Origin of the sequence: Anaerotruncus sp. AF02-27 (assembly GCF_003465835.1) — a bacterium.
In the GTDB taxonomy this organism is placed as follows: Bacteria; Bacillota; Clostridia; order Oscillospirales; family Ruminococcaceae; genus Anaerotruncus; species Anaerotruncus rubiinfantis.
In genome coordinates this window covers 10,339-53,942 of the sequence record NZ_QSBX01000001.1, presented here as the reverse complement: position 1 = coordinate 53,942, position 43,604 = coordinate 10,339, and the positions used below count along the sequence as shown (strand labels likewise).

Genomic DNA, 43,604 nt, shown 5'->3' with positions numbered 1-43,604 from the left:
GTGGCCCCCAGGGGCGTCCCCGCCGATGAATTGCAGGAGACTCTCGCAGGAGTGATTGAAAATGAGGCACATCCCCCATCCATTCGGGAGTTGAACTGCCTGGGGAAATTGATCCAGCAGATGACGGAGGAGCAGAGGAAGCTCTTGGCAGAAGAGATCCAAACAGTTGAGCTTCCCACAGTCTCTGACGCATACGATGCCGTCCAACGCATTCGCCCAGGCGAAGTGAAATTTGAGAGGGAAGAATTGTCGGAACGCTCGATCCGGCTGGGCGAACAGGACCCCTATATTCGCATCCAACTCCTTCACGACTGGGAGAACCCTGGGGATACTACAGCAGGGATCTGGGTAAACTGCCCTGCCAGCGAGTCGCAGATGGAAAAACTGGCACAGACGGCGGGAGTGGATTCGCTGGATGAGCTGCAGCTCAACATGATGGATGGCCTCTTGGCAACCAGCGACATTCCATTGATTGAGCCGGGCAGCCATTTCCAGTCGTTCAGCGCAGTCAACAATCTGGCTATCGCAATGAAGGAGAAGCAATTACTCCCCGAAATGGGTAAATTCAAGGCGATCCTGTATTTTGAAAGCTGTATGGACTTCAACGAAGCCGCTGAATTGGCCGGTAAAATGGATATGTATGAGTTTTACCGTCAGCCGGAGTTGGAGTGTGAATTCCGTGCGGCTGGTTTTTCCTCCATTGATAGTGATGCATTGGAGGAATTGGAGATCGAGGAAACGCCCTATGGTTTCATCCGAAACCAGCATGACTTGTGTATTGCGGATGAACTGTCAGACAGGCTGTCCTACGGCGGATTGGAGATATAGAACTATTCTCCAGATAGAAAGAGATGATACAGATGAAAACAACCTTTGAAAAGGAGCTGCGCAAGCTCTTTGACCATGACGCGCTGTTCGATGACGCAAGGTTTGTTGGCCGCAGCTGCTACGGCAGGCTGGACGGAGATCTGCGCGTTCAGGCGCAGTTTATCTCACTTAGCATCCAGAGCCAGTTTGACGCTCTGAAAATCTCCCTACTCAACCGCAAGGAGGGTGTTGTAGATACCGCCGTCCTGCGGTTTGACGAGGTGTGGGGGATCAAAAAGACCGCCAACCCCAACTTTCGGGAGGGTGTCCATCCCCATCTCTGGCAGGATGGGAACGAGCTTTGCTGGTATGTTTACCAGCCCACCCCTGCCGATTTTGAAACGCTGTCGGGTCAGGTGGATGGGTATTTAGCAGTGTTCCGGGATCAGGAATTGAGTAGCGGACTCCGGCAAAGCCTTTGAACAGAAGAAAAAAATAAAGGGGGTGATAACCCATCTTCATTTGGGATTTTGTAGCTGACCTGGTGCTGGGGCAGATCTTCGACTGGATCTATGCCAAGATCGTGGAGTTCCTCGGGGAGTTCTTCACCATGATGAACGGCATGGGCACCGAACTGTTCGAGTTCGTTTGGGTGCGGGCGGTGGTGGAGTTCTTCTCCCACTTTGCCTGGGCGCTGTATCTGGTGGGATTGGTGGTGGCGGTGTTTGAGGCTGCTGTGGAATATCAGTCCGGCAGGGCGGGCGGCGTCCGGGAGCTGGCGATGAACGCCATCCGGGGCTTCTTCGCGGTGAGCCTGTTCTCAACCGTCCCAGTGGAGCTGTACAAGCTCTGCATCACCCTGCAGGGCAGCCTATCCACCGAGATCACCGGCGTTTCCCATGTGGATGGGATCAGCAGTATGGCGCGGGCCTCTATGGGTGCGCTCAACGGGTATGGGGCCTTTATCGCCATCTTCCTGCTGATCCTCATGGGCTACTCGGTCATCAAGGTATTTTTTGCAAACCTGAAACGGGGCGGCATCCTGCTCATCCAGATCGCGGTGGGCAGCCTGTACCTGTTCAGCGTCCCGCGGGGATACATGGATGGCTTTTACAGCTGGTGCAAGCAGGTGGCGGGGCTCTGCCTCACCGCCTTTTTACAGTCCACCATCCTGATTGCCGGACTGATGGTGTGGAATGACAATATGCTGCTGGGCTGCGGGCTCATGCTCTGTTCCAGCGAAATTCCACGGATTGCGCAGCAATTCGGGCTGGATACGACAACGAGAGCAAACATCATGTCGGCGGTCTACGCCACCCAGACGGTGGTCAACCTCACCCGTAATCTGGTGACAGCCGCCGCAAAATAGTAAAAAGGAGGCGATCATTTGAAATTAGTGTATATTGCATCCCCCTTTGCGGGGGATGTGGAGCAGAATATTGAAAATGCCAGGGGCTGCTGCCTGGAGGCGATGGGACAGGGGGTCACGCCAGTGGCCCCCCCATCTCATTTACCCACAGTTTTTAGATGACGGCGATCCCGCCCAGCGGAATATGGGGATACAGGCAGGGCTGGAGCTGCTCTCCCGCTGCGATGAGCTGTGGGTGTGCGGGCCGGAGATCTCAGCCGGGATGCAGCGGGAAATCCAGTTCGCAAAAGGGCTGGGAATCCCCATCCGGCAGATGGCGCCGGTCCAGCAGGCGGGACCGGCCCTGTCGCTGTGACACTGGGCAGCCTCTTTGACGGGATTGGGGGATTTCCGCTGGCAGCGGTCCGCAGCGCGTCCGACTCCGCCCGCGTTGGGAAACTCGGCAGCCGTTCCCTGTATGGGGTACATCATGCAGGGCATAGAATTAGCGCTGCGGACAGCCGGATAAAACTTTGTTGGTTGTGCGCTGTTTCCACTCCATATCTTCGTTGGCTTTCGTGAATAGCTTTGCCAGTCCCTTTGGGGTATACTTTCGTTACGATCAAGCGGAGAAAGGAGGAAATCAAATGGAAAACCGCCGCAATCTATGCGCGCAAATCCCCATACCGCTGCACGAAATGGTGCGAAAGGAACAGGAGGCCCTGAACCTGACTCTCAGTCAATATGTAGAACGGGTTCTGACCGAATACTATGAACAGAAAGAAGGAAAGAGCAGCATGAACAACAACACCAGAACCCTTGCATTCCAGATCCCGGAGGAACTTTTTAACCGAATCCAGAGCTATCTGGACGCCCAGCGGCAGCAGACCGGCCAAAAGATCACTCTGAAGTCCTTCGCCATCGGTCTCATTGAGCAGGTGGTAGAGGAATGGGAGGCGAAAAGCAGTTCCCCGGTCGGTGGCGAAAAATGGGAAGAAAATAGCAGATCCCCGGTCGGTGGTGAGGAATGGGAAGAAAACAGCAGCTCCCCAGTTGGCGGCGAGGATGTCGAATAAGGAGGGCCTCCCTATGGATTACTGTAAAGAATTGCAGGATAAACTGGAGGAAAGTTATCACCAGCTGATACAGCGGTGGATGGCGTCTACATCGGAACAATTGATCGAGGCGGCGGAAGAAATATCCGCCGCCCAGTTTATCTATCACAACCTGGCCGACAGCATCCATGAGGAGGACGCCGCATTCCTGTTCCATCTGGATGACCCCCTGGAAACCATGACCAACAAATGGATCGAAGAAAACGGCTGGGGTATAGTGCATGACGAGGAGATCCGGCACTGTATTTACTCTCTGCGGGAGGAGACGGAGGAATTCTGTATGGAACCGCAGCTATGACGGATCTGACCAAAGAATCTATGCAGGGTTTGGAGGTGACAAACTATCTATATCTATCCAGACAACCTGAAAGCCGCCCCGACCCTGGGGCTGTGGCGGCTGCGGGATCTGGCGATGGGCGGGCTGCTGGGGGTGCTGGGCGTGGTACTGTTCGTCTACGCCGGCTCCTTCCTCTTTGCCGCCGTCGCCGCCCTGTATCTCTTTTTAACTATCCGCTTTGACGACGCCTGCATCCTGGATTTTCTCCGCAGGGCTGCCGTCTATTTCATCCTGTGGCCCCAGTCCTACCGCTGGGGCCGGAATACCTTGGAGGTGACGCACCATCAAAAGAAACGGCCTGTTCAGAAAAGGGAAAAGCAAGCGAAGGGATAAGACCACCCGCAAGCTCATGAACATCCAAAAGATCACCGGACACAGCCTCGTCACCCTGCATGGGGACGAGGTTGTTCTCTTTCTCATCCAGCCCACCAATGTTTCGGTGCTGTCCAGGGAGAGCTTGCAAGCGCGGGTCAACGCCCTGATGCATGTCCTCAAGGGGTTCGCGGAGGTGGAGCTGCTCTGCCTCGGCTCCCGCGAGAGCTTTGAACACAACAAGCGGTATCTGACCGGGCGGATCGAGCAGGAGGAGTCCCCCGCCATCCGCCAGCTGCTGGAGCAGGACATGCGCCATCTGGACGAGATCCAGAGCCGCGCCGCCACCGCGAGGGAGTTTGTCCTGCTTGTCCGCCCCCGCAACATCGGGGAACGGGAGATCTACCCCTATCTGGGGCGGCTGGAGCGGCTCATCCGGGAGCAGCGGTTTTCAGTGCAGCGGGCGGGATATGACGACCTCAAGCGCATCCTGGCGATCTACTTTGCCCAGGACGTCATCAGCGAGGGGTATGACGATTTTGACGGTCAGCGTTGGCTCTTAAAAAATGGTCAGAGCGACTACAAGGCCGCCAGCGTCATGGACGACGAGCAGGTTCTCCAGACCTTCCTTGATCTCATTGCCCCCTCCGCCGTCAAGTTCGAGGTGGACCGGTATCTGGTGGGCGGGAGCTGGCGGTGCGTCTGGGCTGTGCGGGGGTACCCCGCCTCCACCGAAGAACAGGCCATCCTCCAGCGGCTGGGGGAGCGGGCGGGCGTCACCCTGCGGATCTACACACGGCTGGTCACCCCCGGCGAGGAACGCAAGATCCTGCAGGCGGCGGACAAGGCCAACCGATACAAGAGCGGCAGCACCGACATCAGGCAGGTGGTGGAGGCCCAGAGCAATCTGGAGGACGTCTCCTCCATGATCCGCGCAGCCCAGCGCAACCGGGAGCCGTTCTTCCACACCGCTGTTTACATCGAACTCATCGCCCGCACCGAGCAGGATTTCGTGGAGCTGCGGGACAGTGTGGAGACTGAGCTGGGCCGGGCGAAGATCAGTGTGGATAGGCTGTTCCTCTGCCAGCAGGAGGGGTTCCTCTCGGTGATGCCCTCCGGCTGGAATGTGTTCGGGGAGCAGTTCGAGCGGATGCTCCCCGCCTCCAGCGTGGCCAATCTGTTCCCCTTTTCCTACACCGGGAAAACCGACCACGGTGGGTTCTATATCGGTTACGACAAATACGGCAGTTCCATCATCACCGATCTGGACCGCCGCGCCCAGGACAAGAGCAACGCCAATTTTCTCATCCTTGGCAATTCCGGCCAGGGCAAAAGCCATCTGCTCAAGCTGCTGCTCATCAATATCCTCGAAAGCGGCAAGCGGGTATTGTGCCTTGATCCCGAGGGGGAGTACCGGGAGATCACGGAGGCGCTGGGCGGCAGCTACCTCGACTTGACCGACGGCAGAAACCGCATCAATGTGCTGGAGCCGCGTATGTGGTCGGCAGAGGAAAAGGAACCCGACCCGGAAGCCCCCGCCGCCTTTCAAAGCGGCTCTGTGCTTTCCCAGCACATCGCGTTTCTGCGGGACTTCTTCCGCAGCTACAAACCCTTCACCGAGGCGGAGATCGATACCATCGAGATCATGCTGGGGCGGCTCTATGACAAATGCGGGCTGCGGGACGACACCGATTATTCCAAACTTTCATCACAGGACTACCCCATCCTCTCCGACCTCTATGACCAGATGGACGCGGAATACCAGCGCGTCCGTACCGGCAGCGGCGGGGAGCTGTACACCCCGGAGCTGCTGCGCTCCGCCTGTTTGGGGCTGCATTCCATGTGTAAAGGGGCGGATTCCAAATTCTTCAATGGCCACACCAACATCCGGGACACCCGTTTCATCACCTTTGGGGTCAAGGATCTGATGGAGGGCGGCAAAAACATCAAGGACGCCATGTTCTTTAACATCCTGTCCTATATCAACCACGCCCTCATCGCAGGTGGCAATACGGCGGGTATCTTTGAGGAGCTGCATGTGTTCCTCTCAAACCCTGTGGCTGTGTCTTACATCCGAAGCGCCGAAAAGCGTGTGCGGAAACGCGACAGCCTGATCGGGTTAGCCAGTCAGAACATCGAGGATTTTCTGCTCCCCGGTGTGGCCGAGATGACCAAACCGCTGTTCTCCATCCCCGCCCACCATTTTTTGTTCCACCCCGGAACCATCGACAAGCGGGGGTACATGGAAGCTTTGCAGTTAGAGGAAACCGAACACCAGCTCATCCTCGCCTGTCAGACCGGCTCCTGCCTCTACCGCTGCGGCGCCGAGCGGTACAACCTGGTGGTCAAGACGCCGGAACACAAGCTGGCGCTCTATGGCAAGGGAGGAGGGAGATAATGAACATTGTAGGATACGGCGGCGGGACTAATTCCACCGCCATGATCATTGGGCTGTATCAGCGGGGCGTCCCCATCGACCTGATCCTGTTTTCAGACACCGGTGGGGAGCAGCCCCACACCTATGAGTACCTGCCCGTTATGAACCGGTGGCTCCGGAAGCATGGCCTGCCGTCCATTACCATACTAAAATATACCGACCGCAACGGCGAGCGGCTCACCTTGGAGCAGGAATGTCTGCGCTCCGGGACGCTGCCCGCCATCGCCTACGGCAACAAATCCTGTTCCCTCAAGCACAAGGTGTCGACCCAGGAGAAGTTCTGCAACAACCACCCGGAATGCCGCAAGGTGTGGGAGAGCGGAAAACGCATTGTTAAATTTATCGGGTATGACGCCGGGGAGGAGCGCCGCCGCACCCATGCTATTGTCTATGACATCCAGGATAAAAAATACCAAAACGAATATCCCCTCATCGAGTGGGGCTGGTTCCGGGAGGACTGCGTCCAGGCGATCCAGCAGGAGGGCCTGCCCCTGCCGGGCAAGTCCTCCTGTTTCTTTTGTCCATCGATGAAGCGCAGCGAGATCCGCACCCTCTACCACAACCACCGAGATCTGTATGAACGGGCTGTCGCCATCGAGCAAAACGCAAAACCAAACCTCGTCTCGGTCAAGGGCTTGGGGCGCGGTTGGTCTTGGGAGGATTTTGTACAGGCGGATAAAAACCAGACAGCCCTGTGCGCGCTGTTCCCGGAGAACGACATGCCCTGCGGCTGTTATGACGGGGAATGACGGAGGTGACACAGCTTGGCAAACCCCGCGCTCATCAAGGCCGCCGTCATGCTGGCGACCGACAAGCGGACCTGGAAAGTAGTCGCTGTCCTTTTGGCGGCGATCCTCACCCCCTTCATCCTGATTGTGGTCTTTATCTGTTCCCTGCTCAGTGGGACGGCGCATCACAACAACGCGGCGGTGGAGCTGACCTTTTACGGCGGCAATCTTCCCATCACCATGCCCGGCGATTACCGGGACTACATCACCGAAATGCGCGCCTGCTTTTCCTCTCTGGACAGCGCCATTACGGACGTCGAATCAGAGATGGAGGATGGTGACAGCCTTGACTCTAACCGGGTCAAGGCTGTTTTCTATGCCCTCTATTTTGGTTCCGATCACCTGCGGCTGCGTTCTGCCGCCGCTAGAGAGTTTGTGGACTGCTTTGTCTATTATGAGGAATGCGTCCATCCAGCAGAGAAGGAAGATGAGGAGGACTACGTCCATCTGCGGGCCTATCCCATCAATGAGCTGCCCACCATCTACCAGAATGCGGGCGGCTACGCGGGCTGGGCGGTCACCCCGGACGATATGGCGAATATCACCGAGATCTACCTGCGGGTGGTCTACCGGAACTTCGACGTGGGCGCGGACATGGCGCTGGAGGGCGGCAACGGTACCCATGACCTGATCGCTGAGATGATAAAGGGTTCCGATGTGCAGCCTTCCGCTGAAGGGTTTGTCAGCCCATTGGAGAATGGCTGGCGGGACAAGGTAACCTCGGAATTCGGGTACCGGGAAAACCCCACCGGCGCCGGCAGCGAAGGGCACACTGGGCTGGACATGGGGGTTCCCCTTGGTACGCCTGTGCGGGCGGTGAAGGATGGCCGGGTGCTGTTCGTCCGCTATAAGCAGACTGGGTATGGGTACCATCTGGCCATCGACCACGGCGGCGGGCTGGTCACCCTCTATGCCCACTGTTCTGAAATTCTGGTAACAGAGGGGCAGGAGGTGAAAGCCGGCGACGTGATCGCCAAGAGCGGCAGCACCGGCAGAAGCACCGGTCCCCATCTGCATCTGGAGGTGATCCGGGACGGTGTGCCGCAGAACCCGAGAAATTATCTATAGAAAGATAGGTGATAAAGTACGAGTCGGAAATTCGATAGAGGCACAGTCTTTGAAGGACTCGCCGCTTACGCCATAGAGCGTCAGAATGGTATGGAACGCCACCAGCCTCCGGATACGCCCTCGTGGTCAGCGATGCGCCGGGAATGGATCAGCGGTATTCTCAGAGGGATGGCGGAACTGAACGGCGAAAACACGGATACGGATTATTTGGAGCGGCTTGACCAGCAGTTGGAGCAGGCCAAAGAATACTCTGCCGTGGACCCGGCCCCCTTCAAACTGCAGAAGTACATCATCCAAAGCCTGGGTGAATATGTCAAAACGTTGGAATTGAGGGGCGGCGATCCCAGACCGCAGTTGATGCAGGTCTATGACCTGTTGGAAGATATGATTTCCCATCTGCAGTGGGATAACCGGTTGAACGGCCTGTATCCTCTCATGGATCATCTGGAATCCTCGCTCCCCCGTTTGACAGCATTGCAGCCGATTCGTTTTACCCATCTGCTCATGGGCGGCGACAGGGAGCCGAACGGCAGCGCCTTCGTTTTCGGGTCGCTTACCACCGTGGAACAAGTCATGAATACGGAACTGTTTGCGGAACTGTCCAGGCAGAATCCACAGAAAAGCAAGTGGGCCACCATCTGTGTGACCTACTGCTGCGGCAGATCCGATATTCCTCTCGGCGTGAGAGATGCTGATGAATTCGACCTGAAGATCATGCGCATGGCGGGAGACCGATTCCTGGATTTGAAAGGAATCCACTGGACCGGAACCAGCGAGCTATGCTGCATGTCTAATCCCGAAGCAGCAATGAAAGGAGTACCAACATTGCGAATTTTAAAAGTGGAACCGGGTGAAGAGCCCTATGAAAAAGAAATCTCAAATGACCTTGCTTCCATTCAAGCGGAGGTCGGCGGGGGTCTGTTCCAGCCGGTATATATCGGAGGCAATGTCATCCTCTGTTGCAACAAAGAAGGCAAACTCAACGGCATGGAACCCAACCGATGGCTCGGAGATGAGGAAATCATCCGCGGGCCGTTTTTTCTTGTGGGGGCTGACGACGACGGAGGATTTGTTTCCCTGACTGACAAACAGATCGCCGCCTGTATGGATGTCTTTGGTGAGCCGCAGCAGTTCACCGGAGAGGAGCCGGAGCTGGAACCGCGTATGGAGTTTTACACGATGTGAGGAAGGATAACCGGTTGTATATGTCAAACTAAAAGTAAAGCATTGGGCCTCTTCTCTTTCGCATTCGGGCTGGGTCCTCCGCGTAACTTTTTGGGGCCCATTTTCTTAGCTTTTTTTCACACAAACACACAGAGAGATAAGAAAAACAGATTGGGAGCGTATGACAATGAAGAAAATTGATATTATGGTTACCTTTGAGGATGAAAAGCTGGATGCACTGGAATATGTCCTCAAAAAAGAAAATACCACTGTCAAGAAAAAGTTGGATGAGGCCCTCCGGCAGCTGTATGAGCAAGCTGTGCCGGAGGCGGTGCGGGAGTATCTGGATCACAAAGCGATTCCTGTCAGAGACCGCTCCAGACGGCCTGCAAAAACACCAACGCCGCCTCTGCCGGCAGGACGGAAGGAGGAATCTCAACATGAATCATAGAGAGATCCCAACCGGGATTGATGAGACGGGCTGCCAGACCCTGCCGGAATCACAGACGTCATATCTGATCGGCAGCCGCAGGCTTTGTGCGGAGGACGTCTCATTCTCAGAGGATGTGATTCAAAACGGCAGTCTGCTGAATTTTTATATGAATGTGGTCTTCGACCCGGACAAGATGTTCGGGACCCATGTCTGCACCGATGAGAACGACGACTACCTCAACCTCTACGCCAACTACGATATGGAGTCGCAGACGGTCTGCAATGAATTGGAGATGGTGTTGGCGGGCAGCGATCATGATACTGAATACCGATACCGTCTCTCGGACGCGGAAAAAGCGCTGCTGCTCCCCAGGATGGACGCCTACTGTCAGCGCATGATGGGAAGCAGCTTGGAGGAGTGCTGCAGAGCGTACAGAAAAGAACAGGCAGAGCAGCTTGTGCAGGGAACGCCGATGATGTAAGGCGTCCAAGGGCAGAAAAAATACAGCCGTAATCCTGGCTGTCAGAAATGAGGTGATCACTGCTGAGAACCCAACGATTTGGAATCGAAAGACCGGCATCACAAGGGCGGCCGCCGCCCGGGTGATCGCCGGTTATTTTCATACCACGGCGTCTCATGTAGGCGGGACCTACGATAGCTACACGGTGAGGGATGAGCAGAACCGGCAGTGGAAGCTGGTCCGCGACGCATCCATCCACTGTGAAAATCGCAGTGGTGGACCGGCCGGCAGTACCTATTCAGTAGAAATGGTATCGCCCATCTGTGTCTATGAGGACATCGGTACCGTTCAGGGGCTGATCCGCAAGCTGCGGGAGGCGGGCGCAAGGGTCAACGACTCCTGCGGCATCCATGTTCATGTGGACGCCTCCGTACACACTGCGGCAACCCTGCGCAACATCGTCAACATTATGGCGGCCAAGGAGGACCTGCTCTACAAGGCGCTGCAGGTGAACGTATCCCGAGAGAGCTACTGCCAAAAAGCGGATACCCGGTTTCTCGACGATGTGAACCAGCAGCGCCCCCGCTCCATACAGGAGCTGGAACGGCTCTGGTATAACGGACCAAGCGGGCGAAGGAATCATTACGACTACACCAGATACCACGCCCTCAACCTGCACAGTGTGTTCTCTAAGGGCACTATTGAATTCCGGCTGTTCAACTCCACCCTCCACGCGGGGAAGATCAAGGCTTATATCCAGCTCTGCCTCGCCATCAGCCACCAGGCATTGGAGCAGAAACGCGCACAGCCGGCCCGGACCCATAGCAGCAATGAGAAGTATACCTTCCGCACCTGGCTGCTCCGGCTGGGGATGATCGGTGACGAATTCAAAACCGCCCGGCAGCACCTGCTGAACCATCTGGAGGGGAATATCGCCTGGCGGGATCCGGCGCAGGCCGAGGCGCAAAAAGAACGGCTGGCGGCGCAGCGGGCTGCAGAACCTGAGCCTGCGGAAGAATACGAGCCGGAGGAAGCGCCGGTAATGACCATGACCATGTGAAAGGATTGATTAAAATGGAAAAACGGCTCTACATCGCATACGGTAGTAATCTGAATGTGCTGCAGATGAAGCACCGCTGTCCCACCGCAAAGTTGTGCGGTACCGGGATCGTGGAGGGTTATGAGCTGCAGTTCAAAGGCCGCCCGCAAAGCGCCTTCGCCACCATCGCCCCCAAGGAAGGGGCCTCTGTCCCGGTGGCGGTTTGGGAGCTGCGGCCCTGGGACGAGCGGTCACTGGATGTGTATGAGGGGTTCCCGAATCACTACTTCAAGCAGGATATCCCTGTGCGGATGGATGGCAAAGAGGTTGTCGGGATGGCCTACATCATGAATCTGCAAATGGGCTATGGACTTCCCTCCCGCTCCTATTACCAGACTGTGCTGGATGGGTATGAGGACTGCGGGCTGGACGCCTCTGTCCTGGAACAGGCGGTGGTGGAAAGTACAAAGCAGTATTTTGTCGAAGGCATCCGCCAGAGCTATCAGCAGAGCCTGTTCAGCGAGGGGGACAGCGGCGAAGAATTTGAGGGTGAGGAAGAAGATATAGATGAGCCGGATCTATCCGGCCCATTCAGTTTTTCTGATGGGATGCATCTGTGAGAAAGGCGGTGTGGAATATGCAGTGGATGGAACGAAAACAGCTGTTGGGCAGTGGGTATCATCATGACAAGTGGATGAGCGAGGGTGAAGTGGAGCGGCTGAAAAGGGAGGCGCCCGCGGATTTTTCCGACCGCACCGCCGCGTCGCTGACAGCCGGGTGCGTCAGGATCGACACAGTGCTGTTTCAAGCTGGCGGACAACTGCGGCTGGGCTACGATGTGTTTGTCAAGGACGATCCCGGATCGTCTGAATGGATCTGCTACGACAACCCGGAGGAGGACGCCAGCCTCGATGAGAAGCAGATGTTCTCCGCCCTCGACCGGGTGATACAGGAAAACGGCCTCTCCTACACCGAATGCTGCTTTGAGCGGATCGATGGAAAGACGGTGAAAAAGGAACAGGCCCTACAGTTCTGAACGGACAGCCACCCGCTGTACCGCCTGTGACGCTGCAGGGCAGCAGACGGCGCCTGATTGACTTTCTATCGGGATACCGATATAATGGAACTGGTGATGACTATGACGATACAGGAAGCGATGAAAAATAAAGGGATAACCCGTTACCAGCTTTCCAAAACCGGCGGTATCCCCTGGGCGACCCTGGCGGACATTTACTCCGGCAGGACAAAACTGTCCCGGTGCAGCGGCAGTACGCTGATGAAGCTCTCCAAGGCCCTGGATCTTTCTATGGAACAGCTGTTGGCGCTGGAGGTTGAAAGAAAGCGTCCTCCAGAGGGAGTGGAGTGCCAAGAGTCCGGTCTGCCTGCCGATCTGCAGAAAGCTATCTGGGAGTATCTGGAGGGGGGACGTACCAAATCCAAGCATCTGGACTGCCTGTGGGATGAGCTGTACGGCTCCATCAACGCAAACCAGTGGGGCGGAGAAATCAGCCCCGCCCAGGCGGACAGCCTTCGACACAAATATCTATTCTCTGACGAGGAGGAATGACCATTGATCGATTTTACCAAGTGCGAAGTCAACCGCTTCCGGGCCTATGGCGGCGCCAACGGGAATAAAATCAACGTCCTCTATCAAGGTAGAAGCTACATGCTCAAATTTCCACCCAAACCAAAGCGGGGCGGCGGGATGGGGTACAGCAACAGCTGTATCAGCGAGTACCTTGGCTGCCACATCTTCGCGGCCCTGGGATTCAACGTGCAGGATACCCTGTTGGGAACCTACACCGACAGCAAGGGCAAAGAGAAGCTGGTAGTGGCCTGCGCTGATTTTACCGAAGGCGGAAAGCAGCTCATCGAGTTTGCGAAGCTGAAGAACACCTGCATCGACAGTGAACAGAATGGTTATGGGACAGAGCTCCCTACCATACTGGAAGCGATAGAGGAACAAGCCCTGTTCCCATCTCAGGCTCTGCGGGAATTTTTCTGGGATCAGTTTGTTGCCGACGCGTTCCTGGGGAACTTTGACCGACACAATGGAAACTGGGGCTTGCTGGCGGATGAAAAGCGAGGCGCTGTGGAACTGGCGCCGGTCTATGACTGCGGCTCCTGCCTGTACCCACAGTTGAGTGAAGAAGGGATGCGGGATGTCCTGAACGACCCGGATGAAATCAGCCGGCGCGTCTTTACTTTCCCCAATTCCGCACTAAAGGAAAACGGTGTGAAAATCCCCTACGCGGCATACATCTCCTCACTGAAGAACCCAGAGTGCAACGCCGCACTCTGCCGCATCGTACCGCGGATTGATATGGACCAGATCCAGCGGATCATCGAGGAGACCCCTTCTCTCAGCGATCTGCAGCGGGAGTTCTACCTGACGATCCTTCAGGAACGCAAGGAGCAGATCCTCGACAGCAGCCTGGAAAGGCTGATGGCGATAGAGCAGGCGGAAGACCAGGCGATTTCCCAGCAGCAATTCTAAAACGAAATACCACCTCACAGCAGAGGCCGCGCCGTTCATCGGCGCGGCCTTTTCCCATGCATGGCGGTGTGCGCCCCGCTGTCCCGCCTATGCCGCCCCGTGTGCCGCAGTCGGGCAGCGGGTGAAGTCCCTGTCCCACCCAGCCGCAGGAACGCCCTGCCGGGGCTTTGTGCCCGCGGTTTTGGAAACGAAGATGGGACGGGGTTTCCCGCCCAAACACAATGATGGGGTCCCCGCAAAGTCGCCAGACTTTGTGGGGAGGAACAGCGGAATGTGTGAGCCCTGCCGCTTGCGGCGGGGCGAAGAATATGGAGCTTGTGACGACGAGAACCCAGGGGTCGAAAATGAAGCAGGATAAAGCGCGGGGGTCAAGCCCCTGCTCCCGCGCCTCACACACCGCCCCGCAACGCGGGTCGGGGAACGTTTTTCGCGGGGGTCTGATTTTGGCCCCGGGGGTCAGGTGGGGGGTATGCCCCGCTGCCTTTCCCCGGTTTATCCCCGCTTTTCGGGGGTTCGCGCGGGGATATGGGGCAATTTTGAAAGAAAGGAAGGGTTTCCAAATGCCGAGAGAAAAAATCAAGTTCGCGCTGCGGATCTCTCCGGAGGTGCAGCAACTGGTCAAGGATATGTGCCCAAGGGACAACTGCCAGACCCAGAATGAGTTCATCGAGCGGGCGATCCGGTTCTACGCCGGATACGTCTCCGGGCAGGACGCCTGCGACTTTTTGCCCAAGGCGTTGGTCGCAGCCCTCGGTTCAACGGTGCGAAACAGCGAGACACACATCTGCCGCCTACTTTTCAAACTGGCGGTGGAGGCGGACATTCTGATGCATGTGCTGGCGTCGGGGATGGAGATCGACCCTGCGGTACTGGATAAGCTGCGCGGCAGGTGCGTCCAGGAGGTGAAGTCCACCAACGGCGGTATCTCTTTCAAGGACGCGGTCAACTACCAGAACGGCCTGTAACAGATGCCCCGCCTCATTTTCAAGTGCCCATACATCAAGGGCGGCGAACAAAACGCGGCGCGGCGGGAGAATTACGTCCGGTACATCTCCACCAGGGAGGGCGTTGAGCTGATCCACCCGGAGAACGCGGACAGCCCCGCAACATCAAAACAGGAGGAACTGCTCTCAAACCTGCTGCGGGATTTCCCGGACAGCAGGAAGCTGTTCGAGTATGAGGACTACCGCGAGGCGCCCACCAGGGCCAACACATCCGAACTCATCACCCGCATCATCGAGGATCATGTCCACCGGCTCACCGGCGCCAAAGAGAAGTATCTCGAGTACATCGCCACCCGTCCCCGCGCCGAGAAGCTGGAATCGCACGGCCTGTTCACTGCCGGGACAAATCCATTGGCACTGTCGCAGGTGGCCGAAGAAATCTCAAACCACACCGGGAATGTATGGCTGCCCATCTTTTCCCTGCGGCGGGAGGACGCCGCCCGATTGGGTTACGACAACGCTGAACGTTGGAGGGAGCTGCTCTCAGCCTTTGCGCCAAGGCTGGCCGATGCGATGAAGATCCCGTTTTCCAGTTTCCACTGGTATGCGGCCTTTCATAATGAGGGTCATCATCCCCATGTGCATATGGTCTGCTGCAGCGCAAAACCATCAGAAGGGTTCCTCACCAAAGAGGGTATCGCGCGGATCCGTTCCCAGCTGGCCGGTGAGATCTTCCGGCAGGAGCTGACCGCCGTCTATCGGGAACAGACCCATCGTAGAGACGAGCTGGGAACGGCTGCAAGGGACGTGCTGGAGGAACTCATTGAACAACTGCAAACCGGCGCGGGGGAAGATGGGCGGCTTGGACCGATGATGGAGCAGCTCTCGGAAAAGCTCTCCCACACCACCGGCAAGAAGCAGTATGGCTATCTCAAGGCCCCGCTGAAAAAGCTGGTGGATGAGATTGTGGACGAGCTGGCAAAAGAGCCGCAGGTGGAAAAAGCCTGTGGCCTGTGGTATGAGCTGCGGGAGGAGGTGCTGCGCACCCACCGGGACAACTTGCCGGAGAGAATACCGCTGTCGCAACAAAAAGAGTTCAAGCAGATCAAGAATATGGTCATCCGGGAGGCAGTGAGACTGGGGGAATTGTCCTCCCTATTCTGTGACAAGGATGAAGAAAAGGAGGAGCAAGACAGCCCTCCAGACCTGGAACCGCAGCAGGATGCCCCGCCCGATGTGTCAGGACCGCGTATGGAATGGAGTGCCAAATACCGTCGGGCCCGACGCTGTCTGTTTGGCGGCGATGGGCAGCCCCTGGATTTTGAGCAGGCGTTCTGGCTGCTTCAGGCCGAGGCGGAGAAAGGCAATGCACTGGCCATGTGTGATTTGGGACGGATGCTCACAGATGGGCTTGGCCGGGAACACGACGCACAGGCGGCAAACGAATGGTATACCAGGGCGCTGGCGTCTTTTCACGCGGTGGAAAGAGAGAAGCCAAGCCGCTATACTGAGTACCGCATCGGAAAGCTGTACGCCGCGGGGCTGGGATGTGAACAGGACTACAACGAAGCGGTTAAATGGTTTACAGTTTCAGCAAACGGTGGATATAAATACGCGCAATACTCCCTCGCGGGTCTCTTTTACCGGGGCCAGGGGGTGGAACAAAACTTCCAACGGGCGCTGGAACTGTATACCGTATCTGCGGAACAGGATTTCCCCTATGCGGCCTATGAGCTGGCAAAGATGTACCGGGACGGCGTTGGATGCCTCCGGGATGAAGCACGATCCGACCGATGGTTCCACTGCGCCTTTCAGGGCTTTTGTGGTTTGGAGAAACAGAGTCACGATGACAGGCTGCAGTACCGCATTGGCTGGATGCTGCTGCATGGCGTGGGTACGGAGCAGGATGGAGCGGCAGCGAAAGCGTGGTTTGAGAAAGCATCCCACCTTGGCAATCCCCATGCGCAGTACCAGCTAACCCGGATTGCTTTCAGCGACCCTGCATCTTCAGAGGAACAGATCCAGCGGGCGCTGGGGTGGCTGACCAAATCAGCGGAGGGTGGAAACGTCTATGCCCAGTACGATTTAGGAAAACTGCTGCTGGAGGGTGAGCGTATCCCCAAGGATATGCAGATGGCTGTCCAGTGGTTCTCCGCCGCTGCCGAGCAGAATAATCAATTCGCACAGTACCGCCTCGCCAAGCTGCTGCTGGATGGTGAAGAAGTTCCAAAGGATACCGAGAAAGCCATCCGGCTGCTCACCGCTGCCGCCGAACAGAACAACCAATTCGCACAGTACACGCTGGGCAAGCTGTATCTTCTTGGAAAAGAGGTGGAGAGGGATCGGGAGGCGGCGGTTTATTGGCTCACCCAATCTGCGGAGCAGGGCAACGAGTACGCCAAATATTTTTTGGAGCATCTGGACGACTGGCGCAAGACGGCTATTTCCCAAGGGGTGGGGCGGCTGCTGCACCAGTTGGGGAATCTGTTCCGGGCGTCATCATCACCCGGTCCTGCCAATACCCTGCGGATTACTGACCGCAAACTGCTGCGAAAGCTCAGAGAAAAGAAACAGGCGATGGGATTGAAGTCGGGCAGTCATGGAAACAGCGATATCCGGATGGAATCCCCATGACAACAACTCCCCTTTATTTTTGGATATGGGTGTGGTAAACTATAGACAGAATACGAGGTGACAAACCATGACTGCAAAACAATTGAGCCGCCGGATCGCGGCGGTCAAAACCGCAGACGCCATCAATGCCATCGAGGGCGCGCCGGTATCCGATTATGCCCGCAAGCTCTCCTGCCTTTGGGCGCAGGGCAAGCTGACCGACGCGCAGATGAAAGACGCTCTGCTGGCGTCCCACCGAAAGATGGCCGCGCAGGTGCAGCGCCATGTCTGACCTGTATCTTTATGACGGTGTTCCGGTTCTCCGCAACAAGCTGGGGATCAAAGATGAAAAGACGCTGGATCTGGTTGAGGCGGAGCAGTCCCGCGCCAATATGATGATCCTCTATCGGCGCGGATTCGATGATTTCTCCCCTGCCGGCCTCTGTGCGATCCATGCGTTTCTTTTTGGTGATCTCTACGAATGGGCGGGCAAGTACCGGCTCATCAATATTGAGAAGCGGGAAAAGCTACTGGCAGGCCGAAGTGTCTGGTACAGCAGCGATGAGGATATCCCTCGTGATCTAGAGGCGGCATTCAAAAAACTCCATACACAGGACTGGACACGTTTCTCCCGCGAAAAGTTTGTGTCGGCCCTATCACGATGCTTTCCGCAAATCTGGCAGGTCCATCCGTTCCGCGAGGGCAACACCAGGACAGTAGTCATGATGCTGACCTTTTTTGTGGAGCATCATGGATATTACATGGATCAGGAACTGTTGGCAGCCTGCGCTGGGTACGTGCGGGATTCTTTTGTGATGGCGTCCCTGGATCAGTTCTCGGAATTCGAACATCTGGAAAAGATTTTGATGGATGCGGTTTGTGAGGAACCGGTCCTCTATGACGAGGCGTCTCTGTCGGGCCTCGATGGCGCGGATAACAAACGGGAACAATACAAGAAATACCAGACTGAAAAATATATACCGGAACCCCACTACAAACGGGAAAACTAAATCAACCAAACCTTGCTGGAAGCTGTAAAACGGCTTCCAGCTTTTTTTGTTGGGAGGGAGCATCATGGGCGGGATCATCTACTACGGAAAATACACCAAGGACCAGGTGGAGCGGGCCAACCAGATCGATCTGGAGGAGCTGCTCCGCCGAAACGGAGAGAAGCTTCTCCCATCCGGCAGGGAGAAGCGGTTGGAGAACGACCACAGTGTCACCATCCGCGGGAACCAGTGGTTCGACCACGCCGCCGAACAGGGCGGATACTCGCTCAGTTTTGTGCGGCAGCACTATGGCTTAAGTTTCTCAGAAGGGATGAAACTGCTGCTGGGCGAGGATGGGCAGCGCCCCCTGCCCATCGCGGAATCCAAACCGAAATCAGAGCCGAAGCCCTTTGCACTGCCAAAGTCGGCGGGGACGATGCGGCGGGTGTATGGGTATCTGCAGGGGCATCGGAAAATCGACCGGGAACTCCTCACCGCATTCGCCAGAGCCAAGCTCATCTATGAGGATACGCCCTACCATAACGCTGTGTTTGTCGGGTGCGATGAACGCGGCGTCCCCCGCCATGCCCACAAGCGCAGCACCAACAGCGAGGGGAAAGCGTTCCGGATCAATGTGGAGGGCTCTGACCCGGCCTGCAGCTTTCACTGGAGCGGCAGGAGCGACAAGCTCTTTGTCTTTGAAGCGCCGATAGACCTGCTTTCCTACATCTCCCTGTACCCGGAGGGCTGGCAGCAGCACAGTTATGTATCCCTCTGTGGGGTGGCGGAACACGCAATGGTCAGGCAACTGAACCTGCACCCACAGACCCGCGAGGTGTACCTCTGCCTGGACAACGACAAAGCAGGCCACAGCGCCGCAGAACGATTGACCGCCCGGCTCGGTGAGCTGGGCGGTTATTCTGTTCACCGGCTGTGTCCGCAGCTGAAGGATTGGAATGATGACCTGAAAGAAGAAACAGAACAGCAGGAAACTTTTGAACAAGAAGAGAAAGGGGGTATGAACCTTGCCCTTTGATTTTTCCCAGCTGGCCCCCCTGCTCTGGACAGTGGGCGGCATGGCGGCGGTGTTCGCCTTCATCGCAGTATTTTCCGACAACGCAAACCTCAATGGGATCAAGTCCCGGCAGGTGGGCGACGGCCAGCACGGTACGGCGCGGTGGGCGACCAAGAAGGAGATGGAGAACGCCTATCTCCATCTGCCATTCTTACCTGAACAGTGGCGCAAAGGGGTGAAGCGGCCCCAGGAGCAGGGCTTGGTGGTTGGCTCGGTAGTGGGAGGCCCGCCCTGGAAGAAAAGGACCACCGCCCTCATCGATACCGGCGACGTCCACTGCCTCATGATCGGCGCCTCCGGGGTAGGAAAAACAGCCCACTACCTCTACCCAAACCTGGAATACGCCTGCGCGTCCGGGGTCAGCTGGCTTGCCAGCGACACCAAAGGCGACGTCTACCGCAACTACGGCGCTGTCGCCCGAGATCACTACGGCTACCAGGTGGCGGTGATCGACCTGCGCAACCCCACCAGAAGCGATGGGGCCAACATGCTTCACCTCATTTCCAAATACGCGGACCAATACCATGCGAATCCCAAAGACCTGCACGCCCGCGCCAAGATGGAGAAGTACGCCAAGATCTGCGCCAAGACCATCATCCAGGCGGGCGGTGAATCAAACTACGGCCAGAACGCCTATTTCTATGACGCAGCGGAGGGCCTGCTGGCGTCGGTCATGATGCTGATCGCGGAGTTTTGCCCGCCCCAGGAGCGGCACATTGTGTCGGTGTTCAAGCTCTTGCAGGATCTGTTGGCCCCCAGCAAGGTGAAAGGCAAAAACCACTTCCAACTGCTCATGGAGCAGCTGCCCCCGGAACACAAGGCCCGCTGGATGGCAGGGGCGGCGCTCCACACCGGGGAGCAGGCGATGCTCTCCGTCCTCTCCACCGCCATGAGCCGCCTCAACGCCTTCCTTGACACCGAGCTGGAACAGCGTGCGACACGTTCCTAACTGAAAAGGTTAGGCACAAGGTCAAATATATGGGGAATCGAAAGGAGTCCCGAACGGGTCTTGGAGAACGGATAATCCGATAAGTGGAATGAAGGGGTAACGCCCGGAAACGCTTCCCTAATACTCCGATATGCGTAGATAATTGCAATCACATTTACGTGTAAAGCTCGGTGAAGTCGGCAGAGAGCGACCCAAACAGAGAAACAATTATGTTTCGGATGTGGAAATCCGTCCAGCGGTGGATGGTGTCGCCTATATGCCGGGGGTCTATAAAATACCTATGGTGAGAATGACCGGAGGGTCTGACGAACTTGCGAATGAACGGGTCTAAACCAGTAGTGTGCAGAAATGCACATGCTTCATTTGAAGGCACATGTGGGAGAGTAAGATGTTGTTTATGAAATTCCATACGGAGTTACAGGCTCCGTCCAGTGTGCAGGCCCAAAGCAAGCACCTAAGGGTATATGTTAAAGATAGGATTATCGGAACGTGGAAAGCCGCAAACACAGAGGTAATTGCATACCGGTGAAGTGGTGGAAACGAAATCATAAGTTTCCTTTATTGCGGTGAGAGTAGTGGCACGAGCGTTGAAGCCTCTGTAATGGAGGTGGAGCGACAGCCACAAGTCATTTTAAGATAAACAGGTAAAAGGTACAATCTTCATAGCTTCGAGTATGACTACGGCGATTCCGCCGGAGAAAATCATGCTCCGAAAGGAGGATGGTGCCTATGACAAAACAAAAGAAACTAAGAAATTTGGAGTATTACGACCTGCAAGGCGTGTTCGACGGTCTTTATGAACGGAGCAAAAACGGCGCTGTTTTTAACAAGCTGATGGAAATCATCCGGTCAGAGGAGAACATCAAACTCGCCTATCGCAATATTAAACGGAATGGCGGCAGTAATACGCCGGGTACGGACAAGCGGAACATTTCAGATATTGAAAAACTTCCGGCAGACCAATATGTTCAGCTTGTCCAGAGTAAATTAGCATGGTACAAGCCAAAACCTGTAAAGCGGGTCGAAATTCCGAAACCGGGCGGCAGGCTTAGGCCGCTCGGCATTCCCACCATTACCGACAGATTGGTACAGCAATGCATCTTGCAGGTGTTGGAACCAATTTGTGAAGCAAAATTCCATGAGAGAAGCAATGGGTTCAGACCTAACCGTTCAGCGGAAAACGCTCTGGCTCAATGCTATCGTATGATTCAGCGTCAACATCTGCACTTTGTTGTGGACATTGACATCAAGGGCTTTTTCGACAACGTGAATCATGCGAAGCTCATGAGGCAAATATGGGCAATGGGAATCCGGGATAAAACCCTGTTGTGTATCATCAAAGAAATGCTTAAGGCACCGATTGTTATGCCAAACGGTGAAACAGTATATCCCCAAAAGGGAACGCCGCAGGGCGGAATATTATCTCCGCTTTTATCAAATATTGTTCTAAATGAACTGGACTGGTGGGTATCCTCACAGTGGGAAACATTCCAGACGCATACAGAATATGAAGTTTACTGTGGTGAAAAACTGAACCGCGGCAATGTTTATCGGGTTATTAAAAACAGCGGCTTAAAAGAAATGTTTATCGTCCGATATGCGGATGATTTCAAGATTTTCTGTCGTAAGAAAAGTGATGCCGATAAAGTGTTTCTAGCTGTGAAACTTTGGTTGAAAGACCGCTTGAAGCTGGAAATCAGCGAAGAAAAATCCAAAGTGGTCAATCTGAAGAAGCAATACTCAGAGTTTCTCGGTTTTAAGCTGAAAGCTGTGAGAAAGGGCGATAAATACGTGGTGAAATCCCACATGAGCGATAAAGCGATTCGGAATGAAACACAGAAGCTCAGAGGGTTGGTAAGGGATTTGCAGCGGCCTAAGAGTTTACTGGATGAAAAGCGTATGCTCAATCTGTATAACTCAACGGTCTGGGGAATTCATAATTATTACCGATTTGCCACGCACGTAGCCTACGATTGCGGTGTTAAGATACACAATACCATCCGCATTGTCGCGAGAAACAGGTTAGGCAAAAGATTGAAAAAGCAAGGGAGTACCAATAATCGTTATATTCTGGAGCATTACGGAGGCAGCAAGGGGTTGCGATACCTCAACAAGTTTCCGATGTGCCCTATCAGCTATGTCCAGACAAAAGCCCCCTTGTACAAAAAGAAAGAGATATGCAAATATACCGAGGCCGGTAGAGCAAAAATCCATGAAACCCTTAAATTTGATATTACCGTGCTCTTATTGCTTATGCGAGAAAAACACACCAACAGAAGTATTGAATTTATGGACAACCGGCTCTCACTTTGGGCGGCGCAATATGGCAAATGCGCGGTTACAGGAAAGGTGCTATGGATTGAGGAAATCCATTGCCACCACAAAATCCCCTTAGAAAATGGCGGTACTGACAGATACCAAAACCTTGTAATCGTTCATAGGGATGTTCACGCGCTTATCCATGCCACCCTCCCGGCGACAATCCAGTCATATCTCAATCTGATTAACCCTACCCAAACCATGCTGAAAAAGATTAACAAGCTAAGATTAAAGGCTGGTAATACGGCCATATGATTAAAGTTTCTAAGTTTTGAAAGTGTACCTAATACCAAAAATTCTTAAAATGATGGAACGCCGTGTGCGGGGAAACTCGCATGCACGGTGTGGAACGGGGGAAAATCCGGCGATTACGTCAAAGGATTACCTATCGTTATTGCTCTGTTTTGACAGCGCCATCGACGCGGAACAGTTTTGCAAGGAGAAAACCGCCCTGTTCATCGTCATGCCGGAGGAGGATCCCACCGCCTATTTTTTGGTGAGCCTCATCATCCAGCAGCTCTACCGGGAGCTGATGACGGTGGCGGATGAAAACGGCGGCAAGCTGCCCCGGCGCTGTATTTTCTACGCCGATGAGTTCGGGACCCTGCCAAAACTGGAGGGCGCGGAGATGCTCTTCTCCGCGGCCAGATCCCGCGGGCTGAGTATTGTCGCCATTGTGCAGGGCCTCATCCAGCTGGACAAGAACTATGGCAGGGAGGGCGCGCAGGTGATCCGGGACAACTGCCAGCTGACCATCTTCGGCGGCTTCGCCCCCGGCAGCGAGACGGCGGAAACCCTCTCCAAAGACCTTGGGGAACAGACCGTCCTATCCGGCTCGGTGAGCAAGGGCAATGGCTCGGGTTCCCGCAGCCTGCAGATGATGGGGCGGCGGCTGATGACCCCGGACGAGCTGAAAAGCATGCCCAGGGGCCAGTTTATCACCATGAAAACCGGGATGCACCCGATGAAAACACGGTTTGAGCTGTTCCTGAACTGGGGCATCCGCTTTGGGGCGCGGTATGAGCTGCCGGAGCATTCCGCCCGCGAGGTGCGGTATGCCGGGCGGGAAAAGCTGGCGGCGGCCATCGCCCATCGATACTCGCAGGCAAATCCCAAACAGGAAATTGCGCCGGTTGTGGAATTGGCCGGGAAACCGGTCCAAGAATCCTCAGAGAAGCTCGCCCACAGGCGTCCGCCCCGCACCGACTGAATAAAAAGGAGGGGTTCATTGCGCAAGCTGGAACAAATCTATGAGGATAAGAATTTATCTCACCGGGCCAAGACCGTCTACATCTACCTGCGCGACCGGGCGGATCGGGAGGGCAAAAGCTGGCCCGCCCTGCAGACCATCGCCAAGGATCTGGCGCTCTCCAAGTCCACCGTCAAGCGGGCGATCTCCGACCTCAAGGCGGCGGGCTATCTGGAGACAGAGCAGCGGTGGCGGCGAAACGGCGGCAAGAGCAGCTTGCTTTTCAAGCTGTTGAAATAATGGAGGGCGGCAAAAACCACAGTCCACACCAAGGGGGAACTGCGCCCTTGGGTGGCCTGTGGTACGGTTCATAGTGGCCCCAGAAGGGGAACCTCCCAGTGGAAGGAGAACGATGGACAGAGAGAAGTCAACAGCTTGATGATACCTTGAGCATATTGTTCTTAATTTGCTTAAACTCGTGGGAATGTCAGAATTACACCGTGTAGGTTCCTGCCTCTTTCACGGTTTCATATTTACGTCCAAATATAGAAGGAAACGGCTTTTAATCGCGGTCTTGGCCGGATGCCGTCAGACGGCGTTACGCCCGGTCCAAGGTCAAGGTAAAGACGGCGCCGTTGGCCGGGAGGTTGGCCGCGCATAGCTCCCCGCCCATATGTTGCGCGGCGGAACGCGCGATGGCCAGACCTATGCCGAAGTCCCCGTTCTTTCCCTTGTAACAACGGTCGAAGATCCGCGACAGATCGCTTTTGGCAATCCCCTCTCCATCATCCGATACCGCAACCGTGATCCGCCCCTCTCCGGCCGATACCGAAACGGTGACGGTCCTTTTTGCATACCGGATGGCGTTGGTCAGCAGATTTTCCAGCACCTTGCAGATGAGCTCGTATTCGCCGATGACATAGAGGTTGTGATCAAATGGCTGCAGCGCAAATTCGACCTGCTTTTCAAGCGCCAGGCCGTTTACCCGGTCGAGGCAGTCCTCCAGTGGGCTCGCAAGCCGCACCGGGCCGAGAGTGGGGGCGTTCTGCCCGCTTTCCAGCTTGGAGAGGCTTAAAAGGCTGTTGACCAATTCGGTCAGCCTCTCGCTTTCCTCCAGAATGGTGTGGGCGGCTTCACTGGAATTTCGGAAAAGCCCGCGCTCAATCCCTTGGGCATAGCCGCCAATAGACATCAGCGGCGTGCGCAGGTCGTGGGAGACATTCTGAAAAAAGTCGCGCTGGATCTCCTCCGAACGCCGCAGCTTTCCCGCTATCCGGTTCATCGCAAGCCGAAGCTCCTCCAGTTCCTGCAAGGAAAACGAGGGCGTAATTTCGTCAAAGCCGCCGTCCCCAATCCGCTCGGACTCCCGACAGAGCCGGCGCAGCGGCCGCGTGATGCTGCTGGCGGTCAGCCAGAGCGCAGCGAGGGCCAGCAGCGCAAAAAAAGACGAGATCAAAAGGACCAGGATTGCCGCGTCCCGCACCCAGACGCCGATTTCTGAAATAGGGCTATAGGTAATCAGATACTTGACTCGCATAGATTTGCCCGGCATTTCATAGAAGTCGATGAGCCAGGCGTTCCCATCCGCGGTTTCTACTTGAACCGCATCGCCGTCCAGGTCCGAGCCGGCAGAGAGGATATACTGTGTGCAGGCTTCCGAAAGGGGCAGGAGCGCTTCGCGTTCCTGTTCATCGCGGGGATAGACCAACCGCATCCGGGATTCAAAGATCAAAATGTTGGCGCTGCCGCATATCTTCTTGACCAGCGGGCTGACGCTTCGCAAAAAAGCGGACGCCTGATCCTGGGCGTTACGATTCGGCCCCCTTTCAAAGCTGGCCTCCATCAGAGGCAGGACCTTCTGTTGCAGTGCTTTAAGGTCCCTGGCGGCTTCGGCGTAGGCGTACCGCTGGGCGGCGTGCTGGAAGATCAGGCAGGAGAGCGGCGGGAGCAGCAGCAACAGGATTACTGTGGGCAGCAGCATACGGCTGATGATTGCATTATGATATACGAATGGCAAGCCCTCAAATTGAGGGTCGCTTTATAATTTTATAAGCAGCTGCAATTTTGTTGACGAAAGGCGGCATGGGCGGATTAGCCGAAAACAGCGAGCCCCGCTCCTCCAAAAAGGAACGGATCTCGCCGTTTATTTTCGTTTGAATGCTGCTGTCAGGCGCGTTATACTTGTTCGGAGTCAGGATGAATACGCCTTTCTAAGCCATATATTGTTCGACGGGATGCGCGATGGACAGGTCTATGCCGAAGTTCTCGATTTTTTCCTTGCAACAATAGCTGAAAATTCGTAGCGGGCCACTTTCAGCCGGGATGATGAGATAATCCTCGGATGTAACAATTTGACGCATATATAAAATATTCCCCCGAAAAATCCGGGGGAATATTTTTATCGAAAAAACTCCGTTTACTCCTATGATCCGTTCTCAGAACCAATGCCTTTGTTTATACGTCTATGCTCCCGTATTTCCTCATAAATCTCTGAAATGGGCAGATCCTGAAGCTCTTCTGCGTTTTGCTCCGGACTGCCGCCAAAATAATCGGTATACGCCTGTAGCGCATTTTGCCGCCTTTCGGATAGGCGCGACGTTCGATGAGATTCGTCTTCGTCATGACTCTGCTGCGGGGACTCTTTCTCACGCACTTCGCTTTGAAATGATGTCTCCTCAGCGGTCATATGGCTACCGGTTTATCTAGCTCTTTGGACAGGTTTCAGGCGCGGAGAGGTGTGCGGATTACAGTGGGATGACATAGATATGGAGAGAGGTTTTCTGATGGTTCGTCGTTCCGTTGTTGCGATATCTCCACATGAAATTTTTGTTCATCCGCCCAAAACAAAAAAATCGGCTCGCAGAGTTGACCTTGATGCAGGAACTATCAATATTTTACGGAAGCATCGGCAAGAGGCTAAGACAAAGTGGGTTTGTGAAGACCCAAAGCGACCAGGTGGAATGCCAAATCCGTGGAATATTACAACGACGCTGCATAATTCCTGTATAAATGCAGGAATCCCGTGCCACACGTTTCACTCGTTGCGTCATACGCACGCAACCCTCCTCTTATCAGAAGGAGTACATCCTAAAATTGTATCTGAGCGGTTGGGACACTCCAAAATATCAATTACACTTGATACATATAGCCATGTGATTCCAACGATGCAACAAGCAGCAATAGATGCTATTACTCATTTGCACACTTAGAGAACATGCCGCATATTCGAGAAGGGAAGGTTCATTATGAGCAAGTACGGATATACCCGTGTTTCCACGCGGGATCAGCACTGCGAACGCCAATTGGAAGCAATCAAAGCATACTGCCCGGAGCTTACAGACGAATGTATTTTCAAGGATAATGCAAGTGGAAAAAACTTTGAACGGCCGGCGTACAATCAGCTTAAGAAGGTTCTGCATCCGGGAGATGAACTCATCATAAAGGAACTGGACAGACTCGGCCGCAATAAAGAAGGCATTAAGCGGGAACTGCAATGGTTCAAAGAAAACCATATCATCGTGCGGATTCTGAATATCCCGACAACGCTCATCAAATTTGAGCCGGGTCAGGAATGGCTCATGGATATGGTCAACAATATCCTAATTGAAGTATGGGGGAGCGTGGCCGAACAGGAGCGCAGAACCACCATGCAGCGGCAGGCGGAAGGAATTGCAGTTGCAAAAGCGGAGGGACGATATACAGGCGAAAACCATAAGGGCAGGGCTCGCAACCAATATAACAAGGATAGGTTTGATTTGTTGTGCAGAAATCTGATCTGCGGGAAAGTGACGCAGAGAAAAGCGGCCGCAGAGATTGGACTTTCTCCGGCGACCTTCTCGCGGCGCTTTAACGAGTGGAAAAAGGAAAACAAAGAAATGTAATAAGACAAATTACAAAACAAAGCTGGAATTCTTTCTGAAAATTTTTCGCACAAAACATATTGACAATAAAGCGGTTAATATATATACTATAAATAGAAACCGGTTCCATAAATCCCGACAAAAGAGGTTCACATGAATAATCTTACCACCATAGCTGATATCGCAAAAATGGCAGGAGTAGGGAAGGCGACAGTCTCCAGAGTTATTAATAATAGCGGTTATGTAAAAGAAGAGACCCGTGAAAAGATCCTGAAAATTATGCAGGGAGTATCTTATCGTCCGTCGTCTGTCGCAAGAAATCTCTCGAAAAATCAAAGTGATTTGATTGCGCTGATCGTTCCCCAGATTGAGAATCCGTTTTATGCCGAGGTGATTAAAGGAATCAGTTCTATACTGGATGAAAATGGGTTCACATTGTTGATCTGCAATACAGATAACAATGCACCGAAGGATCTGAAAGCCCTTGAAACTGTCAGTAAACAGCGAGTTGCTGGGTTTATCTATACGCCGACCATGGAGTATACCGAAGGTAAAGTCAGTGAATATTTTTGGGATTTTTTCGCGAGTATCAACATCCCTTGCGTTCTGTTGGACCGTCTCCTCATAAAAGAAGGGTTTAAAGTTGATGCCGTATTAAGCGATAACTTTGTAGCTTCTTATTTGGCAACAAGCGCATTGATTAAAGCAGGGCATACAATTATTGGGGCGATGATTCCGGATCAAAGTCATTATCATTATATTGCCCGCGAACGCTACAATGGATTTCAGAAGGCGGTGAAAGACTACGGATTAAAACGATATGACAGGTTTATCCTTTCCTGCAATGAAGCCACGGTTAAGCAGGCCTATCTTCAGGCAAAGGCCTTACTATCCTCTGGAGATTATCCAACAGCGATGTTTTGTGGAAACAACGTTTGTAGCAACGGCTTTTTCAAGGCTATATTCGAGTTAGGCTTTCGTGTCCCGGAAGACATCGCTTATATAGGGTACGACGAATTGCCGTCTCTTGAATTGCTGGGGGATCGTTTTTCTTGTCTCGACCGTGATCTTGTAGGTATGGGGCGGGAAGTGGCCAGCCTTCTCATTAGAAAAATCGAAAATCCCCAAAAAAGTGCAGAAACAATTTTTATACCATCGCTGCTTCGGTTAAAAGGTTCTGAAAGGTTGTGCGAAGGAAAGGAGTGAGGATCTTTTTGACAAAAGTGGAACCGGTTCCATAAAATAGAAAGGAGGATTTGCAAAACGCGATTTAAGTTTGCAAAGGATTGTGATTTGTGATTAAGAGGAGGACTGAAATTAATGATGAAACGTACAGAAAAGCGTTTGACAAAAGGAACGATCTTTGGATATGGGCTGGCCGGGATCGGTAACAATGTGGCGGCTTCCCTATTTTATGTGTATTTCATTTTTTTCCTGACCACGGTGGCGGGCGTAAGCCCTTCAGTTGCGGGGGCTATTTCTCTGATTGCGGTTCTGTGGGATGGAATCAACGATCCGATGATCGGTTACTGGTCTGACAACTGCAAATCAAAGTTTGGCCGACGCCGGCCGTTCCAGATCAGCGGTTTGGTCCCAATGTGTATTGTCATCACCCTGATGTTTACCAATGTCCCCTTCTCATCGGCTGGAAAGAGCGCGTTTTATATCATCATTAATATTCTTTTCTGGTTCCTGTTCACTTGGGTGGATGTCCCAACGATTGCGCTGGGGGATTCGCTGGAGGGGAGCTATGACGAGAAAACAAAGGCCAGGACAGCCTGGACGGTATGCGTCATGATCGGCGGCCTTTTAGCAACCGACCTGCCGCCTGTGATGGTGGACTTTTTCGAAGCGCAGGGCACATCGGTCGATCGGGCTTGGCTTTACATCGGCCTAATTGGCGCGGTAATCACCTTTGCGGCATATTTTATTAGTTGGAACGCGACGCGCGGAAAGGAGATCATCCCCAAACAGGTGGAAGCTGGTGAAAGCTCTGGCCGGAAACCCGGATTTTTGCAGCAATATGCCGCTGCATTCAGGAACCGCCCGATGCGCTACGCAATGTTTGGTATTTTGTTTATCTATCTGGGATTCAACGGTGCGGCTCTCCCGACCATGAACTACATTCTAGCTTTCAATCTACAATTGGATGGTGCAACCTCTACCATTTATCTGCTGGTGTATTCGCTCGCCTCGATTGCCGGCTCCTATATTCTGGGCGCCATTTCCAGCAGGGGCGGCGAAAAACTTGGCGGAAAAGCCAAAGAGTGCGGCATGCCGTTTTTGGTTTATGGCGTCCTTTCCATCCTGGGAATCGTTGCGGGCTCGAACAAGGTCGTCGTCCTGCTCCTGTTCTTCACACTGGGATTCTGCTCCTCTGCATTCTTCCTGCATGGATGGAACCTTGCAATCGACGCGGCCAAAATTGAACAGTATAAAACCGGTGAAGATCACAGCTGTGAATACACCGCTTTTATCGGATTTGCGTTTAAAATCGGCGGTGCCATCGGCATGTATCTGGTTGGAATGCTGCTGGGGCTCTTCGGCTTCAACGGAGAACTGGCAACCCAGAGCGCGTCCGCGCTTCTGGGCATTGAGATAACCTTCTACGTCGTGTCCGGCGTTTTTGTGGTGATCGGCGCGCTGATCCTTTTCAAAAGCCCGCTGACAAGAAGAAAGCTGAATGCCATTCTGGATGCGATTCAGAAAAAAGAACAGGGAGAACCTGTTTCGGAGGAGGCCTTTGCGGATCTGCTGTGAGGATAACTTGACAAATCCGCCGGCGCGGGTGATATCATCAGGCCGGCGCCGGCGGAATGAAAAGGAGAAGGAAAAATGCTTGACCTGTTGATTATCCATGGATACGTGATTACCATGGAAGGCCCCGGCGTTGGGATGCTGGAAGACGGGGCAATCGGGATCCGAGGGAATCTGATTGAAGCGGTAGGCCCCACAGAAGAGTTGCTGCGAAAATATCGGGCGCAGAGGGTTCTTGACGCGCATAATATGGCGGTCATGCCCGGTTTAATCGACGCCCACATTCACACAAGCATCTCGTTGCTCCGGGGGATTTCCCAGGACATAGACAATTGGATGGTGGACGGCTTGTGGCCGTTCGAGACGAAATTACGGATGGATCCCGCGTCATCCATGAAAGGCACGCGCCTCAACATTGTAGAATCGGTAAAAGCTGGAACCACGACCTTCTGTGATTTTGATTCCCCGATGGACCGGCTGGTGGAAAACCATGCAAAGCTTGGGACACGCGCAAGGGTGGCCGAACTTATCAGCGGCCTGCCCGAAAATAATGCCGGTGTACGGGCGGATGAACCGTTTCCCCTGAACCTTGAAACCGAAAAAATAAAGCTCAAACGGAATCTGCGTTTGATCTCCAATTGGAACGGAGCTGAAAACGGCAGGATCACCTGCATGCTCGGCCCGCAGGCGGCGGATATGGTGACGCTGGATTCGCTCAGGGAAATCAAAAAGTTGTCGGAAAAGCTTGGTGTCGGGCTCCATATGCATGTTTCACAGAGTCCCCATGAGAACGAGCAGACGATGCTGAAGTATGGAAAACGGGCGATCCCGTTTTTGCAGGAGATCGGTTACCTGGATGAATCGCTCATGGCGGTGCATCTGGTCGATGCCACCACCGATGAGGTTCATACGCTTGCAAAGAGCAGGGCGGGCATGGTGGCCTGCAACAGCGGCAGCGCCATGCTGGGCGGCTGCATCCCTCCGTCCTACGAGTTTTTGGAGGTCAGTGACCGGCTGGCGATCGGTTCCGACGAGGCTACAGGAAATAATTGCTGTAATATGTTCAACGAGATGAAGTTCACAGCTTTACTGAACAAGTGCAAATTTCATTCCTATACGGCTTTTCCCGCCTGGAAGGTTCTTCGGATGGCCACAGTCGACGGTGCGAAAGCAATAGGGTTGGGAGATGAGATTGGTTCGATCAAAGAGGGAAAGAAGGCGGATGTGATCCTCATCGACCTGAAAACGCCCACAATGACGCCGGTCGTAACCGAACCGCTCCGAAATATCGTACCGAATCTGGTATATTCTGCCAGGGGCGACGAGGTCAAAACGGTCATTATCGACGGCAAGATCGTCATGGAGGACCGGGTTTTAAAAACGGTGGATGAACGGATTATCATTGAGGAGGCACAGGAAGCAGCGGAACGTATCTGTCGTGAGGCTGCGCCGGAATTCTGCGTACGCAAGACCGCTCTTTATGAGATGATGCGGGATGGGAAGCTGTAAGCGGGGAAAAATCTGAAAGATCGTTTAGGAGGACAACACAAGATGAAAATTGAGAAGATAGAAACTGGCCGCGCGCCGCAGCCGGGCGGCTGGTATTCACAAGCATTTCGTGTGGGAGATCTGGTATTTACTGCGGGCGTCACCGCAAACGATCCCAAAACCCAGGAACTTGTGGGACCGGGCGACATCGTTTTGCAGACCCGACAGGTACTTACGAATCTGCGCGAAATTTTAAGGGTGGCCGGGTCTGATCTGGATCATGTGATTAAGACGCTGGTTTTCGTATCGGATATCGACCAGTTTGATCGTTTCAATGAGACATATAAGGAATTTTTTCCGGAAAATCCGCCTGCCCGGTCCACCATGCAGGTAGGAAAATTCATCGGGGATATGGTGATTGAAATTGAAGCAGTTGCCGTTGTGAAAAAGTAGGGATGATTGGAGAAAGAACATGAAAATTAATGCAAAACGCTTGTGGCAGCGTGAACAACAGATTGGCCATATAGGGGATGATCCGAAAGGTGGCGTCAGCCGTTTCGCCTGGACGCCAGCATACCGACAGGCGGTGGAGCTGCTGACCAGCTGGATGGAGGAAGCCGGAATGACGGTTCGGATGGATCCTGTCGGAAACCTTTTCGGACGGTATGAGGGGAAGAATAAACATCTGGCTCCGGTCCTTACCGGCTCTCATCTTGACACAGTCCCTTCCGGAGGATGCTTTGATGGACTTGCGGGAATTATGGCATCCTTGGAAGCCGTTATGAGCATGCATGAACGCGGAGAGATTCCCGAGCGTCCAATCGAAATTGTCGCATTTATAAATGAGGAAGCGAGTCAGTTCCTTGGGGGCTGTTTCGGAAGCAAAGCGATGGCCGGGCAATTACCATTGGATTATACACAGACCTGCCGTCATCGTTACACCAATCAAACCCTGCATGATGCTATGTTGGAATTCGGAATGGGATTGGATCCAGACAATCTGCAAGGCAGTATCCTTCGAAAAGAGGATTATTACCTGTTCCTGGAACTTCATATCGAACAGGGACGGTACCTTTTACAGAATGGGTATCCCATGGCAGTGGTGACTTCCATAGCGGGGATTAAACAGTTTTATATCACGATTAATGGAGTTTCCTGTCATGCCGGCGGTATGGCAATGGCAGACCGCCATGATGCGATGGCCGCTGCAGCGGCTATCGCATGCGAAGTAGAACGTCTGGCATGCAATTCAGGTTCCCAAACCCGCGGAACCGTAGGATACATCTCATCGGATCCTGGGGAACAAAATATTGTTGCACAAAAATGCGTTGTGTCGGTGGACTTCCGGGAACATCAGGATGATATCTGGAAACGTCTTTATACAGACCTGCTTGATTTCACTGAATCAGAGTGTAAAAGACGTGGACTTACCTATTCCGTTTTTACCACCATCGATGCACGCCCAGCTCATTGTGCGCCCACATTGATCGACGTTATCGATCAATGTGCGGAGGAAGCCGGAGTAGAGCATACACAGATGGTTAGTTTTCCATCACACGATGCGCAGCAGCTGGCAAAGCTCTTCCCAATCGGGATGATCTTTCTGCGCAGTTTAAGTGATGGTAGAAGCCACTGCCCAGACGAATATACCAGTCAGGAGGATCTTGCAGCCGGTACGGAGGTTCTTTACAGAACCATTTGGAAAGCTGCAAATGAAGATATTCTGTAGTGACTCCTTGATGGGATCGGGAGGTAGACATGGATTTTGATTTGCTGATAAAAAACGCAAATGTCGTGTTTGAGGATTCCGTCGCTGTCCGCCATCTTGCAGTCAAAGATGGGAAATTTGTCGGGATTCTGGAAAGGGAGCCGTCTCGAAAAGCGGAGTATGAAATGGACGCCGAAGGGATGTATCTTCTACCCGGCGGGATCGATACGCATTCCCATTTTTTTGATCCGGGGCCGACCTACCGGGAAGATTTTTTTCACGGTACACAAGCCGCCGCCATGGGTGGGTACACAACTGTGATGGATATGCCGAACACCAATCCGCCAGTGGACCGTGAGACTCACTTTTGCCTAAAAAACGAGCACTTCGCTCAAAATGCCCATGTAGATTATGTTATATGGGGAGCGTCACTACCCGGCAAATTCCAGAATATTCGGCGTATGAGAGAACTGGGATGCCCCGCGTTTAAGGCATTTCTGTCGGATGCGGGACCGACGTTTCCCTATTCGGACTCTCTGGCCCTTTATGAGGGCATGTCGGCAGTCCGGACAGCAGGCGGGATCTTTGCCGTTCACGCGGAGGATCAGGACATCGTTGCGAAGTTACGGGAACGTTATCGGACCGAAGAATGGAGCCTGAAAGCTCATGATGAGGCCCGTCCCTGGTACAGCGAATTATCCGCGATCAGTAAGGCGGTATTCTTTTCCCGTCTAACCGGATGCCCGCTGCACATCTGCCATACCTCAATTCCGGAAGGGGTGGAACTTGTCAACGAACAGCGTAGAGCGGGGGCAGATGTAACCATCGAGACCTGTCCGCATTATCTTCTATGCGATTATGAGTCCATCGGTGCGGCCGGTAGTTTCGCGGCAATTTGTCCACCGGTCAGGAATCGTGAACGAGTGGAAAAAATGTGGGCATATGTGGCGGATGGATCGATTGATTATATGGGAACCGACCATGCCCCCTATACCTGGGAGGACAAAAATCCGGATAATCTTTGGGATGCGCCAGGCGGTTCGCCCAATATTGATGTTGCAATTCCGATGATATTGGAAGAAGGAATTAGAAAGAGGGGAATTTCGCTGCCGCATATGGCAGCGTTCCTTTCCACAAACGCTGCGAAGCGATTCGGACTTTATCCTCAAAAAGGAGCCATCAGAATTGGCACCGACGCGGATTTCATACTGGTGGATATGGATCGGAAGTGGATCTACTCCCGTGAAAACAGTCTATCTAAAACCAAGGATACCCATTTCCAGTATGAAGGGCGTGAAATCGGGTGCCGGATCGAGGCGACTTTTGTACGCGGGAAGGCGATCTATTCGCGGGGAAAAATCTGTATGCAAGCTGGTTATGGAGAACTGATTAAACCTGTATCCGTTTAGGGAGAACCCCTATTCATACAAAATTTAAAAAAGGAGTGCGGAAAAATGACAAGGCTTAAAGGTAAGGTATGCATCATCACCGGAGGTACAACGGGAATTGGAGAAGCGACATCGCGCCTTTTTGCAGAGGAAGGCGCAACACTGATTATGGTTAACAAGTATGCGGAAGGCGGAGAAAGCCTTGCGAAAGAGCTTGGGGAAAACGTTTACTTTTTTCAGGCGGATGTGAGCGACGCTGAAAGCGTTAAATCACTGATGAAATTTGTGGAAGAAAAGTTTGGTGTTCTGGATGTACTGTTTAACAATGCGGCTCTTTCAATCAGCAACAACATCGAATTGACCACCGAAGAATGCTGGAACCGGACGTTTGAAACAAATGCTCGCGGTTGCTTCCTGTGTTCAAAATATGCGCTCCCGCTACTTCGAAAAAGTGAAAACGCATCCATCATTAATACTGCTTCCGAGTTAGCGATTGTCGGTTGCCGTGACAATTTGGCCTATAATGCCTCAAAAGGTGCTATCATGTCTTTTACACGGAGCTTAGCACTAGAATTGGCGCCGGATAAAATCCGAGTTAATGCGGTTTGCCCTGCGGGTACGATGACACAGGCTTTTTGCGACGACATCAAAAAGAATGGCAAGGATTTCGACGAGGAACTGCGTAAAACAATTGAAAGCTACCCACTGGGTCAAGCGTATGGCAGAGTTGGCCTACCAAGGGATGTTGGATATGCTGTATTATTCCTAGCTGGAGATGAATCCACTTGGATCACAGGAACCCATATCATGGTAGATGGGGGATTCACAGCTACCTGACAGCCGGATAGACTACTATATCATTTCCTTTTACAATAAATTCCGTTTTCTAAATATTGGATAGACAAACAAAAAGCGCCCTGTAGGGCGCTTTTTGTAAAGGTCGAAAAAAGGGAAATGTTATGGAAGTTATGGAAATTAAAGAGGTAACAATGTCCTCCTTATTGAATCAATGTTTGAGTTGAAGAAAAGAGAATCAAGCAACAAAACAATCCGGATGCCAAACGATTTGATTAACGTTTTGGAAAATTTAGCGGATTCAAATGATATGTCCTTTAATCAGGTAGTGGTCCAGTGTTGTGAATATGCTATTGAAAATATGAAAGATTCGGACATGAGGTAGAGGATTTTTGACGATACTTTGACGATGTTCGGAATGGTTTATTCTCCTTTTCTTTTATTAATAGGTCTTATAAACCCGTATTATAAGCCGATTTAAGACAAACAAATGAAAATTATACATGCTTAAATTTATTTTGGGGTGGTAGAGGCCGTGGGTTCAAGTCCCGCTATTCGGACCATCAAACGGATGTTGATCAAAAGCAGTTGTCTCTGATTGAATGCGGAAAGGCACGCCCCGGCTATCGGTCTATCTGCGGATCGCCAACGCCCTGCAGGTGTCCATGAATCAGCTCTTAGCAGGATCAAATACGCTGGGGCAGGAGGAGGCGCCGTGTTGGGATCGGCAAACCGCAAATCAGGCAAGAGGGATGCTGCTGCAATTGCTTGCTCTGATTGATACCAATGATTTTGCCCACGGTGTAGAGCACAACTGAAAAATCTACCAGCGATATAGGCAAATTTTCCTAGTATTAGCTGATAGGCATACTGTTTAATGCAAAATATTCCAGAGGAACCATAAAATTTACCGGCTGTCTGGCTGTAGTCGGCACAACACCCCTCTAAAATTTAGAGGGATGGAAAATCGGTGAATGATATTGCATCGGAAGTTCTGGACTATTCCTCTTCAAAAATGACCGCTTCAATCAGACGAATCAGCAGTTTGCACTGCTTTGTCGAACAGGCAGCGGCCAGACATTCAATACGTTCCAGGGTGGCATCTTTTGCTGAACGCTCTGGGTAAAACACCCGATCTGCAGAAGCGCCAATGACACGCAGTAGCCGATACAAAGTATCGACACTTGGATTTTTCTCGCCAAGCTCAATCGCTGCCAAATGCCGTAGACCAATATCTGCGCGCTCTGCCACCAATTCTCAGGTTAGCCCCTGTTCTTCTCTTAATGTTCTCAGAATATTCCCAAGCTGATTGTTTGCTTGGCCATGTTTTTTAGGCACTATAAGTTCACCTCCACTACGTATTTTAGAATGGGAGATGAAAGGCCGGAATGTTCCAATAGTAGCTATATTTTAGAACTAATAGAACATATCCTCTCTGCCATATAAAAAAAGAAGGCAGCGGAGGTTTCTTTCATATGCCCTAAAATCCTCCGTTTTGTCTAAATGGAGGATTTTTATGCACTACCGTAAAAAACGACGCCGTTATATACGGCGTCTCCTGTGACCGGCAACCCAGCTACCAGCAGTTCATTGGTGTTCAGATCAAACTTGCCGCAATAGTGACAATAAATCTGATAACCCAAAATATGAACTGTTAGTAGATTTTTATTGGCTCTATTGGCGCTTTTATTTGGTTTCATGCCACATAAAAACGCCTTTTTCTTTTCCTCTCTGCCGGTCTCCTCCGCTTCTGAAATCTGGATTTTCAAGATTTCAGAAAAACGGAGGAAACGGTGTATGCCGAAAAATGATAAATATCATCCCGACTATGAAAAATTGTACCCAGGCATTAAAATCAGGTCCGAAATTTTAAGGGCGCTAAAACAAAGCGACCGGAAAATGGAATACATAGAGCGCGACCTAAAGACAGAACGGTTTCGCTATCACTCAGAGACGGGATCGTGTGATATTCTGCGGTCACGAGAAGATTCCCTGGATCGGCTGCAGGAGGAAGAAAAACATCAGTTCTCTCAGACATTCGATTTACCGGAAGAAGTTGTTTTTCGTAAAATGGAGTATGCGATGCTCTTAGAGGCATTGGGACATCTGACCAAAGAGGAACAACGATTGGTTTATCTGCGTTACTGGTTGGATATGACGCAGCGTGAAATCGCTGAGAAGTATGGAACATCTCAGCAAATGGTCAGCTACAGGGAACGACATCTTCTGCGAAAGTTAAAAATTTTATTGAAGAATCTTTTGTGAACCTTCTGTTTTAGCGGGATATATAGTGAAGGGGTTTTAGATAACCCCGATGCAGCTTGAAAACAGAATACCCGGTTTTTGAAATACTTTCCCTGACGGGTCCCGGGAAACGGGGCAAGCGACGCCGGAAGATGCGCGGGGACTCACCTGCGACAGCGCGGAGGAAACAAGAAATCACCTGTCTTTTTGTTCTTTGGTTTTGTCCGCCTGCCGTCAACGACGGCCAAATAAGGTGACGAGCGGGTCCATCTGACCGAAAAGCAGCCTGTGGCGGGCTATTTTGCCAAGACACCGTCAGCATACAATGATACTCCTGTCCAGCCACAGCCGCAAGCAATGGGAGCAGCTCGCAGAGATCCTGGGAGGGGTGAAAGTCCCGTGAAGCGGTGAAGCCAGCCGCTGTTTCAAAAATCGCCCTACAAAGACTTTATAAAATGTCTTGATTTCAGAAGCAACAGGGATCGCTTAAACAGGTTTTCCTGTTATGTGAATTCAACCGATAGGCGATCCCTGTTTTTGTGAAATCAAAGTTGGATTTAACTTTGTAAAAGGAGATGTGGTTTATGAACCAGACAAAAATCAACATCGACTACTGCGGTATCCTAAACCTGCTCCGCACACTGGAGCAGTATGGATTCAGCAAAGCGGAGCTGAAGAAGCTCTCCGCCCGGATCGCCGCACAGATGGGCGCGGATATCATCCTGGCGGAGAAAAAGCAGGCGGCATAGCCAGCCGTTTTGCATGTACACTCCTCCCCGTTTTAAGGAAGAAAGTTTGGTAGGTATTTCTTCGCCTTTTCGATAGCTATTGTGGAAAAAACATGGTATTGTATGTTGCTGATAGGAGGTGAACGCCATGAACAGGCAAAGAACCGAGGGCAGTTCGGCGCTGCAGGAGAGGAAAGTCATCGTCATCGAGGCGGCACAGCGCCCGGAAGTCCAAAAGCTGCGGGTAGCGGCCTACTGCCGGGTCAGTTCCGAGTCCAGCGACCAGTTCAATTCCTTCATAGCGCAGACCAACTACTACACCGGCCTGATTACCCAGAACCCCAACTGGACAATGGCGGATATCTACGCCGATGAGGGCATCTCAGGCACCTCGGCGGAGAAGCGGCCGGAGTTCCAGCGTCTGATCGCCGACTGCCGCAGAGGGCGAATTGACCGGGTGCTGGTAAAGTCCATCTCCCGCTTCGCCCGCAATACCAAGGAATGCATGGAAACCATCCGCGCCCTGAAAGCGATTGGGGTGGGGGTCTGTTTCGAGGAACAGAACATCGACACCTCGCAGATGAGCGGCGAGCTGCTGACGGCGATGTTTGCCGCCATCGCGCAGAAGGAGAGCGAGAGCATCTCCGAGAACCAGCGGTGGAGTTATCAGCACCGGATGCAAAGCGGGAACTTCATCACTTGCAAAGCGCCTTTTGGATATCGTCTGAGCAAAAATACATTGGAGGTCTATGAGCCGGAGGCCAAAATTGTGCGGGAGATCTTTAGCCGGTATCTTCAAGGGGACAGCAAGGATGATATCGCTCAGTGGGCGTCCACGCTTGGGGTGAAAACCAGGGATGGAAAAGACCGCTGGCAGCATACAACCATCTCATATATCCTTCGCAATGAGCGATACGTCGGGGACGCACTTCTCCAGAAAAGGTATACCACAGATTCGTTTCCCCATCAAAAAAAGCGCAATCTTGGGGAACGGGACCAGTATTATCGCATCGCCAGCCATCCAGCCATCATCGACAGAGAGATATTCAATGCCGCTAAAAAGCTGCTGGAACTACGGGCAAAAAAAGTGGTTACAGAAAAAACGGCAAATGACCCGATGGCCAAAAAGATCGTTTGCGGCGCCTGCGGCACGATGTTCCGAAAAAAGGCCTGTGGGGGGATCACCTATTGGGAGTGCCGGAATCACAACCGCGACAAGGACAGCTGCCCCATCACCCAAATTCCCGAAAGGGAGATCCACGCCGCGTTCCTGCGGCTCTACCATAAGCTGATACACGGGGAACCCATCCTCAAGGAGCTGCTCTTAAACCTTCAGGCCATCCGGGAGCGCAGGCTGCTCTGGAGCGAGGGGATCATCAGGCTGAACAAAAGAATCTGCGACCTCACCGATCAGGATCATACATTGTCCCGCATGAACCAATGCGGGCTTGTAGATCCTGATATTTTTATCTCCCAAAGCAATGAGCTGGCCCGGCAGCTCATTGCGGCCAAGCAGGAGAAGGAACAGTTGCTGGCAGCGGCCGGCGACGACAGCATTCCAAAGACAAGGGAGCTGCTGGAAACGCTGGAATCGGCGCCCGAATACCTGCCCCGGTTCGATGGGGAGATCTTCGGGGATCTGACAGAGAAGATCGTTGCGGAGAACAACACCAGCCTGCGGTTCATCTTAAAGAACGGGCTGGAACTGACAGAGAAAATTGAAAGGACGGTGCGGTAATGGCGGCAAACAGGAAGCTCCCCTTTGGCTACACCATGCGGATGGGCAAAGCCTGCATCGATGAACGGGAGGCCGGGTTGGTCAAGGAGATTTTCTCAGACTACATCCGCGGGGCCTCCTTTCAGCAACTCACCGAAAAACTGAACGGCCAGCCGGTGGCATACAACCCGCAAACTCGATGGAACAAGAATATGGTTGCCCGAATCCTGGAGGACAGGCGGTATGTCGGTGAAAAGGATTTCCCCCTCATCATCGAGCAAGCGCTTCTTGATGCTGCGCTGGAAAGAAGGGCATGCAAGCAAACAGCGCAGCTACCCTCAGAAATGAGAAAAACGCTTCGGCAGCTCGGCGGCCAGAAGGCCACTCCGCAGATGGAACAGGCGATACTTGCCCTCCTCCAACGGCTAATCAGACAGCCGGAATGTGTGCAGATCCCCTATCCTGTCCAGACCAATCCAGAGGAAGAAAGGCGGCTCCATCAGGAGTTGGACGCTCTCATGAACCGGCAGCCGATGGAGGAGGAAAACGCCAAACACACCGCATACGCCCTCGCCGCCGCCCGGCTGAACGCCATCGGTTCAGAGGACTATGAGACCCTGCGGATCAAAGAGGTTCTTACCAGTGAGATACCGCCCCACGACCTGTTAAAAAGCATCGCGTCCGCCGTCCTCATCCGCCCGGATGGGTCGGTGGGGCTGCGGCTGAAAAATGGACAGATCATCGAAAGGAGTAAAATATCATGACCGAAACCGCCCCAAACATCATTGTCATCCCCGCCCGTCCGGAGACGGCAAAGGACAGGGAAACCCAGCGCCAGCTGCGGGTAGCCGCCTACTGCCGGGTATCCACCAAGGACGAGGAACAGCTCACCAGTTACGAGGCCCAGCAGACCTACTACACCGATAGGATCATGCAGAACCCTAACTGGACGATGGCGGGCGTCTTTGCAGACGAGGGGATCACCGGCACCTCCGCCGCCAAACGCCCCGAATTTCTCAAAATGATTCGCAAATGCAAGCAGAAAAAGATCGATCTCATACTGGTCAAGTCCATCTCACGCTTTGCCCGAAACACGGTGGACTGCCTCCACTACATCCGCGCCCTGAAGGACCTGGGGATCGCGGTGATGTTCGAGAAAGAGAACATCAATACGATGGATTCGGAAAGCGAGATGCTGCTGACCCTGATGGGCGCCTTCGCCCAGGCGGAAAGCGAATCGATGAGCGCCAATATCAAATGGGGCAGGCGCCAAGCCATGCGGGAAGGGAAGGTCACCTTCCAGTACAAGCGTCTTTACGCCTACGAACGCGGCGAGGATGACAAGCCACGCATCATCCCCGAGCAGGCGGAGGTGGTGCGGCAGATCTTCGACAGCTTCCTCATGGGGCACAGCATCCGCATGATCAAAGCAGAGCTGGAACAAAACAAGATCCCTGCCGCATCCGGCGGGAAAACCTGGTCGGAATCGGCCATCCGAAACATCCTCAAAAACGAGAAATACTGTGGGGATGTGCTGATGCAGAAAACTTATGTAAGCGACTGTATCAGCAAAAAAACAATCCGCAACACCGGGCAGCTCCCCATGTACCTGCTGAAGAACCACCATGAGGGGATCGTCGGCCGGGATAAGTTCAACGCGGTACAGGCCGAGTTTGCCAGAAGGAACGCCGGCCGCACCCCGAACAAGCGGTACACCACCACCGGCCGCTCCTGCTTCAGCGGGAAATACGCCCTCACCGAGCGGCTCATCTGCGGCGACTGTGGTACCCTCTACCGCCGCTGCGTGTGGAACAAGCGGGGGCGGAAATGGGCGGTGTGGCGCTGTGCCAGCCGGGTGGACTATGGGACGAAATACTGCCGGCAGTCCCCCACCCTCTACGAGAAGCCCCTCCAGAGGGCGATCCTCGCCGTCCTGAACTCGGTAATGGGGCCAAAGAAGGCGCTGGTCGGGCAGATCGCCGACGCCATGCGGATGGAGCTGCTGCCCCTGCCCGGTGGGACGATGAGCATGGCGGATATGGACCGTAGGCTGAAAGAGCTGGAACGGGAGTTCCAAGCTGTATTCCAGAAGTCCAGGGAAAAGCCGGATGGGTTCATGGAATACGCGCAGGCGTTCCAGAAGATCAATGAGGAGGCAGCCATGCTGAAGGAACAGAGAAGCCGCCTGCTGGACCAGCAACAGAGCGATTCGGCGGCGCATGGACGGATCGCGCATGCGATAAACGTCCTGAATAACGGCGAGGCGGAAATCACCGAGTGGGATGAGAGTATCGTCCGCCAGCTGGTGGATACGGTGACAGTGCTGTCTGAAGACAGAATCCGCGTCCGGCTGTATGGCGGAATGGAGTTCGAACAAGAACTGGATAAGGAGAGAAGCTGATATGGTCTACGCAACCGGAGACACCCACGGAAACTTCAAACGGTTTTGGAAAACCTACTTCCCTGAGCAAAACGGTATGACCAAAGAGGATTATGTCATCATCACCGGCGATTTTGGAGGGGTGTGGGATGGTTCGCGCCGGGAGCGGCAGGAGCTGGACCATCTGGACCACCTGCCCTTTACCCTCTTGTTTGTGGATGGGAACCATGAGAATTTCGACCTGCTGAACGCCTTCCCCGAAACCGGCTGGCATGGCGGCCGGTTGCATCGGGTGCGGGAACATGTCCTACACCTGATGCGGGGGCAGATGTATGAGATCGGCGGGTACACCTTCTTCACGATGGGCGGGGCGCAAAGCCATGACATTGGCGACGGCATCCTCGACCCGGACACGCCGGGTTTCCGGGAGGAATATGAGCAGAAGCACAGGAGCAGACAGGCGTTCCGCGTCAAGGGCTGGTCCTGGTGGCCGGATGAGATGCCATTTGAGAAAGAATACGAAGCTGCTCTCTCCACACTGGAACAGGCAAACTGGAAAGCGGATTACATCATCAGCCACTGCGCACCTACCCACACCGTTATGGAGCTGGATCGCCGCTGCCAACCGGACAAGCTCACTGATTTTCTGGAGCTGG

44 protein-coding genes and 2 pseudogenes are annotated in these 43,604 nt (G+C 53.4%); 43 read left to right on the top strand and 3 right to left on the bottom strand.

What is annotated here, in order from left to right:
- The 27 genes and pseudogenes from DWV16_RS00275 to DWV16_RS00145 form a co-directional block, all read left to right on the top strand.
- A partial coding sequence (locus tag DWV16_RS00275) for a hypothetical protein (RefSeq protein WP_207661947.1) occupies positions 1-828 on the top strand: 828 nt, incomplete at its 5' end.
- Positions 829-860: 32 nt separating this feature from the next.
- Positions 861-1,289 carry a hypothetical protein gene (locus tag DWV16_RS00270; RefSeq protein WP_118477506.1) on the top strand — a complete coding sequence of 143 codons (429 nt, stop codon included), beginning with the start codon at positions 861-863 and terminating at the stop codon, positions 1,287-1,289.
- A 32-nt stretch (positions 1,290-1,321) separates the two neighbouring features.
- Positions 1,322-2,176: a conjugal transfer protein TrbL family protein gene (locus DWV16_RS00265; protein ID WP_118477505.1), complete on the top strand. Its 855-nt coding sequence runs from the start codon at positions 1,322-1,324 to the stop codon at positions 2,174-2,176.
- Positions 2,177-2,360: 184 nt separating this feature from the next.
- Positions 2,361-2,531, top strand: a complete 171-nt coding sequence (locus tag DWV16_RS19450) for a DUF4406 domain-containing protein (protein ID WP_243007242.1) — start codon at positions 2,361-2,363, stop codon at positions 2,529-2,531.
- A gap of 271 nt (positions 2,532-2,802) precedes the next feature.
- On the top strand, positions 2,803-3,231 hold the full coding sequence (locus tag DWV16_RS00255; protein WP_243007241.1) for a translation initiation factor 2: 429 nt from the start codon (positions 2,803-2,805) through the stop codon (positions 3,229-3,231).
- A 13-nt stretch (positions 3,232-3,244) separates the two neighbouring features.
- Positions 3,245-3,568 (top strand): DUF3848 domain-containing protein, encoded by a 324-nt coding sequence (locus tag DWV16_RS00250; RefSeq protein ID WP_118477504.1) that lies wholly within the window; start codon positions 3,245-3,247, stop codon positions 3,566-3,568.
- A 114-nt stretch (positions 3,569-3,682) separates the two neighbouring features.
- Entirely contained in the window at positions 3,683-3,940 is a 258-nt protein-coding gene (locus DWV16_RS00245; RefSeq protein WP_199719747.1) for a hypothetical protein, read from the top strand.
- Positions 3,941-3,956: 16 nt separating this feature from the next.
- Positions 3,957-6,317: a VirB4 family type IV secretion system protein gene (locus DWV16_RS00240; RefSeq protein ID WP_370218538.1), complete on the top strand. Its 2,361-nt coding sequence runs from the start codon at positions 3,957-3,959 to the stop codon at positions 6,315-6,317.
- Positions 6,317-7,105, top strand: coding sequence for a hypothetical protein (locus DWV16_RS00235; protein ID WP_118477503.1), 789 nt, complete (start codon positions 6,317-6,319; stop codon positions 7,103-7,105). Before DWV16_RS00240 ends, DWV16_RS00235 begins: the two co-directional genes overlap by 1 nt.
- Positions 7,106-7,120: 15 nt before the next feature.
- Entirely contained in the window at positions 7,121-8,212 is a 1,092-nt protein-coding gene (locus tag DWV16_RS00230) for a M23 family metallopeptidase (RefSeq protein ID WP_118477502.1), read from the top strand.
- A gap of 168 nt (positions 8,213-8,380) precedes the next feature.
- The gene (locus DWV16_RS19810; RefSeq protein ID WP_370218534.1) at positions 8,381-9,397 is read left to right on the top strand and encodes a DUF3846 domain-containing protein; all 1,017 of its coding nucleotides are present in this window, start codon (positions 8,381-8,383) and stop codon (positions 9,395-9,397) included.
- 166 nt (positions 9,398-9,563) lie between these two features.
- The gene (locus tag DWV16_RS00220) at positions 9,564-9,827 is read left to right on the top strand and encodes a DUF6103 family protein (RefSeq protein WP_118477501.1); all 264 of its coding nucleotides are present in this window, start codon (positions 9,564-9,566) and stop codon (positions 9,825-9,827) included.
- A complete protein-coding gene (locus tag DWV16_RS00215; RefSeq protein ID WP_118477500.1) occupies positions 9,817-10,290 on the top strand; it encodes a hypothetical protein in 474 nt (157 codons plus the stop codon). Before DWV16_RS00220 ends, DWV16_RS00215 begins: the two co-directional genes overlap by 11 nt.
- 52 nt (positions 10,291-10,342) lie before the next feature.
- Positions 10,343-11,329, top strand: coding sequence for an amidoligase family protein (locus tag DWV16_RS00210; protein ID WP_370218531.1), 987 nt, complete (start codon positions 10,343-10,345; stop codon positions 11,327-11,329).
- 14 nt (positions 11,330-11,343) lie between these two features.
- The gene (locus tag DWV16_RS00205; protein ID WP_118477499.1) at positions 11,344-11,928 is read left to right on the top strand and encodes a gamma-glutamylcyclotransferase family protein; all 585 of its coding nucleotides are present in this window, start codon (positions 11,344-11,346) and stop codon (positions 11,926-11,928) included.
- 17 nt (positions 11,929-11,945) lie between these two features.
- Complete coding sequence (locus tag DWV16_RS00200; protein ID WP_199719746.1) at positions 11,946-12,344, top strand: hypothetical protein; 399 nt, start codon at positions 11,946-11,948, stop codon at positions 12,342-12,344.
- 84 nt (positions 12,345-12,428) lie between these two features.
- Positions 12,429-12,875: a helix-turn-helix transcriptional regulator gene (locus DWV16_RS00195; RefSeq protein ID WP_243007240.1), complete on the top strand. Its 447-nt coding sequence runs from the start codon at positions 12,429-12,431 to the stop codon at positions 12,873-12,875.
- A gap of 3 nt (positions 12,876-12,878) precedes the next feature.
- The gene (locus DWV16_RS00190; protein WP_118477498.1) at positions 12,879-13,805 is read left to right on the top strand and encodes a HipA domain-containing protein; all 927 of its coding nucleotides are present in this window, start codon (positions 12,879-12,881) and stop codon (positions 13,803-13,805) included.
- Between the two features lie 560 nt (positions 13,806-14,365).
- Positions 14,366-14,770 carry a hypothetical protein gene (locus DWV16_RS00185; RefSeq protein ID WP_118477497.1) on the top strand — a complete coding sequence of 135 codons (405 nt, stop codon included), beginning with the start codon at positions 14,366-14,368 and terminating at the stop codon, positions 14,768-14,770.
- A gap of 3 nt (positions 14,771-14,773) precedes the next feature.
- Entirely contained in the window at positions 14,774-17,383 is a 2,610-nt protein-coding gene (gene mobP3, locus DWV16_RS00180) for a MobP3 family relaxase (RefSeq protein ID WP_118477496.1), read from the top strand.
- 67 nt (positions 17,384-17,450) lie between these two features.
- The gene (locus DWV16_RS00175) at positions 17,451-17,654 is read left to right on the top strand and encodes an antitoxin VbhA family protein (protein ID WP_118477495.1); all 204 of its coding nucleotides are present in this window, start codon (positions 17,451-17,453) and stop codon (positions 17,652-17,654) included.
- On the top strand, positions 17,647-18,372 hold the full coding sequence (locus DWV16_RS00170) for a Fic family protein (RefSeq protein WP_118477494.1): 726 nt from the start codon (positions 17,647-17,649) through the stop codon (positions 18,370-18,372). The genes DWV16_RS00175 and DWV16_RS00170 overlap by 8 nt, the downstream gene beginning before the upstream one ends.
- A 64-nt stretch (positions 18,373-18,436) precedes the next feature.
- Complete coding sequence (locus DWV16_RS00165) at positions 18,437-19,387, top strand: DUF3991 and toprim domain-containing protein (RefSeq protein WP_118477493.1); 951 nt, start codon at positions 18,437-18,439, stop codon at positions 19,385-19,387.
- A 40-nt stretch (positions 19,388-19,427) separates the two neighbouring features.
- Positions 19,428-20,357: pseudogene (locus tag DWV16_RS00160) on the top strand (type IV secretory system conjugative DNA transfer family protein); the annotation flags it as partial.
- 747 nt (positions 20,358-21,104) lie between these two features.
- Positions 21,105-22,949, top strand: a complete 1,845-nt coding sequence (ltrA, locus tag DWV16_RS00155) for a group II intron reverse transcriptase/maturase (RefSeq protein WP_118477492.1) — start codon at positions 21,105-21,107, stop codon at positions 22,947-22,949.
- A gap of 130 nt (positions 22,950-23,079) precedes the next feature.
- Positions 23,080-23,796, top strand: a pseudogene (locus DWV16_RS00150) (type IV secretory system conjugative DNA transfer family protein); the annotation flags it as partial.
- A 126-nt stretch (positions 23,797-23,922) separates the two neighbouring features.
- Positions 23,923-24,183 (top strand): helix-turn-helix domain-containing protein, encoded by a 261-nt coding sequence (locus DWV16_RS00145; RefSeq protein ID WP_118477491.1) that lies wholly within the window; start codon positions 23,923-23,925, stop codon positions 24,181-24,183.
- A 298-nt stretch (positions 24,184-24,481) separates the two neighbouring features.
- Here DWV16_RS00145 and DWV16_RS00140 read toward each other — a convergent pair whose 3' ends face one another.
- Positions 24,482-25,900: a cell wall metabolism sensor histidine kinase WalK gene (locus DWV16_RS00140; RefSeq protein WP_118477490.1), complete on the bottom strand. Its 1,419-nt coding sequence runs from the start codon at positions 25,898-25,900 to the stop codon at positions 24,482-24,484.
- Between the two features lie 667 nt (positions 25,901-26,567).
- Between DWV16_RS00140 and DWV16_RS00135 the strand changes: the two genes are divergently transcribed.
- From DWV16_RS00135 to DWV16_RS18935, 10 genes are all read left to right on the top strand, one after another.
- Positions 26,568-27,092, top strand: a complete 525-nt coding sequence (locus DWV16_RS00135) for a site-specific integrase (RefSeq protein WP_118477489.1) — start codon at positions 26,568-26,570, stop codon at positions 27,090-27,092.
- A gap of 36 nt (positions 27,093-27,128) precedes the next feature.
- Entirely contained in the window at positions 27,129-27,764 is a 636-nt protein-coding gene (locus DWV16_RS00130; RefSeq protein ID WP_118477488.1) for a recombinase family protein, read from the top strand.
- A 132-nt stretch (positions 27,765-27,896) separates the two neighbouring features.
- A complete protein-coding gene (locus DWV16_RS00125) occupies positions 27,897-28,949 on the top strand; it encodes a LacI family DNA-binding transcriptional regulator (protein WP_118477487.1) in 1,053 nt (350 codons plus the stop codon).
- A gap of 114 nt (positions 28,950-29,063) precedes the next feature.
- Positions 29,064-30,503: an MFS transporter gene (locus tag DWV16_RS00120; RefSeq protein ID WP_118477486.1), complete on the top strand. Its 1,440-nt coding sequence runs from the start codon at positions 29,064-29,066 to the stop codon at positions 30,501-30,503.
- Between the two features lie 75 nt (positions 30,504-30,578).
- Entirely contained in the window at positions 30,579-32,009 is a 1,431-nt protein-coding gene (locus tag DWV16_RS00115) for an amidohydrolase family protein (protein WP_118477485.1), read from the top strand.
- Between the two features lie 42 nt (positions 32,010-32,051).
- The gene (locus tag DWV16_RS00110; protein ID WP_118477484.1) at positions 32,052-32,441 is read left to right on the top strand and encodes a RidA family protein; all 390 of its coding nucleotides are present in this window, start codon (positions 32,052-32,054) and stop codon (positions 32,439-32,441) included.
- A 19-nt stretch (positions 32,442-32,460) separates the two neighbouring features.
- A complete protein-coding gene (locus DWV16_RS00105) occupies positions 32,461-33,717 on the top strand; it encodes a M20 family metallo-hydrolase (protein ID WP_118477483.1) in 1,257 nt (418 codons plus the stop codon).
- Between the two features lie 29 nt (positions 33,718-33,746).
- Positions 33,747-35,105, top strand: coding sequence for an allantoinase AllB (gene allB, locus DWV16_RS00100; RefSeq protein ID WP_118477482.1), 1,359 nt, complete (start codon positions 33,747-33,749; stop codon positions 35,103-35,105).
- A 45-nt stretch (positions 35,106-35,150) separates the two neighbouring features.
- Positions 35,151-35,921 (top strand): SDR family NAD(P)-dependent oxidoreductase, encoded by a 771-nt coding sequence (locus DWV16_RS00095; protein WP_118477481.1) that lies wholly within the window; start codon positions 35,151-35,153, stop codon positions 35,919-35,921.
- Positions 35,922-36,544: 623 nt separating this feature from the next.
- On the top strand, positions 36,545-36,697 hold the full coding sequence (locus DWV16_RS18935) for a hypothetical protein (protein WP_158572735.1): 153 nt from the start codon (positions 36,545-36,547) through the stop codon (positions 36,695-36,697).
- A gap of 181 nt (positions 36,698-36,878) precedes the next feature.
- Here DWV16_RS18935 and DWV16_RS00085 read toward each other — a convergent pair whose 3' ends face one another.
- Together DWV16_RS00085 and DWV16_RS18930 are read right to left on the bottom strand one after the other, a co-directional pair.
- Positions 36,879-37,130, bottom strand: coding sequence for a helix-turn-helix transcriptional regulator (locus DWV16_RS00085; protein ID WP_158572734.1), 252 nt, complete (start codon positions 37,128-37,130; stop codon positions 36,879-36,881).
- A 263-nt stretch (positions 37,131-37,393) separates the two neighbouring features.
- A complete protein-coding gene (locus DWV16_RS18930) occupies positions 37,394-37,648 on the bottom strand; it encodes a hypothetical protein (RefSeq protein WP_158572733.1) in 255 nt (84 codons plus the stop codon).
- Positions 37,649-37,676: 28 nt separating this feature from the next.
- Between DWV16_RS18930 and DWV16_RS00080 the strand changes: the two genes are divergently transcribed.
- The 6 genes from DWV16_RS00080 to DWV16_RS00060 form a co-directional block, all read left to right on the top strand.
- Positions 37,677-38,144, top strand: a complete 468-nt coding sequence (locus DWV16_RS00080) for a sigma-70 family RNA polymerase sigma factor (protein ID WP_158572732.1) — start codon at positions 37,677-37,679, stop codon at positions 38,142-38,144.
- A gap of 563 nt (positions 38,145-38,707) precedes the next feature.
- Positions 38,708-38,872, top strand: coding sequence for a hypothetical protein (locus DWV16_RS19250; protein WP_199719745.1), 165 nt, complete (start codon positions 38,708-38,710; stop codon positions 38,870-38,872).
- A gap of 127 nt (positions 38,873-38,999) precedes the next feature.
- Entirely contained in the window at positions 39,000-40,589 is a 1,590-nt protein-coding gene (locus tag DWV16_RS00075; protein ID WP_118477477.1) for a recombinase family protein, read from the top strand.
- On the top strand, positions 40,589-41,332 hold the full coding sequence (locus tag DWV16_RS00070; protein ID WP_118477476.1) for a recombinase family protein: 744 nt from the start codon (positions 40,589-40,591) through the stop codon (positions 41,330-41,332). Before DWV16_RS00075 ends, DWV16_RS00070 begins: the two co-directional genes overlap by 1 nt.
- On the top strand, positions 41,329-42,969 hold the full coding sequence (locus DWV16_RS00065; protein ID WP_118477475.1) for a recombinase family protein: 1,641 nt from the start codon (positions 41,329-41,331) through the stop codon (positions 42,967-42,969). The genes DWV16_RS00070 and DWV16_RS00065 overlap by 4 nt, the downstream gene beginning before the upstream one ends.
- Before the next feature lies 1 nt (position 42,970).
- A partial coding sequence (locus DWV16_RS00060) for a metallophosphoesterase family protein (RefSeq protein ID WP_243007239.1) occupies positions 42,971-43,604 on the top strand: 634 nt, incomplete at its 3' end.

Excerpts from the sequence above, each read along its gene's own strand:
- DWV16_RS00270 (WP_118477506.1), top strand. The coding sequence starts at position 861 with ATGAAAACAACCTTTGAAAAGGAGCTGCGCAAGCTCTTTGACCATGAC.
- DWV16_RS19450 (WP_243007242.1), top strand. The coding sequence starts at position 2,361 with ATGGGGATACAGGCAGGGCTGGAGCTGCTCTCCCGCTGCGATGAGCTG.
- DWV16_RS00255 (WP_243007241.1), top strand. The coding sequence starts at position 2,803 with ATGGAAAACCGCCGCAATCTATGCGCGCAAATCCCCATACCGCTGCAC.
- DWV16_RS00250 (WP_118477504.1), top strand. The coding sequence starts at position 3,245 with ATGGATTACTGTAAAGAATTGCAGGATAAACTGGAGGAAAGTTATCAC.
- DWV16_RS00245 (WP_199719747.1), top strand. The coding sequence starts at position 3,683 with ATGGGCGGGCTGCTGGGGGTGCTGGGCGTGGTACTGTTCGTCTACGCC.
- DWV16_RS00240 (WP_370218538.1), top strand. The coding sequence starts at position 3,957 with ATGAACATCCAAAAGATCACCGGACACAGCCTCGTCACCCTGCATGGG.
- DWV16_RS00235 (WP_118477503.1), top strand. The coding sequence starts at position 6,317 with ATGAACATTGTAGGATACGGCGGCGGGACTAATTCCACCGCCATGATC.
- DWV16_RS19810 (WP_370218534.1), top strand. The coding sequence starts at position 8,381 with ATGGCGGAACTGAACGGCGAAAACACGGATACGGATTATTTGGAGCGG.
- DWV16_RS00220 (WP_118477501.1), top strand. The coding sequence starts at position 9,564 with ATGAAGAAAATTGATATTATGGTTACCTTTGAGGATGAAAAGCTGGAT.
- DWV16_RS00215 (WP_118477500.1), top strand. The coding sequence starts at position 9,817 with ATGAATCATAGAGAGATCCCAACCGGGATTGATGAGACGGGCTGCCAG.
- DWV16_RS00205 (WP_118477499.1), top strand. The coding sequence starts at position 11,344 with ATGGAAAAACGGCTCTACATCGCATACGGTAGTAATCTGAATGTGCTG.
- DWV16_RS00200 (WP_199719746.1), top strand. The coding sequence starts at position 11,946 with ATGCAGTGGATGGAACGAAAACAGCTGTTGGGCAGTGGGTATCATCAT.
- DWV16_RS00195 (WP_243007240.1), top strand. The coding sequence starts at position 12,429 with ATGGAACTGGTGATGACTATGACGATACAGGAAGCGATGAAAAATAAA.
- DWV16_RS00185 (WP_118477497.1), top strand. The coding sequence starts at position 14,366 with ATGCCGAGAGAAAAAATCAAGTTCGCGCTGCGGATCTCTCCGGAGGTG.
- mobP3 (WP_118477496.1), top strand. The coding sequence starts at position 14,774 with ATGCCCCGCCTCATTTTCAAGTGCCCATACATCAAGGGCGGCGAACAA.
- DWV16_RS00175 (WP_118477495.1), top strand. The coding sequence starts at position 17,451 with ATGACTGCAAAACAATTGAGCCGCCGGATCGCGGCGGTCAAAACCGCA.
- DWV16_RS00170 (WP_118477494.1), top strand. The coding sequence starts at position 17,647 with ATGTCTGACCTGTATCTTTATGACGGTGTTCCGGTTCTCCGCAACAAG.
- DWV16_RS00165 (WP_118477493.1), top strand. The coding sequence starts at position 18,437 with ATGGGCGGGATCATCTACTACGGAAAATACACCAAGGACCAGGTGGAG.
- ltrA (WP_118477492.1), top strand. The coding sequence starts at position 21,105 with ATGACAAAACAAAAGAAACTAAGAAATTTGGAGTATTACGACCTGCAA.
- DWV16_RS00130 (WP_118477488.1), top strand. The coding sequence starts at position 27,129 with ATGAGCAAGTACGGATATACCCGTGTTTCCACGCGGGATCAGCACTGC.
- DWV16_RS00125 (WP_118477487.1), top strand. The coding sequence starts at position 27,897 with ATGAATAATCTTACCACCATAGCTGATATCGCAAAAATGGCAGGAGTA.
- DWV16_RS00120 (WP_118477486.1), top strand. The coding sequence starts at position 29,064 with ATGATGAAACGTACAGAAAAGCGTTTGACAAAAGGAACGATCTTTGGA.
- DWV16_RS00115 (WP_118477485.1), top strand. The coding sequence starts at position 30,579 with ATGCTTGACCTGTTGATTATCCATGGATACGTGATTACCATGGAAGGC.
- DWV16_RS00110 (WP_118477484.1), top strand. The coding sequence starts at position 32,052 with ATGAAAATTGAGAAGATAGAAACTGGCCGCGCGCCGCAGCCGGGCGGC.
- DWV16_RS00105 (WP_118477483.1), top strand. The coding sequence starts at position 32,461 with ATGAAAATTAATGCAAAACGCTTGTGGCAGCGTGAACAACAGATTGGC.
- allB (WP_118477482.1), top strand. The coding sequence starts at position 33,747 with ATGGATTTTGATTTGCTGATAAAAAACGCAAATGTCGTGTTTGAGGAT.
- DWV16_RS00095 (WP_118477481.1), top strand. The coding sequence starts at position 35,151 with ATGACAAGGCTTAAAGGTAAGGTATGCATCATCACCGGAGGTACAACG.
- DWV16_RS18935 (WP_158572735.1), top strand. The coding sequence starts at position 36,545 with ATGAATCAGCTCTTAGCAGGATCAAATACGCTGGGGCAGGAGGAGGCG.
- DWV16_RS00080 (WP_158572732.1), top strand. The coding sequence starts at position 37,677 with ATGCCGAAAAATGATAAATATCATCCCGACTATGAAAAATTGTACCCA.
- DWV16_RS19250 (WP_199719745.1), top strand. The coding sequence starts at position 38,708 with ATGAACCAGACAAAAATCAACATCGACTACTGCGGTATCCTAAACCTG.
- DWV16_RS00075 (WP_118477477.1), top strand. The coding sequence starts at position 39,000 with ATGAACAGGCAAAGAACCGAGGGCAGTTCGGCGCTGCAGGAGAGGAAA.
- DWV16_RS00070 (WP_118477476.1), top strand. The coding sequence starts at position 40,589 with ATGGCGGCAAACAGGAAGCTCCCCTTTGGCTACACCATGCGGATGGGC.
- DWV16_RS00065 (WP_118477475.1), top strand. The coding sequence starts at position 41,329 with ATGACCGAAACCGCCCCAAACATCATTGTCATCCCCGCCCGTCCGGAG.